Annotated in this window: 50 protein-coding genes, 1 tRNA gene and 2 pseudogenes (2 of these 53 only partly in view); 31 read left to right on the forward strand and 22 right to left on the reverse strand. The window is 68.3% G+C overall.

The annotated features are described in order from the left end of the window. Positions 1–828: the 3' portion of a Bug family tripartite tricarboxylate transporter substrate binding protein gene (locus ABD927_RS07145; protein WP_345247765.1), read on the forward strand. It extends 153 nt beyond the left edge of the window; the window shows 828 of its 981 coding nt (coding positions 154–981); its start codon lies beyond the left edge, outside the window; its stop codon occupies positions 826–828. 99 nt (positions 829–927) lie between these two features. Here ABD927_RS07145 and ABD927_RS07150 read toward each other — a convergent pair whose 3' ends face one another. The 12 genes from ABD927_RS07150 to siaB form a co-directional block, all read right to left on the reverse strand. Further along, positions 928–1,449, reverse strand: coding sequence for a LeuD/DmdB family oxidoreductase small subunit (locus tag ABD927_RS07150; RefSeq protein ID WP_345247767.1), 522 nt, complete (start codon positions 1,447–1,449; stop codon positions 928–930). After that, positions 1,439–2,716 carry an aconitase/3-isopropylmalate dehydratase large subunit family protein gene (locus tag ABD927_RS07155; RefSeq protein WP_345247769.1) on the reverse strand — a complete coding sequence of 426 codons (1,278 nt, stop codon included), beginning with the start codon at positions 2,714–2,716 and terminating at the stop codon, positions 1,439–1,441. Before ABD927_RS07155 ends, ABD927_RS07150 begins: the two co-directional genes overlap by 11 nt. Positions 2,717–2,874: 158 nt before the next feature. Further along, complete coding sequence (locus tag ABD927_RS07160) at positions 2,875–3,813, reverse strand: LysR substrate-binding domain-containing protein (RefSeq protein WP_345247770.1); 939 nt, start codon at positions 3,811–3,813, stop codon at positions 2,875–2,877. A 75-nt stretch (positions 3,814–3,888) separates the two neighbouring features. Beyond that, a complete protein-coding gene (locus ABD927_RS07165; protein WP_345247772.1) occupies positions 3,889–4,599 on the reverse strand; it encodes a GntR family transcriptional regulator in 711 nt (236 codons plus the stop codon). A 65-nt stretch (positions 4,600–4,664) separates the two neighbouring features. Further along, positions 4,665–5,738, reverse strand: coding sequence for an isocitrate/isopropylmalate dehydrogenase family protein (locus ABD927_RS07170; RefSeq protein WP_345247774.1), 1,074 nt, complete (start codon positions 5,736–5,738; stop codon positions 4,665–4,667). 59 nt (positions 5,739–5,797) lie between these two features. Then, positions 5,798–6,910, reverse strand: coding sequence for an ABC transporter ATP-binding protein (locus ABD927_RS07175; protein WP_345247776.1), 1,113 nt, complete (start codon positions 6,908–6,910; stop codon positions 5,798–5,800). Beyond that, complete coding sequence (locus ABD927_RS07180) at positions 6,903–8,588, reverse strand: ABC transporter permease (RefSeq protein WP_345247778.1); 1,686 nt, start codon at positions 8,586–8,588, stop codon at positions 6,903–6,905. Before ABD927_RS07180 ends, ABD927_RS07175 begins: the two co-directional genes overlap by 8 nt. 23 nt (positions 8,589–8,611) lie before the next feature. Further along, on the reverse strand, positions 8,612–9,739 hold the full coding sequence (locus ABD927_RS07185) for an ABC transporter substrate-binding protein (protein WP_345247780.1): 1,128 nt from the start codon (positions 9,737–9,739) through the stop codon (positions 8,612–8,614). 358 nt (positions 9,740–10,097) lie between these two features. Further along, positions 10,098–10,174 (reverse strand) — tRNA-Met (locus tag ABD927_RS07190). Positions 10,175–10,292: 118 nt separating this feature from the next. Beyond that, positions 10,293–11,099 carry a biofilm regulation diguanylate cyclase SiaD gene (gene siaD / locus ABD927_RS07195; RefSeq protein WP_345247782.1) on the reverse strand — a complete coding sequence of 269 codons (807 nt, stop codon included), beginning with the start codon at positions 11,097–11,099 and terminating at the stop codon, positions 10,293–10,295. Positions 11,100–11,111: 12 nt separating this feature from the next. Continuing rightward, the gene (siaC, locus tag ABD927_RS07200; RefSeq protein WP_345247784.1) at positions 11,112–11,489 is read right to left on the reverse strand and encodes a biofilm regulation phosphoprotein SiaC; all 378 of its coding nucleotides are present in this window, start codon (positions 11,487–11,489) and stop codon (positions 11,112–11,114) included. A 20-nt stretch (positions 11,490–11,509) separates the two neighbouring features. Continuing rightward, a complete protein-coding gene (gene siaB / locus ABD927_RS07205) occupies positions 11,510–12,052 on the reverse strand; it encodes a biofilm regulation protein kinase SiaB (RefSeq protein ID WP_345247786.1) in 543 nt (180 codons plus the stop codon). 180 nt (positions 12,053–12,232) lie between these two features. Between siaB and siaA the strand changes: the two genes are divergently transcribed. The 11 genes and pseudogenes from siaA (at position 12,233) to ABD927_RS07260 (ending at position 27,936) form a co-directional block, all read left to right on the forward strand. After that, a complete protein-coding gene (siaA, locus tag ABD927_RS07210) occupies positions 12,233–14,215 on the forward strand; it encodes a biofilm regulation protein phosphatase SiaA (RefSeq protein WP_345247788.1) in 1,983 nt (660 codons plus the stop codon). A 143-nt stretch (positions 14,216–14,358) separates the two neighbouring features. After that, positions 14,359–14,628 carry a DUF1488 family protein gene (locus ABD927_RS07215; RefSeq protein ID WP_345247790.1) on the forward strand — a complete coding sequence of 90 codons (270 nt, stop codon included), beginning with the start codon at positions 14,359–14,361 and terminating at the stop codon, positions 14,626–14,628. A gap of 438 nt (positions 14,629–15,066) precedes the next feature. Beyond that, a pseudogene (gene scpB, locus ABD927_RS07220) lies at positions 15,067–15,927 on the forward strand (SMC-Scp complex subunit ScpB); the annotation flags it as partial. Between the two features lie 257 nt (positions 15,928–16,184). Then, positions 16,185–17,774 (forward strand): 23S rRNA pseudouridine(2605) synthase RluB, encoded by a 1,590-nt coding sequence (gene rluB, locus ABD927_RS07225; protein ID WP_425570207.1) that lies wholly within the window; start codon positions 16,185–16,187, stop codon positions 17,772–17,774. Positions 17,775–18,203: 429 nt separating this feature from the next. Next, entirely contained in the window at positions 18,204–18,719 is a 516-nt protein-coding gene (rimP, locus tag ABD927_RS07230) for a ribosome maturation factor RimP (protein ID WP_345247796.1), read from the forward strand. Then, positions 18,716–20,194 (forward strand): transcription termination factor NusA, encoded by a 1,479-nt coding sequence (nusA, locus tag ABD927_RS07235; protein ID WP_345247798.1) that lies wholly within the window; start codon positions 18,716–18,718, stop codon positions 20,192–20,194. Before rimP ends, nusA begins: the two co-directional genes overlap by 4 nt. Before the next feature lie 43 nt (positions 20,195–20,237). Next, positions 20,238–23,174 carry a translation initiation factor IF-2 gene (gene infB / locus ABD927_RS07240; RefSeq protein ID WP_345247800.1) on the forward strand — a complete coding sequence of 979 codons (2,937 nt, stop codon included), beginning with the start codon at positions 20,238–20,240 and terminating at the stop codon, positions 23,172–23,174. Positions 23,175–23,195: 21 nt separating this feature from the next. Then, positions 23,196–23,666 carry a 30S ribosome-binding factor RbfA gene (gene rbfA / locus ABD927_RS07245; RefSeq protein WP_345247802.1) on the forward strand — a complete coding sequence of 157 codons (471 nt, stop codon included), beginning with the start codon at positions 23,196–23,198 and terminating at the stop codon, positions 23,664–23,666. 30 nt (positions 23,667–23,696) lie between these two features. Next, positions 23,697–24,671, forward strand: coding sequence for a tRNA pseudouridine(55) synthase TruB (truB, locus tag ABD927_RS07250; RefSeq protein ID WP_345247804.1), 975 nt, complete (start codon positions 23,697–23,699; stop codon positions 24,669–24,671). After that, on the forward strand, positions 24,668–26,488 hold the full coding sequence (typA, locus tag ABD927_RS07255) for a translational GTPase TypA (protein WP_345247806.1): 1,821 nt from the start codon (positions 24,668–24,670) through the stop codon (positions 26,486–26,488). The genes truB and typA overlap by 4 nt, the downstream gene beginning before the upstream one ends. A 227-nt stretch (positions 26,489–26,715) precedes the next feature. Continuing rightward, on the forward strand, positions 26,716–27,936 hold the full coding sequence (locus tag ABD927_RS07260) for a urate hydroxylase PuuD (RefSeq protein ID WP_345247808.1): 1,221 nt from the start codon (positions 26,716–26,718) through the stop codon (positions 27,934–27,936). Positions 27,937–28,008: 72 nt separating this feature from the next. Here ABD927_RS07260 and ABD927_RS07265 read toward each other — a convergent pair whose 3' ends face one another. The 3 genes from ABD927_RS07265 to ABD927_RS07275 form a co-directional block, all read right to left on the reverse strand. Next, the gene (locus tag ABD927_RS07265) at positions 28,009–28,884 is read right to left on the reverse strand and encodes an amidohydrolase family protein (RefSeq protein ID WP_345247810.1); all 876 of its coding nucleotides are present in this window, start codon (positions 28,882–28,884) and stop codon (positions 28,009–28,011) included. A gap of 88 nt (positions 28,885–28,972) precedes the next feature. Beyond that, a complete protein-coding gene (locus ABD927_RS07270) occupies positions 28,973–29,671 on the reverse strand; it encodes a 4-carboxy-4-hydroxy-2-oxoadipate aldolase/oxaloacetate decarboxylase (protein ID WP_345247812.1) in 699 nt (232 codons plus the stop codon). After that, complete coding sequence (locus ABD927_RS07275; protein ID WP_345247814.1) at positions 29,671–30,642, reverse strand: Bug family tripartite tricarboxylate transporter substrate binding protein; 972 nt, start codon at positions 30,640–30,642, stop codon at positions 29,671–29,673. The genes ABD927_RS07270 and ABD927_RS07275 overlap by 1 nt, the downstream gene beginning before the upstream one ends. A 180-nt stretch (positions 30,643–30,822) precedes the next feature. On the opposite strand from ABD927_RS07275, the gene ABD927_RS07280 reads away from it, so the two are divergent. The 6 genes and pseudogenes from ABD927_RS07280 to opgC all read left to right on the forward strand — a co-directional run bounded on the left by ABD927_RS07280 (position 30,823) and on the right by opgC (position 37,936). Further along, positions 30,823–31,758, forward strand: a complete 936-nt coding sequence (locus ABD927_RS07280; protein WP_345247816.1) for a LysR family transcriptional regulator — start codon at positions 30,823–30,825, stop codon at positions 31,756–31,758. Between the two features lie 108 nt (positions 31,759–31,866). Further along, on the forward strand, positions 31,867–33,408 hold the full coding sequence (gene zwf, locus ABD927_RS07285; RefSeq protein ID WP_345247818.1) for a glucose-6-phosphate dehydrogenase: 1,542 nt from the start codon (positions 31,867–31,869) through the stop codon (positions 33,406–33,408). A 159-nt stretch (positions 33,409–33,567) separates the two neighbouring features. Further along, on the forward strand, positions 33,568–34,329 hold the full coding sequence (locus ABD927_RS07290) for an endonuclease/exonuclease/phosphatase family protein (protein ID WP_345247820.1): 762 nt from the start codon (positions 33,568–33,570) through the stop codon (positions 34,327–34,329). Next, a pseudogene (clsB, locus tag ABD927_RS07295) lies at positions 34,326–35,558 on the forward strand (cardiolipin synthase ClsB); the annotation flags it as partial. The gene ABD927_RS07290 and the pseudogene clsB, both read left to right, overlap by 4 nt. Before the next feature lie 231 nt (positions 35,559–35,789). Next, positions 35,790–36,722: a lysylphosphatidylglycerol synthase domain-containing protein gene (locus ABD927_RS07300; RefSeq protein WP_345247915.1), complete on the forward strand. Its 933-nt coding sequence runs from the start codon at positions 35,790–35,792 to the stop codon at positions 36,720–36,722. After that, a complete protein-coding gene (opgC, locus tag ABD927_RS07305; protein ID WP_345247821.1) occupies positions 36,722–37,936 on the forward strand; it encodes an OpgC domain-containing protein in 1,215 nt (404 codons plus the stop codon). Before ABD927_RS07300 ends, opgC begins: the two co-directional genes overlap by 1 nt. On the opposite strand, the gene ABD927_RS07310 is transcribed toward opgC, so the two are convergent. Further along, positions 37,914–38,567, reverse strand: coding sequence for an SGNH/GDSL hydrolase family protein (locus ABD927_RS07310; RefSeq protein ID WP_345247823.1), 654 nt, complete (start codon positions 38,565–38,567; stop codon positions 37,914–37,916). The two genes, opgC and ABD927_RS07310, sit on opposite strands and share 23 nt — an antisense overlap. A 193-nt stretch (positions 38,568–38,760) precedes the next feature. Beyond that, positions 38,761–39,948 (reverse strand): citrate synthase, encoded by a 1,188-nt coding sequence (locus tag ABD927_RS07315; RefSeq protein ID WP_345247825.1) that lies wholly within the window; start codon positions 39,946–39,948, stop codon positions 38,761–38,763. Between the two features lie 134 nt (positions 39,949–40,082). Here ABD927_RS07315 and ABD927_RS07320 point away from each other — a divergent pair, with 134 nt between their 5' ends. The 6 genes from ABD927_RS07320 to ABD927_RS07345 all read left to right on the forward strand — a co-directional run bounded on the left by ABD927_RS07320 (position 40,083) and on the right by ABD927_RS07345 (position 45,619). After that, positions 40,083–41,462 (forward strand): acyclic terpene utilization AtuA family protein, encoded by a 1,380-nt coding sequence (locus tag ABD927_RS07320; protein WP_345247826.1) that lies wholly within the window; start codon positions 40,083–40,085, stop codon positions 41,460–41,462. After that, positions 41,459–41,770: a DUF4387 domain-containing protein gene (locus ABD927_RS07325; RefSeq protein WP_345247827.1), complete on the forward strand. Its 312-nt coding sequence runs from the start codon at positions 41,459–41,461 to the stop codon at positions 41,768–41,770. The genes ABD927_RS07320 and ABD927_RS07325 overlap by 4 nt, the downstream gene beginning before the upstream one ends. A gap of 45 nt (positions 41,771–41,815) precedes the next feature. Next, positions 41,816–42,796: a Bug family tripartite tricarboxylate transporter substrate binding protein gene (locus ABD927_RS07330; RefSeq protein ID WP_345247829.1), complete on the forward strand. Its 981-nt coding sequence runs from the start codon at positions 41,816–41,818 to the stop codon at positions 42,794–42,796. A 2-nt stretch (positions 42,797–42,798) separates the two neighbouring features. Next, positions 42,799–43,707, forward strand: a complete 909-nt coding sequence (locus ABD927_RS07335; protein WP_345247831.1) for an SMP-30/gluconolactonase/LRE family protein — start codon at positions 42,799–42,801, stop codon at positions 43,705–43,707. 93 nt (positions 43,708–43,800) lie between these two features. Beyond that, entirely contained in the window at positions 43,801–44,805 is a 1,005-nt protein-coding gene (gene dusA / locus ABD927_RS07340; protein ID WP_425570205.1) for a tRNA dihydrouridine(20/20a) synthase DusA, read from the forward strand. Positions 44,806–44,926: 121 nt separating this feature from the next. Beyond that, entirely contained in the window at positions 44,927–45,619 is a 693-nt protein-coding gene (locus ABD927_RS07345) for a hypothetical protein (protein WP_345247834.1), read from the forward strand. A gap of 43 nt (positions 45,620–45,662) precedes the next feature. Here ABD927_RS07345 and ABD927_RS07350 read toward each other — a convergent pair whose 3' ends face one another. From ABD927_RS07350 to wrbA, 3 genes are read right to left on the reverse strand one after another with little or no spacing between them, the layout of a single operon-like run. Next, positions 45,663–47,138: an FAD-binding oxidoreductase gene (locus ABD927_RS07350; RefSeq protein WP_345247836.1), complete on the reverse strand. Its 1,476-nt coding sequence runs from the start codon at positions 47,136–47,138 to the stop codon at positions 45,663–45,665. 14 nt (positions 47,139–47,152) lie between these two features. Then, positions 47,153–47,554, reverse strand: a complete 402-nt coding sequence (locus ABD927_RS07355; RefSeq protein ID WP_345247838.1) for a DUF2069 domain-containing protein — start codon at positions 47,552–47,554, stop codon at positions 47,153–47,155. A 4-nt stretch (positions 47,555–47,558) separates the two neighbouring features. Continuing rightward, a complete protein-coding gene (gene wrbA, locus ABD927_RS07360; RefSeq protein WP_345247840.1) occupies positions 47,559–48,170 on the reverse strand; it encodes an NAD(P)H:quinone oxidoreductase in 612 nt (203 codons plus the stop codon). Positions 48,171–48,194: 24 nt separating this feature from the next. On the opposite strand from wrbA, the gene ABD927_RS07365 reads away from it, so the two are divergent. From ABD927_RS07365 to ABD927_RS07380, 4 genes are all read left to right on the forward strand, one after another. Continuing rightward, positions 48,195–49,571: a YihY family inner membrane protein gene (locus ABD927_RS07365; RefSeq protein WP_345247842.1), complete on the forward strand. Its 1,377-nt coding sequence runs from the start codon at positions 48,195–48,197 to the stop codon at positions 49,569–49,571. A 117-nt stretch (positions 49,572–49,688) separates the two neighbouring features. Beyond that, positions 49,689–50,159, forward strand: a complete 471-nt coding sequence (locus ABD927_RS07370; protein WP_345247844.1) for a CBS domain-containing protein — start codon at positions 49,689–49,691, stop codon at positions 50,157–50,159. Positions 50,160–50,247: 88 nt separating this feature from the next. Continuing rightward, complete coding sequence (gene aroC / locus ABD927_RS07375; RefSeq protein ID WP_345247846.1) at positions 50,248–51,351, forward strand: chorismate synthase; 1,104 nt, start codon at positions 50,248–50,250, stop codon at positions 51,349–51,351. Between the two features lie 72 nt (positions 51,352–51,423). Beyond that, a complete protein-coding gene (locus ABD927_RS07380; RefSeq protein WP_345247848.1) occupies positions 51,424–52,260 on the forward strand; it encodes a M48 family metallopeptidase in 837 nt (278 codons plus the stop codon). An 18-nt stretch (positions 52,261–52,278) separates the two neighbouring features. Here the strand turns inward: ABD927_RS07380 and ABD927_RS07385 are convergent, their stop codons facing one another. Together ABD927_RS07385 and ABD927_RS07390 are read right to left on the reverse strand one after the other, a co-directional pair. Next, the gene (locus ABD927_RS07385; RefSeq protein ID WP_345247850.1) at positions 52,279–52,794 is read right to left on the reverse strand and encodes a helix-turn-helix transcriptional regulator; all 516 of its coding nucleotides are present in this window, start codon (positions 52,792–52,794) and stop codon (positions 52,279–52,281) included. A 2-nt stretch (positions 52,795–52,796) separates the two neighbouring features. Then, positions 52,797–53,072 (reverse strand): hypothetical protein, encoded by a 276-nt coding sequence (locus ABD927_RS07390; protein ID WP_345247852.1) that lies wholly within the window; start codon positions 53,070–53,072, stop codon positions 52,797–52,799. A 329-nt stretch (positions 53,073–53,401) separates the two neighbouring features. Here ABD927_RS07390 and leuC point away from each other — a divergent pair, with 329 nt between their 5' ends. The 3 genes from leuC to leuB all read left to right on the forward strand — a co-directional run. Then, the gene (gene leuC / locus ABD927_RS07395) at positions 53,402–54,811 is read left to right on the forward strand and encodes a 3-isopropylmalate dehydratase large subunit (RefSeq protein WP_345247854.1); all 1,410 of its coding nucleotides are present in this window, start codon (positions 53,402–53,404) and stop codon (positions 54,809–54,811) included. 143 nt (positions 54,812–54,954) lie between these two features. Continuing rightward, positions 54,955–55,617 (forward strand): 3-isopropylmalate dehydratase small subunit, encoded by a 663-nt coding sequence (gene leuD / locus ABD927_RS07400; RefSeq protein ID WP_345247856.1) that lies wholly within the window; start codon positions 54,955–54,957, stop codon positions 55,615–55,617. 43 nt (positions 55,618–55,660) lie between these two features. After that, positions 55,661–56,409 carry the 5' portion of a 3-isopropylmalate dehydrogenase gene (leuB, locus tag ABD927_RS07405; RefSeq protein ID WP_345247858.1) on the forward strand. The gene runs 328 nt beyond the window's last position, so the window shows 749 of its 1,077 coding nt (coding positions 1–749); it begins with the start codon at positions 55,661–55,663; its stop codon lies beyond the right edge, outside the window.

Consider the following 56,409-nt stretch of genomic DNA (forward strand, 5'->3'; position numbering starts at 1 on the left):
CGCAACATCGCGCAGAAGCTGTCGCCGCTGCTGGGCCAGCCCATCGTGGTCGACAACCGCACCGGCGCCGGCGGCGCCATCGGCACGGCCGCCGTGGCCCGCGCCGAGCCCGACGGCTATACATGGCTGATGGTCAACAACAACACGTTGATCTTCAACATCGCGCTATACCCTAAGCTGTCGTACGACCCGCTGAAAGACTTCACCCACGTGGCCGAGATCGCCACCGTGCCGATGCTGCTGGTGGTCAACCCATCGCTGCCGGTCAAGACGCTGCCTGAGTTCATCGCCTACGCCAAGGCCCATCCGGGCAAGCTCAACTACGGCACCGCCGGCGTGGGCAGCGGCGGCCACATCGCCACCGCCTATTTCGCCTCGGCGGCGGGCGTCGAGCTCACCCACGTGCCGTACCAGGGCTCGTCGGGATCGCTGCCCGACCTGCTGGGCGGCCGGCTGCAGCTCACGATGACCGGCTCGGGCGCGCTGCCCTACGTGCGCAACGGCCAGCTGCGGGCGCTGGCCGTCACCAGCGCCAAGCGCGTGCCCTATGCGCCCGACGTGCCCACCGTGGCCGAAACGCTGCCCGGCTTCGAATTCGTGCTGTGGTATGGCCTGTCGCTGCCGGCCGGCACGCCGGCGCCGATCGCGCAGCGGATCAATCGCGAGCTGGCCAAGGTGATGGCCATGCCGGACATCGTCGAAGGGCTGAGCAAGGACGGCACCTTCCCCGCGCCCAGCGCGTCACCCGAGGCGTTCACGCAGTATGTGAAGGACGAAATCGGCCAGTGGGTGCCGATACTGAAGAAGGCGGGGATTACCCAGGCATGAGGTAGGATCCCGGTCCCGAGGACGCGGCGAGCCGGCAGCCGCCGGCCCGGGTCTTCGGGTCCGGCGTGCCGCGCCCGGAGGCGCGCGGCGTGGCGGGGTTTAGCGCTGGCCCGCCGCCCGTTCTTCGTCGTAGCGGCGCTTGGCCAGCTGCAGGATGCCGCCGGCCTGGTAGATCCCTTCCACCATCGGCGGATAGGTCTGCAGCGGCAATTGCTTGCCGGTCCCGCGGTTGACCAGCCGCCCGTTGGGGTAGTCGATTTCCAGCGTGTCGCCCGTCTTCACCAGCGTGCTGATGCCCGGCGCCACGAACAGCGGCAGTCCCTGCGAAACGCAGTTGCGGAAGAACAGCCGCGAGAACGACTCGGCCACCACCGCGGCGATGCCGACGTCGAACAGGATGTTGCCCGGCCGCGACGAGCCGCAGCCGAAGTTGCGGCCGGCCACCAGCAGGTCGCCTTCCTTGACCTGGAGCGGAAACTCGGGATTGACCGCTTCCATCGTGTGCTTGCGCACCTCGGCTTCGCTCGGATAGCGGTAATACGGATAGATCACGTCGGTATCGATCGAGTCCCCGAAACACCAGACCCGGCCCGCCACGACGCCGTCGAAATCAAATGCCATCGAACACCTCCCTCGGATCGACAATCTCGCCTGCCACGGCGGCGGCGGCCACGCTCAGCGGCCCACCCAGATAGAGCTGCGCATCGGTGCTGCCCTTCCTGCCCCGGTAATTGCGGGTGGTCGACGTGATGCATACCTCGCCCCCCGACATGTAGCCGACCATCGGCTGGCAGATACCGCAGCCCGGCGTCACCACCTGGGCGCCGGCATCGACCAGCGCGGCGATGTGCCCGGCCAGCAGGCTGCGCAGGTACACCGACTGCGTCGACGGCGAGATGATGAAACGGACCCCCGGCGCCACCTTGCGGCCGCGCAGCACGCGGGCGGCGATCTCGATGTCTTCGAAGCGGCCGTTGGCACAGGAGCCGATCTGCGCCTGGTTGATCTTCACGCCGCGGGCTTCGCCGATCGGCACCACATTGCCGAACTGGTGCGGCTTGGCCACGACGAAGGGCATCGTGTCGAGGTCGACGTCGATCACTTTCTGGTAGACCGCGTCGGCGTCGGCCACCAGCGGCTGCATGGCGGCGCGCTGCTCGGGGCCGAGCAGGGTGTCGGTCAGCTCGTCGTACTCGAACAGCGTGAACTTGGCGCCTACTTCCAGGCCGTGGGTGGCGATGCACAGGCGGTCGTCCATGCTCAGCGCCGAGGCCGACGGGCCGCCCACTTCCATCGACAGGCCGTTGGCGAAATCATCGCCCAGCTTGCCGGCCAGGTAGAGGATGATGTCCTTGCCGATCGGGTAGTCCGGCACCTTGCCGCGGATGTTGAGCTTGATCGAGTGCGGCACCTGGAACCACAGCTCGCCGTACATCAGCGCATAGACGGCCTCGATGCCGGAAATGCCGGTGCCTGCCGCGTTCAGCGCGCCATAGCCCACCGCGTGCGAGTCGTTGGCGACCACCAGGTCGCCCGGCTTGACGAGCTTGTAGTCGATCACCATCTGGTGCGAAATGCCGGGCTCCGCGTCGTGGAAGGTGCGGATGCCCAGCCGTTCGACGTGGCGGCGGACCTCGAGGTTGTTGTCGGCCAGCTTCTGGCTCGGCGCCGGCTGGTGATGGTCGCCGAGGATGAAGACGCGGTCGCGGTCCCAGACGAAGGGCACGCCTTCCGGGAAGCCCGCCTTCTGCGCATTGACATTGACCGTGCCGAACTTGTAGTCGCACATGATGCCGTCGAGCTTCGCGGTGACGATCTGCCCCGCCACGGCCGGCGTGTTCCCGGCGCTCTTGCGCGAGAACAGTTTTTCGACCATTGTTTGTCCCATCAACCTCCTCCTGTATCCCGGGATTCCTGCGCGCCGCGGCCTTGCCGCGGCCTTGCGCCCGGATCGCAAGATGATAGAGGGGCGGCCGGAGGATTTCACATACCGAGTTGCTATCCTGCGATGCGTTCCCGGCATGACTCCCGCGCGTAGGGGGGCCTCTACGCTGCGCGCGCGAGGCGGCTCTTCATGGCCGTCTTCACCACCTTCGGCGTGAGCTGGGGCGCGACCAGGGCGATGAAGTCGAACATGTACGGGCGCATGTTGCCGTTCGGCTTCAGCGTGAGGTTGATGATGCTGGGCGGGAATAGCTTGCTGGCATCGCGCATGCCGATGCCGATGTCGCGCTCCGGATCGTAGGCCACTGCCGTCATGATCGCGACGCCCAGCCCCATCGCGACATAGCTCTTGCAGACATCGCCGTCGATCGCGCTCAGCACCACGTTGACGGGCAGCCGGGCGTGGCCGAATACGTTCATCACCTGCCACTGGCCGCTGTAGTGGGTGTCGTAGGCGATCATCCGCTGCGCGGCCACGTCGGCCAGCGTGAGTTCGGGCGCATCCAGGATCGGGTGTCCGGTCTTGGCGATGATCGACCGGGGCAATTCGAAACAGGGCAGGGTCACCAGCTCGGGGAACTGGTTCATCGTTTGCGCGCCGATCGAGAAATCGGCCTCGCCGGCTTCCACCATCTTGCAGATCTCTTCCGGATCGCCGCGCCGCAGGATCAGATGGACGTCGGGATGGGCGTTGAGGAATTTTTCCACCGCCGGCGGCAGCACGTAGCGCGCCAGCGTATGCGTTACCCCCACCGTGAGCGTGCCGCCCCTGGGCATGCTGATCTCTTCCTTCAGCGACCGCAGCGCCGACATGTCGCCCAGCATGCGCTGCGCGATCTCCAGCACCCGCCGGCCCGGCTCCGTCAGGTCGACGATGCGGTTGCGGGTGCGCACGAAAATGTCGAACCCCAGCTCCTGCTCCAGCAGCTGGATCTGCCGGCTGACCCCCGGCTGCGACGTATTGAGCGCTTCCGCGGCAGCGGAAAGATGGTTGCCCTGGCGGACGATTTCCACGACGTATCTGAGTTGCTGGAGCTTCATTTCCGGCCTCCGTTCAGACATGGTTATAGAGCCAACGCGACGTCTGTGGAACTGGGGAAACGACCGGCCACGCCCTCAAAGGTGACGTATATTCAACCGGGTGAGGATCTCGGTGAGCTCGGTCCCGCTGCGGTTGCGTTGCTGCCAGTGGGTGCAGACGGCGCGGGCCGTGTCGCCGGCCGCCATCGCCTCGATCGTGTCGCAATGGCTGCGGGTCGACTGCACGGGGCGGCGGCGCAGCAGCAGGGTAAGGTCTCGCGCCCGCCAGATCTGTTCCGTGTGGCCGAGCGCCGCCTGGCGCAGCAGGTCGTTGCCGCACAGGTCCACCAGCATCCGGTGGAAGCTGGCGTCGGCGGCCGACCAGGCGTCGAGGTCGTCTTCTTCGAGCGCCTTCTGCATGGCACGCCCCGTTTCGCGCAGTCGGGCGGTTTCCGTTTCGGTCAGGCCCCGGGCCAGGGCGAGGGCGATCGCGATGCATTCGAGACCCGCCATCAGCTGGTAGATGTTCAGCATTTCGTCCGGTTTCAGCGGCAGCACGCGGAAACCGTGGCGGGGCGTAATCTCGACGAAGCGCTCCTGCTCGAGCCGGATCAGGGCCTGGCGGATGGGCGTGCGGCTCATGTCCAGTTCGCCGACCAGTTCCTGCACCGTCACAGTCGTGCCCGGGCCATAGGTGTTATCAAGGATGCGCGCCTTGATGATGGCATAGGCGGATGCGGCGTTGGTCTGCCCACCCCCCTCCGGAAGCGGATCGGGGGCCTTCTCCTTGGTAGTGGCCGGATTCATTCCTGCTCATGGCTCCGAAAGGCAGACGATCATACACGACAGGCCGCACCGGGCGCCGCCCGGCGTCAAGTGGCCGGCCGGGCCTGAAGGTTTGCGCATACTGCCCGGGCGAAGCCCGCGGTATCGATGCGGCCGCCGAGATCGCCGGTGCGCGAACCCGCGTCGCCGAGGCATTTGTCGACCGCGGATTCGATGGCGAGGGCCGCCGCACCGTATTCCTCGCGCTCATGGCGCTGGCCGAGCCAGCGCAGCAGCATGGCCGAGGACAGGATGATGCCGGTCGGATTGGCGATGCCGCGCCCGGCAATGTCGGGCGCCGAGCCATGGCCGGCATTGGCGGCGGCATGCTGCGCTCCGACGTTCAGCGCCGCGGCCAGGCCCAGCCCGCCCGAGAGCGCGACCGCCTGGTTCGACAGGATGTCGCCAAACATGTTGGTGGTGAGCAGGACATCATAACGCTCGGGCCGGGAGTACAGGTCGGCGGCCATGGCGTCGACGTCGACCTCCAGGTATTCGACCTCGGGATGCAGCGCCGCCTCGGCCTCGGCCTCTCGCATGAACAGGCCGTCGGTCATCTGCAGCACGTGCCGCTTGCCGACCGAGGTTACCTTGCCGCGCCGCTGCGCCGCCATCTCGAAAGCGACCTTGGCGATGCGCCGCGACGCCGCGGCGGTGACCTTGCGCACCGACATCGCCACGTCCGGCGTCGGCATGAACTCGCCATAGCCCAGGAACATGGTGCGGTCGGCGTAGAAGCCCTCGGTGTTCTCGCGCACGATGAGGATGTCCAGGCCCGGATGCGCCTTCGGCACGCCGGGGCGCGAGCGCGCCGGCCGCAGATTGGCGAACAGGTCGAGCTGCTTGCGGATGGTGCCGGGGATGTTGAGGCCGCCGTCGCTCGCCGGCGGGTAGGCGGTCATGCCGGCCGGGCCGAGCACCACGCCGTCCGCGCGCCTGGCCGCCTCGACCACGTCGGGATGCAGCGTCGTGCCGATTTTCCGCCAGGACGCCATGCCGACTTCGTGGACGTCGTATTCGAGGCCCAGGCCGAATGCGCCGGATACGGCCTGGAGAACGCCGAGCGCGGCATCGACGATTTCCGGTCCGATGTCGTCACCGGGAAGGACTGCCAGTTTCATATGTGTTCCTTTGAATGGAAGGCACCGCCGGTGGCGGCGGCGCTGGAGGTGTGGCGTGGCTATTCGGCCGCGATGGCGAGCGGGGATGCCGGCTCGGCGTTGGGATTGCGGGGATAAATCCACAAGTGCCCGGGCGGCAGTTCGCACCAGACGCCGCCCGGCGGCAGCTCGACGGGGCTGCGCGCGCGCAGCTTCAGCCTGCCGTTGCCGAGCAGATATTCCCAGTGTTCGCCCATATAAGCCGCGCCTTCGATTTCCATGCGCAGCCGGTTGGGGCCCGGCTGGTCGGTGATGGAAACGCGCTCGACGCGGATCACGGCCGTCGCCGGCTGGCCGTCGTCGATCTGCTGTCGCGGCTCGGCACGCAGCGACCAGCCCTCGCCGGCGATCGACCATTCGCTCCCTTCGCTCCCTTCGCGCTTGGCCTGCCCGTCCAGCAGGTTGTTGGTGCCCATGAATTGCGCGCAGAACAGCGTCGCCGGCCGATGGTAGATTTCCTGCGGCGTGCCCGACTGCACGATGTTGCCGTCCGAGAGCAGCAGCACGTGGTCCGACATGACCAGCGCCTCGGCCTGGTCGTGCGTCACCACGACGGCGCAGATCTGGAACTGCAGGATCAGCTGGCGGATCCAGAACCTGGCCTCCTCGCGCAGCTTGGCGTCGAGATTCGACAGCGGCTCGTCGAGCAGCAGGACCTTGGGGTTGTAGACCAGTGCCCGGCACAGGGCTACGCGCTGTTGCTGCCCGCCCGAGAGCTGGTTGGGGAAGCGGTCGGCGAGATGGCCGAGCCCGAGCCGCTCCAGTATGGTGTGCACCCGTCCGGTGCATTCCTTGTTGCCGACGCCGCGTAGCCTGAGTCCATAGGCGACGTTCTCGAACACGGTCTTGTGCGGCCATAGCGCGTAAGACTGGAACACCAGCCCGATTTCCCGCTCCTCTGGCGCGAGGCAGATGTTCTTCGCGCTGTCGAATACCGGCTTGCCGCCGATCTCGATGCGGCCGGCCTCGGGCTGCTCGAGACCGGCAATCGAGCGCAGCAGCGTGGTCTTGCCGCTGCCCGAGGCGCCCAACAGCGCCACGATCTCGCCGCGCCCGGCGGTAAATGACGCGCCCGCAAGCACCTGCACGTTGCCGAGCTTCTTGTGGACGTTATGGACGATCAGTTCAGTCATGGACGCGCACTCCTAGCCGCATGGCCACGAACAGGCCGATCGCGGTGAGAACGATGCTGATGAGCGAGAGGGCGGCGACGGTGTCGACGGCGCCCGTGGCGAGCAGCCCGACGATGAGCGAGCCGATCACCTCGGTCCCCGCGCCCATCAGATAGACGCCGGTCGAATATTCCCGCAGGAAGATGATGATGATCAGCACCCATGCGCCGACGAGGCCGGGCCGGATCAAGGGGATGAGGATGTCGCGCCGTACGCGCATCATGCGCGCGCCGGTGGTGCGCGCGACCTCTTCCAGTTCGGGGCCGATCTGCAGCAGCGTGGCCTGGATCAGGCGCAACCCGTAGGACAGGCCGACGATGGTGTAGGCGATGAGCAGCGCGATCAGCGTGGTGCGGATCGGCCGCAACGGCGTGACGAACAGGAACACCCAGAAAAAGGCGAGGCCGATGATCAGCCCCGGCAGCGCGCGCGGCAGCAGCACCGAATAGTCGAGCGCGGCCGCGCCCAGGCCCTTCCAGCGGTGCCCGGCCAGCGCCACCACGGTGTAGACGATGACCGCTATGCCGCCGCCGATGGTCGACAGCAGGATGGTGTTGACGATACCGCGCGTCAGCGAGGGGACGTCGAGCAGATTGCCGAAATTGGCCAGCGTCAGATAGTTGAACGGGTTGATGCCCATGCCCCAGGCGCTGACGAAGGCTCGCAGGGCGATGCCGCCGATGGGCAGGATCACCGCCACGATGAGCCACAGGCAGAGAAGGGTCAGCGCGACGACCTGGCCGCGCGTGCCGAGGCGGATGAGGTTCACCCGGCCGCCCTTGCCGCCGACCGTGGCGAAGCTGCGCCCGCGGCGCAGGAACCGGCGCTGCATCAGCACCAGCGGCAGCGTCAGCACGATCAGCACCACCGTGACGGCCGCCATGAGCTGATACGACGGCACGCCGAGCAGGGTGGTCAGCTTGTAGATGTAGGTGGTGAGCACCACGATGCCGCTCGGGTCGCCCAGGATCAGCGGCAGGCCGAACAGCTCGAAGCCCAGCAGGACGTTGAGCGCGGCGCTGAACACGATGGCCGGCATGACCAGGGGCAGGGTGACCGTGGTCATCACCCGCCAGGTGCCGGCGCCCGCGGTGCGCGCCGCTTCCTCCTGGTCGGAGGCGATATTCTTCATCGCCGTCGACACGTAGAGGTAGACGTGCGGCACGTGGCTGAGCCCGGCGGCAATGATCAACCCGGGCAGCGAATAGAGATTCCACGGCACGTCGCCGAACAGCGGGCGCAGCGCGAGGCTGACGAAGCCGGACGGGCCGACCGATACCGTGTAGCCGAAGGCCAGCACGATCGAGGAGATGAAGATCGGCACGAGGACGAGCGATTCGAACCAGCGCCGGCCCTTGAGATCGGTGCGGGTGAGCAGGAAGGCGAGCCCGGCGCCGAGCGGGACGGCGATCACCACCATGCCCACGGACAGCAGGATGGTCGTGCCGAGGGCTTGCCAGAAGATCGGATCCTGGAAGATGTAGAGATAGGCGCTCCAGCCGAATGCCGCGCGCGGTGAGAAGAAGGGCTGATCGAGCAGGCTTTGATAGACGATCAGCCCGACGGGCATCATGATCGTCGCCACCAGCATGGCGACGATCACGCTGCGCGCGGCCTCGTCCTTGTCGACGCGGACCATGGGGAAGCCTCCGCTACCGGCGCTCAGCGGCCGATGGCCTTGTTCCAGGTACGCAGGAATTCGGTGCGCTTCTTCGGCTCCTGATACTCGAGCAGCGCCGCGTCGATGTGGATCGGCACGAGGTGGCCGTGGGCCATTTCATCGAGCTGCTTGATCGAAAGCACGCCATCGCCGACATCGTTGCGGATCGAGGGGATGCCGCCCTGGGCCATGGCGCGCTGCCCGTCCTTCGACAGGATGAAATCGAGGAACAGCCGCGCAGCGTTCGGATGGGGCGCGTCCTTGGTGATGAACAGCGGCCGCGAGAAGGTCTGGGTGTAGTCTTCCGTGAAGGCCACGCCGAGCGTCGGGCTGGTCTTGGCCCAATCGAGCGCGTAGGACCCGATCAGGTTGAACACGAGGATGTGTTCCCCGGACACGAGTTTCTCGCGGAGCTGGCCGGTGCTGGAATAGAGCCGCCCGTTTGCCTTGCCGAACGCCTTGGCCAGGTCCCAGAAGCTGTTGCCGAGGTGCTTCAGGTCATAGGTATGGAACAGGAAGCCCGAGCCCACTTTCTCGGGATCGAAGGTCGCGACCTTGCCGTTGAGGGCCTGGGCGTTGTCGTTGATGTACTTGGTCAGCGCCGCGCGGGTCTTCGGCACGTCTTCCTTCTTCATCAGCGCGGTGTTGTAGCCGAGCGTGAGCGGCTCGACGGTAGTGCCGTAGGCCGTGTTTTCGTAGATCGCCCAGTCGGGAAGGTTCTTCGACTCCGGCGACTTGTAGGGCTGCGCATAGCCGTCGGCCACCAGTTTGATCTGCTGGTCCATGGCGTTGGTCCAGGCCAGATCGGCGGCAGTCTGGCCTGCCGCGGCCTCGGAGATGATGCGGTTGTAGGTGCCGCTGGTGCCGAGGTCGTTGAATTCGATGGAGACGCCCGGATAGCGCTTCTCGAAGGCAGCCTTGAGCTGGTTGACCTGGCTGAGGTCGGTCGAGGTATAGATGACGACCTTGCCTTCCTTCTTCGCCGCATTGGCGATGTTCGTGTAGTCGGCCGGATAGCCGTCGGGGACCTGGGCGAATACCGCACCCGCCGAGGCCAGCAGCGCGGCGCCAACCACGCCGCCCAGGGTTTTACGATGATCGAGCAGTGCGCGGATGCGGATCTCTCTCATGACTGTCTCCTCCGATATGGTGGCTTGGGCTGTCCACTGGCGGGACGGCTCCACGGCTGTATGCCGAGAGGATACAGTACGGTATACCTTAATCTTCGTCAACGTATGCGATATACGGCGAACGGCGAGGAAGGCCGGCCCCGGGCGGGGCCGAACCGTGCGCGGCGTGCGGGGGTGGCCGCTGGCTATCGGGATAGGCGGCAGGGAATAGGGGAATGGGAAACGGCAGGTGGACCGAAGCAGCAGGTGGACCGAAACGGCAGGTGGACCACCCGATTCCGCGATGCAAGGCATCAAGATGCAGGCGCAAAACGAACAAGGCCGGCTGCTTGTGGCGGCCGGCCTTGATTCTGGGGTCTGGTTGCGGGGACAGGATTTGAACCTGTGACCTTCGGGTTATGAGCCCGACGAGCTGCCAGACTGCTCCACCCCGCGTCTGGAGAAAAGAATTATAGCCAGACTGTAAGAAGAATGCAAACCGAAGCACCACTTCGGTTCTTCAACGTGGCATTGCGCACCACGGGGAGGCCGAAAACGATGCCTCGGACCCGCATCAGGCTCCCTGGGTATCGTCGTCGGCATAGACGACGCGATCGCGGCCGCTGCGTTTGGCTTCGAGCAGCGCGGCGTCGGCGCGGCTCACGGTGTGGGAGAAGTCTTCGCCGGCGCTGTGCGTGCTGACGCCGATACTGGCGCTGACCGGCACGGCCTGGGTGCCGGAGCGCACCACAAGGTTGTGGATGCTCGTTCGTACGCGTTCGGCCACTTGCATGGCCGCCGGCCCCGACGTGGCGGGCAGGATGAGCAGGAACTCCTCGCCGCCCCAGCGGCCACCGAGGTCGGATTCGCGCAACTCCATCTGCACGGCGGTGCCGATCTCGATCAGCACCTGGTCGCCCATCTCGTGCCCGTAGGTATCGTTGACCTGCTTGAAGTTGTCCACGTCGAGCATCGCCAGCGAGTAGGGCTGGCCGGTGCGCGCCGCGCGCACGGTTTCCTGCTTGAGCCGTTCGATCAGCAAGCGGCGATTGCCCAGGCCGGTGAGCACGTCGCGGTGCGAGGCCTCGTTCAGCGCCAGGTTCATGTCCTGCATCATCTGCTGGTAGCGGTCGGAAATGCGGGCCAGCTTCTCCAGCCGCCGCATATGCTTGGTGAACCGCTCCCCCAGCGCGTTCTCGCGGTCGCGCGCCAGCATCTGGTAGGCGTCGGACAGATGGGTGACGCGCTCCAGCCGCATCTGCTGGGCTTCGTGTGCCTGCCACAGCTGCGCCAGTGCCGGGCGCAGGGGATTGTCGGCATGGGCCGGATCTGCCAGCAATTGCCCGATCTCGCGGGCAAGGGTCCGTTGGTCTCGGCTCATGGCGCAGCGCGCTCAGTCGTGGGGCACGATGGCGAACGGGAACGTGCAATCTTCCTTGAATTCCTCGGCCAGCTCTGCCACCCGTTCGTTGCGGCGGTCGTAGTGCCAGTTCACGGCCACCTGGCCGCCGCTGCGATGCGCGTCTTCCAGCAGATCGAAAATATCCATGACCGCGCGGATGCTGCTGGTGTTCAGGTAGAGCAGGCTCAGCTCGAGGGTGAGCGGGCGCTGGGCGTCGGCCAGGAAACGTTCGACCCACTCGATGACCTGGTTGTAGAGGTCGTACGAATTTTCGGGGTACGAATCGCCCTGCATGCTCAACACGCCCGTGTCCCAATCGCCTTCGATGGTGGGCGTGGACTGGGAGCCCGAGATGGTCAGTTTGCTCATGCTGCGTGTATGTCCTAGCTTCAAATGATGGCGCGCAGGCTGAAGAACGCGCGGCCATTGTGAACTTCGCGCAACGTGGCGGCCAGCGGCTCGCTGGCCTTGCGGGCGATGTCGATCAGGCCCAGTCCGGCGCCGCTGCTGGCCGAGGCGTCGCGCGGCTTGCGCAGCTGTTCCTTGTAGCTGGCCTTCAACTGCGCCTTGTCGAGTTTGGCCAACGCCTGGATGCGGTCCATCAGGCTGCGGCCGTCTTCGAGCTCGACCAGATTGCCCGCCGAAACCACGTAGCGGCCTTCCTCGTCGCGCGCCACCACTACCGTGGCGGCGGCCTCGTGTTCGCCGTAGCCGTGCAGGATGGCGTAATGGCGGATGTTCTGGGTCATTTCGATATAGGTTCCGAATACGTCCATTGCGGATGAGGGCTGGACGTGCTCGGCCTGCAGGTATTTCTTCAACGCGTTGCCGATTTCCTCGATCAGGCTGCGCGAGATCGGGCCATTGAAGCAGAGCATGATGCGCTGCTGGTTGAAGGTTTCGCGCAGGGCGAAGAGGTCGATCGAATCCATTACGGCTCCGTTGAAGCGCAGGCGCGCTTGCCTTTGCTCCCGTAGCATACCTCGCATGGCGGCGCCAGTGCGCGTTTGCGCGGTGGCCGGCGCGCACGAACATTGCATCCCGCATGCTGCAAAGGCACAATCCACGCTTCGCGAATAATCGACGGCATTGCTTTTACGGAGGGGGCCGGCATGGCGATGCTGGGATTGCGCGGCAAGTCGCTGGTTGCGCTGCTGCTGGTTTGCGTGCTTGCGTTGATTCCGGCCGTCCTCGTGGCCTGGCAGGGCATTTCGGCGGTACGGGATCATTTCGGGCTCGCCTACGCCCGCAACACCACGCTGTTGAACCGGCAAAAACTGCTGACGCCGATCCTGCGGGAATTGGCGCTGTCCCAGCGGCTGGCGGATTCTACCGTCACGCGCGACTGGCTGCGAGATTCCGCCAACCCAGAGAAGCGCGAGCGGTTTTTCCGCGAGGCGGAAGGGTACCGGCACGATTTCCGCGACCATTCCTATTTCGTGATCGACGGCGGCCCCGATTACTATTTCAACGACGGCAATGTCGCCGACGCCCAGCGCGGCCGCTACCGGCTGAGCCGGTCCGAGCCCAAGGACGCCTGGTTTTTCGAAGGCCTGCGCGACCCTGCGCCGTACGCCATCCAGGTCGACGTCAATTCGCACACCGGGCTGGCCAAGGTCTGGTTCAACGTCCAGGTGCGCGACGGCGACGACCGGCTCGGCCTGGTCGGCACCGGCCTCGACCTCACCACTTTCCTGCGCGATTTCGTCGGCGGCGCCGAGGCCGGGCTGACGCCGGTCATCGTCGACGAGGCCGGCGCCATCCAGGTCCACGCCGATCCCGACCTGATCGCCTACAAGTCGATGTCGCCGGAGGAAGCCGCGCGCCGCTCCATTTTCGGGCAATTGCCGCGGGAGGCGGACCGGGCGGCCCTGCGCGCCGCGATGGAACAGGCGAGCGCCAGGCCGGGCGAGACCTTCGACCTGCGGGTTGATTACCAGGGCGAGCCGCGGCTGCTGGTGCTGTCCTACCTGCCCGAGCTGCGCTGGCACCTGATGACGATCGTCGATTTCAACGTCGCACACATCGTCGACATGCGCTGGCTGGAGCCGGCGCTGATCGCGCTGGCCCTGCTGCTGGCATTGCTGCTGCTCGGCTTCGGCTACGCGGTGGACCGCCTGGTGCTGCAGCCGCTGCGCCGCCTGCAGCAGACCGCGCAGGCGATCTCGGCCGGCCGCTACGATGCCGTGCTGCCGGCCGGCGGCCGCGACGAGATCGGCGAACTGAGCCGTTCCTTCGGCGTCATGGCCGACAAGGTCCGCACCCATACCGAAGAGCTCGAAAGCCGGGTGGCCGAGCGCACCCGCGCGCTGGAGGAGGCCAACCGCCGCATGGCCGCGGCCCACAAGGCGGTGGAGGATTCCATCGACTACGCCAGCCTGATCCAGCGGGCGATCCTGCCCAACCGCCAGATGGTGCAGTCGCTGGGCGAGCATCATTTCGTGCTGTGGCATCCGCGCGACGTGGTCGGCGGCGATTTCTACGTTTTCCGCGCCGACGGCGAAAACTGCCTGCTGGGGGTGGTGGACTGCGCCGGCCACGGCGTGCCGGGCGCGCTGATGACGATGCTGGCGCGCGCGGCCATCGACCACGCCATCAACGAGGCCGGGGTGCACGATCCGGCCGCGATCCTGGCGGCCACCGATACGGCGATGCGAGGCATGCTGCGCGACGCCGAACTGCCGCGGGCGCTGGCCACCAATATGGACGCCGGGCTGGCGTATGTCGACCGCGCGGCCGGCCGCCTGCGGTTCTCGGGCGCCAAGATGTCGTTGTACGCAGGCGACGGCCGGTCGATCGAAGAGATCAAGGGCGGCCGCCGGGCGCTGGGCGAAAAGCGCCCTGGCGACTACTTCAACACGGAAGTGGACCTGGCCGGGCGCACCTTCTACCTGCTGTCCGACGGCATCCTCGACCAGGCCGGGGGCGAGCACGGCTACGGTTTTGGCAACCGGCGGCTGCTCGAACTGCTGGCCTCCATCGCCGACCTGCCGCTGGCCCTGCAGGCCGACGCCTTGCATCGCGCGTTGAGCGAGTACCAGGGCGGCCGGCCGCAGCGCGACGACATTACCGTCCTGTCGTTCCGTTTCGTGTAGCGCCGGCGCCCCGGCGGGGCCGCACCATCCGTTGCACCATATACGGCGCTTTACATCCACCCCAATAGACGATGGCGAAGGTCCGGCCTAGAGTCGACAGACCGCGGCCCGGCCGCGGCATGCAACCATCTGCGGAGGTGACGATGAGCACTGAACTGGCGAAGGAAGTGCAGCCCATGGTGATGGACGGCGCGGTACGCTTCACCGCGCGGTTCGAGGGCCGCAAGGCCCAGGAATTCGAGATTTCAGGCGATGCGCTGACCGAGATCTTCGGCGCCGGCAGCCGCTCCGAAGAAGACCTGCTCGAGGCCTTCCGGCGCGGCAAGGCCGAGATCCTCAGCGTGGCCGCCGAGGCCGGCGGCACCCCCACCAGCGGCGTCGTCCCGCTCGGCACCGGCGATTTCCGTCAGTAACCCAGCGGCCCCACGCGATGGCCCGGTGCCGGTCACCGGGCCATAGGCCGGCGCCGGGCCGCCCCAAGCGGCCGCGTCCCCTTGGGGGACAGCCATGCAAGCGCCGTCCAGGCGTTTGCATGGCCAGGGGCTGGCACTAGGCCGGCGCCGGGCCGCCCCAAGCCGGCCAGGGGCTACCACTTGTAGCATTGGCCTGCTGGGGATACACTAGGCAGGCCGCGCGCATTTTTGTCTCCGCTGCGGCACGACACGGCAATTGCCCCACCGTTGGGGGCCGCGCCGCCGGGCCACGATCCCGGTGCCAGGGCGGCCCACCCAGCCCAACGCCAGCGTCGCACTGCCGGCCGGTCGGCCGGTTTCAGGGCCGAAACATCTTCCAAGAAATTTTCAGCCCGTATTGGGACACCCTACGGATCACACCCGTTTGATCGCACGCTCATGAACACCAGCGAGGCAAGACTCGTGCTGGAAACTGCGCTGTTATGCGCGCAGGAACCGCTGCCCTTGTCGGAACTGCGCAAGCTGTTCGCCGACGAGGTCGGCAACGATACGCTGCGCAGCCTGCTCGACGATCTGCACCAGTCGTGGTCCGGCCGCGGCGTGGAACTGGTGGCGCTGGCCGGCGGGTGGCGGTTCCAGAGCCGGCCGTCGATGCGGCCCTATCTGGAACGGCTCAACCCCGAGAAGCCGCCCAAGTATTCGCGGGCGGTGATGGAAACGCTGGCCATCATCGCGTACCGCCAGCCGGTCACCCGCGGCGACATCGAAGAGATCCGCGGCGTGACGGTGTCGAGCCAGGTGGTCAAGGCGCTGGAGGACCGCGGCTGGATCGAGGTGATCGGCCATCGCGACGCGCCGGGCCGGCCCGCCCTGTTCGGCACCACCCGCCAGTTCCTGGACGACCTGGGGCTGCGGGCGCTGGATGAATTGCCGCCGCTGGAGTCGACCGAGACGGTCGCCGCGCTCAGCGGCATGGCGCAGGACGGCGCCGACGCGCTGTCGCTGGCGATCGGCGAGAGCCAGGCCGAGGCGGCTGCGGAAGACCCGCAGCCGGAAGACGCCATGCAGGCCGGCGGCGTGGAACAGCCCGAAAGCGCCGAACCGCCGGAGGTCGCTGACCGGTCGCCGGAGGTCGCTGACCAGATCGAAAGCATCGAATACCTTGAAGCCGTCGAACTCGAGACGGTCGTACTGGAAGCCGCCGACGTCGGCGCCTCTCCCGCGGAAGGTGCGGCGGAGGAGCCCGGCGATGCCGCGCACGATGCCGGCGGCCAGGAGCCCATGCCCGCCGGCGGCGAACACGACGAAGACGGCGACTTTTCCAACAAGATCAGCAAGAACGACAGTTCCCCGACATGAACGATATTCCGCACGATATGCCCTTGTCCGATGGTTTCGGCCAATCCGAGGCATCCGCCGAGGCCAAGGCCACGTCCGACAAGGCACGTGGAAGGCGCAGCCTGCGCACGCCCTTCCGTCGCCGGCGCCCGGCAGACGAGCCCGGCGCCGAGACGGATGCGGGCCGGGCCGACGGCGGCAGGGCCGACGGCGAAGCCATGCCGGCCGCCGCCCCCGAAGGCGTGCCGGGCGCCGCGGCGGATATGGCCGCCGGGCCGGCCGGCGGGGCCAAGGGCGGCCGCCGGCAGCGCCAGCCGAATGCGGGCCAGCCGGGCGCGGGCCACGGCGCCAAGGGCGGCCGCCGCGCCGGCGGGCGCAAGCCGCGGCCCGAGCAGCAGGCCGAAGGCGAGGCGGCCGAGGCACCGCTGCCGGAACTGTCGCCCGAAGAACAGCGCGCGGCCGAGAAGGAAGCCGAGCAGGCGCTGGCCTACCTGGAGAAGGCGCCCGACCTGAAGCGCCGGCTGGGCAAGTATCTGGCCAGCGAAGCGGTCATGCCCAAGCTGCACAAGGTGCTGGCCGACGCCGGCATCGGTTCGCGCCGCGAAATGGAAGAGCTGATCGTGGCCGGCCGCGTGTCGGTCAACGGCGAGCCGGCCCACATCGGCCAGCGGGTGGCGCCCAGCGACCAGGTGCGCGTCAATGGCAAGCTGGTGCAGCGCCGCCACCAGTCGCGCCCGCCGCGCGTGGTGCTCTACCACAAGCCGGCCGGCGAAATCGTCACCCAGGACGACCCCGACGGCCGTCCCACGGTGTTCGGCCGGCTGCCCAAGATCAAGAACGGCAAGTGGATTTCCATCGGCCGGCTCGACCTGAACACCGAAGGGCTGCTGATCTTCACCACCTCCGGCGACCTCGCCAACCGCCTGATGCATCCGCGCTACGGCACCGAACGCGAATACGCGGTGCGCGTGCTGGGCGAGTTGACCGAGGAACAGCGCGCCGCGCTGCTGGCCGGCATCCAGCTGGAAGACGGCCCGGCCGCCTTTAGTTCGCTCGAATACCTGGGCGGCGACGGCAGCAACCGCTGGTACCGCGTCACCCTGCAGGAAGGCCGCAACCGCGAGGTGCGGCGCATGTTCGAATCCCAGGGCGTGGTGGTCAGCCGCCTGTTGCGCACCCGTTTCGGCGACATCGTGCTGCCGCGCGGCCTGCGGCGCGGCCGCTGGGAAGAGCTGGATTCGTCGCTGGTGACGGCGATGCAGGTCCAGCTCGGCCTGATCAAGGCCGACGACGACGAATCCGGCGGCCGCCGCGGCCGCAGCGCCCAGCCGCTGACGCACGAAGGCGCGCTGCCGCCGGGCTTCGGCACCCTGGAGCGCAACGGCATGCACGGCGCCCGCATCGGCCGCAAGGGCAAGGTCCAGGGCGGCGCCCGTCCGGCGGCGGTCGTCTCCAACCAGGTCTTTCCGTCCGACCCCTACGGCACCGGGCTCAGCTTTGCCGGCGGCCTGCCCAATGGCCACCCGCACGGCGGCGGCAAGGGGCGCGGCAACGGCAATGGTGCGCGGCCGGCCAAGCAGCGCGGCCGGCGCAACCCGAATGTCCAGCCCCAGGCGGCCGGCGCGCCGCAGGCGCGCGGCGGCCGCAACCCGCGCGGCCCGGCGCCCCAGGGCGAAGGCCCTCGGCGCGCCCCCCGCGCCGCCAAGCAGCCGCGCGGCGCAGACGAGCGCCAGCCGCGCGGCGCCGCGGCCCACGAGTCGCAGCTGGCCTTCGCGGGCGTTACGCGCAATCGCCGCGGCCGGTCGTAGCCAGGCCACATTCCCCTGGGACCGGCTTGAAATAAAGCCTGGATTGGCGTAACATTCACAAGCTAAACACTTGCGTTTTTGCAAGTAGCATTGCTACCGATGCGCGGCGGTGGGCTGCCGCGAACCCGGCCAGCGGTCGTAAGCCGTGTTCCGCGCAAACGTACAAGCAAGTTGGTACAGGCAAATTCCGGTTCCGTCCGCGCCCCGCGGCGTATCGCAGGGGGCGATGGCCAGGGGCTCATACAGCCGCTGGCTGCGCGGTAACACCGCGCCGCGGTCCATGGGCTCCGGGGTGATGTCGCAAAATGGGCTGGACGGGACAGCCCATTTTTTTTTGTTTTTCAGGCATGCGGCAGGCATCGCCGCCGCGGGTGCGATCCACGCGCAGCGATGCCGCCGCGCGTATGTGGCGAGGTCGCTGAACGAGGCATGGCAGATATTTTCGAGCTCACCGAGCAATCCCTGGCCGGGTTAGGCGTCGAACTGGTCGACGTCGAACGCGCCGGACAAGGCCTGTTGCGTGTCACGATCGACCGCGAAGGCGGCGTCAGGATCGAGGATTGCGAGAAAGTCTCGCGCCAGCTCTCCCGCGTGTACGAAGTCGAGAACATCGATTACGCCCGGCTCGAGGTCGGGTCGCCCGGCACCGACCGGCCACTGCGCAGGGCGGCCGATTTTCGCCGGTTCGCCGGCGAGCGGGCCGAGATCCGGCTGCGGGCCGCGCTCGACGGGCGCAAGGTTTTCACGGGCACGCTGGTGCTCCCGGAAACGGAAGCGGCGGACGGCGGCCAGGCCGCCGATGCCAAGGTCAATCAGGATGCCGACAGGTTCGGCATCGAATTCGAAGCTAAAGCAGGCGACATCCAGGTGCTGTGGTTCACGCTCGACGAGATCGATCGTGCCCGACTGGATCCGGTTCTGAATTTCAGGGGCAAAAAGCGATGAGCCGAGAGATTCTGTTGTTGGTGGACGCCCTCGCGCGCGAAAAGAACGTGACGCGCGACGTGGTGTTCGGCGCGCTCGAGAGCGCCCTGGCTTCCGCCATGAAGAAGCTCTACAAAGAAGACGTGGATATCCGCGTCGCGATCGACCGCGAGACGGGCGACCACGAGGCCTTCCGCCGCTGGCAGGTGGTGCCCGACGAGGCCGGACTGCAACTGCCCGACCAGCAGATCCTGCTGAGCGAGGCGCGCGAGGTCGTGCCCGACATCCAGCTCGAGGAATACATCGAAGAGCCGCTGGAGCCGATCGAGTTCGGCCGCATCGGCGCGCAGGCGGCCAAGCAGGTCATCCTGCAGAAGATCCGCGACGCCGAGCGCGAGCAGCTGCTTAACGACTTCCTCGAGCGCGGCGAGTCGATCGTGTCCGGCACCATCAAGCGCATGGACAAGGGCGACGCCATCGTCGAGATCGGCAAGGTCGAGGCCCGCCTGCCGCGTTCCGAGATGATCCCGAAGGAGAACCTGCGGGTGGGCGACCGCGTGCGCGCCTACGTGAAAGAGATCGACCGCCAGGCCCGCGGCCAGCAGGTGATCCTGTCGCGCGCCACGCCGCTGTTCATCAGCCAGCTGTTCGCCAACGAGGTGCCCGAGATCGAGCAGGGTCTGCTCGAACTGAAGGGCGCCGCGCGCGATCCGGGCGTGCGCGCCAAGATCGCCGTGGTGGCGCACGACCGCCGCATCGACCCGATCGGCACCTGCGTTGGCATGCGCGGCTCGCGCGTGCAGGCGGTGCGCAACGAGCTGGGCGGCGAGCAGGTCGACATCGTGCTGTGGTCCGAAGACCCGGCGCAGTTCGTGATCGGCGCGCTGGCGCCGGCCAATGTGCAATCGATCGTGGTCGACGAAGACCGCCACGCGATGGACGTCGTGGTCGACGAGGACAACCTGGCGATCGCCATCGGCCGCAGCGGCCAGAACGTGCGCCTGGCCTCCGAGCTGACCGGCTGGCAGATCAACATCATGACGCCCGACGAAAGCCAGGCCAAGCAGCAGCAGGAGCAGAACGCGCTGCGCGACACCTTCATGAGCAAGCTGGACGTCGACCAGGAAGTGGCCGACATCCTGATCGAGGAAGGTTTCACCGGCCTGGAGGAAATCGCCTACGTGCCGATCCAGGAACTGCTGGAGATCGACGCGTTCGACGAAGACACCATCAACGAATTGCGCAACCGCGCGCGCAACGCCCTGCTGACCGAGGCCATCGCCCAGGAAGAGCGGGTCGAGACCGCGCAGGATCTGCTGACGCTCGAGGGCATGACGCCCGAGCTCGCGGCCAGCCTGGCCGCCGGCCAGGTGCTGACCCGCGACGACCTGGCGGACCTGTCCGTCGACGAGCTGACCGAATTGACCGGCATCGGCGAGGAAGAAGCCAGGCAATTGATCGTCCGTGCGCGCGCGCACTGGTTCGAGCAGGCCTGAGCCCATCCATAACGCCGATCAGCCAAACGGGGAAGAGAAACGAATGTCGAGTAACACTGTCGCCCAGTTCGCTACAGAGCTGAAATTGCCCGCCAACGTGCTGCTGGAGCAGCTGCGTGCGGCGGGTGTGAGCATCAGGTCGGTGGAAGATACGGTCACCGAAAGCGACAAGGCACAGCTGCTCGAATCCTTGCGCCGTGCGCATGGCGCGTCGGAAGACCGCAAGCGGATCACCGTCACGCGCAAGCAGACCTCCGAGATCAAGCAGTCCGATGCCACCGGCAAGGCCCGCACCATCCAGGTCGAGGTGCGCAAGAAGCGCACCTTCATCAAGCGCGACACGCCCGACGGCGCAGAACTCGAGACGGGCGCCGTGCGCGTCGAGGACGCGGCGGCTGCCGCCGCGACCGAGGCCGAAGACCGCGCCCGCCTCGAAGCCGAGCAACTGGCGAGCGAGCGCGAGGAAGCGGCTGCCCGCGAGCGGGCCGAAGCCGAGGCGCGCGAACGCGCCGAGGCCGAGGAGCGGCTGCGCGCGGCCGAGGAACAGGCGCGCCTGGCGGCCGAAGCCGCCGAGCGCGCGGCGCGCGAAGCGGCCGCCGCGGCGGCCGAGGCTGCCGCCAAGGCCAAGGAGCAGGCGGTCAAGGCCGCGGCCCAGGACACCAAACCTGCTACGCCCGAGGGAGGGGCTGCAGTGAGCGATGCAGCAGTAAGCAATGCCGCCTCCAGTGCGGAGGCGGCGCGTGCCAAGGCCGACGAGGCGCGCCGCAAGGCCGACGAGATCCGCAAGGCCGACGCCAAGGCGAACGAGGCCCGCGAAAAGGCCCGCCGCGCCGCCGAGGCCGAAGCGGCCGCGCTGCGCGAGATGCTGAGCCGGCCCCGGCCGCGCGTGATGCACGCGCCTGCGCCGGCCCCCGCGCCCGCGGCGCCCGCCGCCGCGCCGGGCGCGCCGATCGCCGGCACGCTGCACAAGCCCGCGGCCAAGACGGCCGCCGAGGCCAAGGACGGCGCCAAGAAGGAAGAGGCCAAGCCCGCCGCGCCCGGCAAGAAGGTCATCAAGACCGGCGCGGTCGCCTCCACCTGGTCGGAAGACGCGGCCCGCAAGAAAACCCTCAAGACCCGCGGCGACGCGTCGTCCGGCACCAGCCGCGACGGCTGGCGCGGCGGCGGCCGCGGCGGCCGCAACAGCCGCCAGCAGCAGGACCACAAGGCGGCGCAGGCGGTGGAAGCCATCGTGCGCGAGGTGCACGTGCCCGAGACCATCTCGGTGGCCGACCTCGCCCACAAGATGGCGGTCAAGGCGGCCGAAGTCATCAAGGTGCTGATGAAGATGGGCCAGATGGTCACCATCAACCAGGTGCTGGACCAGGAAACCGCGATGATCGTGGTGGAAGAGCTCGGCCACACCGCGATCGCCGCCAAGCTCGACGACCCGGAAGCCTTCCTCGACGAGGCGCCCGCGGCCGAGGCGCCGGAACTGCCGCGCGCGCCGGTCGTGACCGTGATGGGCCACGTCGACCACGGCAAGACCTCGCTGCTGGACTACATCCGCCGCGCCAAGGTCGCCTCGGGCGAAGCCGGCGGCATCACCCAGCACATCGGCGCCTACCACGTGGAAACCGAGCGCGGCATGGTGACCTTCCTGGACACCCCGGGCCACGAGGCCTTCACGGCGATGCGCGCGCGCGGCGCCAAGGCCACCGACATCGTCATCCTGGTGGTGGCGGCCGACGACGGCGTGATGCCGCAAACCAAGGAAGCCATCCACCACGCCAAGGCGGCGGGAGTGCCGATCGTGGTCGCTATCAACAAGATCGACAAGCCCGATGCCAACCCCGACCGCGTCAAGCAGGAACTGGTGGCCGAAGAGGTCGTGCCCGAAGAGTACGGCGGCGATTCGCCGTTCGTGCCGGTGTCGGCCAAGACCGGCCAGGGCATCGACGAACTGCTCGAACAGGTGCTGCTGCAGGCCGAAGTGCTGGAACTGAAGGCGCAGGTCGATTCGCCGGCCAAGGGCCTGGTTATCGAAGCCAAGCTCGACAAGGGCCGCGGCCCGGTGGCCACCATCCTGGTCACCTCCGGCACGCTCAAGCGCGGCGACGTCGTGCTGGCCGGCGCCAGCTTCGGCCGGGTGCGCGCGATGCTCGACGAAAACGGCAAGCCGATCGCCACCGCCGGCCCCTCGATCCCGGTCGAGATCCAGGGCCTGACCGAAGTGCCGGCCGCCGGCGACGAGCTGATGGTGCTGAGCGACGAGCGCAAGGCGCGCGAGATCGCGCTGTTCCGCCAGGGCAAGTTCCGCGACGTCAAGCTGGCGCGCCAGCAGGCCGCCAAGCTGGAATCGCTGTTCGACAACATGGGCGAGGGCGCCCAGACCCTGGCGCTGATCGTCAAGACCGACGTCCAGGGCTCGCAGGAGGCGCTGGTGCAGGCGCTGACCAAGCTGTCGACCGACGAGGTGCGGGTGCAGGTCGTGCATGCGGCGGTCGGCGGCATCTCGGAAAGCGACATCAACCTGGCCATCGCGTCGAAGGCGGTCGTGATCGGCTTCAACGTGCGGGCCGACGCCAGCGCCAAGAAGCTGGCCGAGAGCAGCGGCATCGACGTGCGCTACTACAACATCATCTACGACGCGGTCGACGAGGTGAAGTCGGCCATGTCGGGGATGCTGGCGCCCGAGAAGCGCGAGGAAGTCATCGGCCTGGTCGAGATCCGCGAGGTCTACAACGTTTCGCGCATCGGCAACATCGCCGGCTGCATGGTGCTCGACGGCCTGGTGCGCCGCAATTCGCAGGTCCGCCTGCTGCGCAACAACGTGGTCCAGTGGACGGGCGAGATCGACTCCCTGCGCCGCTTCAAGGACGACGTGCGCGAGGTCAAGGCCGGTTTCGACTGCGGCATCACGCTGCGCAACAACAACGACATCGCGGTGGGCGACCAGCTCGAGGTGTTCGAAGTGAAGGAAGTGGCGCGCACGCTGTAAGGCGGCGCGCAAGGCTGGCTCATGAATCGTCACAGGCAGAAAAAGCTCCCCGGCGGCCGCAACCAGCGGCTGGCCGACCAGATCCGCAAGGATCTGGCGGAGATGATCCAGCGCGAGCTCGACGTCGGGCGCGCGGGCCTGATCACGCTGACCGACGTCGAGTTGAGCGCCGACTACGCCCATGCCAAGGTGTATTTCACCGTGATGGGGGCGGAGCCCGACGCCGCCGCGGCGGCGCTGAACGAGAAGGCCGGCTGGCTGCATTCGCTGCTGTTCAAGCAGTTGCACATCCACACCGTGCCCACGCTGCGCTTCTATCACGATGCGCAAGTGTCGCGCGGGATGGTGATGAATGACCTGATCAGCCGCGCCAACGCGCCCGGCGTGCGGGCCGACGACGTGCAGCCCGCCGCGCCGATGGAAACGGCAGACCCCGACGTGCGCGACAGCATCGCGCCCGCCGAACCCGACGCCCCCGACGACCGCGGCTGAGCCGCGCACGTCTTTTTTCCGACGATTGCGATGGCTTCCCGACGAGGGTGTGCGCTCGATGGCGTGTTGCTGCTGGACAAGCCGGAAGGCTTGTCCAGCAACCATGCGCTGCAGCGGGCGCGCCGCATCCTCGACGCGCGCAAGGCGGGGCATACGGGCACGCTGGATCCGTTCGCGACCGGGCTGATGGTGTTGTGCTTCGGCGAGGCGACCAAGTTTTCCGGCGACATGTTCCACGCCGACAAGACCTACCTGGCCGAACTGAAGCTGGGCGAGGAGACCGACAGCGGCGACCGCACCGGGCTGCCGGTGGCGTTCGAGGGCCAGGATCCGTCGCGCCGGCCCGACGCGGCGCAACTGCGCGACGTGTTGTCACGCTTGACCGGCAGCATCGCGCAGGTGCCGCCCATGTATTCCGCGCTCAAGCGCGACGGCCGGCCGCTGTACGAGTACGCGCGGCAGGGCATCGAACTGGAGCGCGAGCCGAGGCAGGTGACGATATACGGCATCCGGCTGCTGGAGGCCGATGGCGACCGGGTGCGGCTGGAAGTGGATTGCAGCAAGGGAACGTATATCCGCACGCTGGCGCAGGACATCGGCCGCGCGCTGGGTTGCGGCGCGCATCTGACCGCGCTGCGGCGCAGCCGCACCGCGGGCTTCGGCCTGGCCGACGCCGTCACGCTGGAACGGCTGGAGGCCATGCCCGAGCCTGCCGCCGCGCTGCTGCCGGTAGAGGCGCTGCTGGCGCCGCTGGCCGTGCAGCGGCTGGACCAGGCGCAGGCGGCACGGTTCGTGCAAGGGCAGAAGATCGGCCTCGCCCGGCCTGCCGGCTCCGGTCCGGCGGCCGCCGGCGGTCCCGCAGTTTCGATGGCAACGCCCCAGGCCGCGGCGCCGGCCGAACGGGTGCGCGTACACGGCGCCGACGGCAGTTTTCTGGGCACCGCCCGCCGCGAAGGCGGCAGGCTGGTGCCCGACAGATTGATATCCTTGAAGGAAACGACATGACTCGCGCATTGCGCAACGTGGCCATCATCGCCCACGTCGACCACGGCAAGACCACGCTGGTGGACCAACTGCTGCGGCAGTCGGGCACCTTCCGCGAAAACCAGCAGATCGCCGAACGGGTGATGGACTCCAACGACCTGGAAAAGGAACGGGGCATCACCATCCTGGCCAAGAACTGCGCGGTCGAATACAACGGCACCCACATCAACATCGTCGACACCCCGGGCCACGCCGACTTCGGCGGCGAGGTCGAGCGCGTGCTGTCGATGGTGGACGGCGTGCTGCTGCTGGTCGACGCCGTGGAAGGCCCGATGCCGCAGACCCGCTTCGTCACCCGCAAGGCGCTGGCGCTGGGCCTGAAGCCCATCGTGGTGATCAACAAGATCGACCGCCCCGGCGCGCGGCCCGATTGGGTCATCAATCAGACCTTCGACCTGTTCGACAAGCTGGGCGCGTCCGACGAGCAGCTCGACTTCCCGATCGTCTACGCCTCGGGCCTGAACGGCTACGCCGGCCTGACCGACGCCGTGCGCGAGGGCGACATGCAGCCCCTGTTCGAGACCATCCTCGACAAGGTGCCGGTGCGCGACGACGACGCCGAAGGCCCGCTGCAATTGCAGATCGTGTCGCTGGAATACTCCAGCTACGTCGGCAAGATCGGCGTCGGCCGCATCTCGCGCGGGCGCGTGCGGCCGCTGCAGGACGTGGTGGTCAAGTTCGGCCCCGAGGGCGCGCCGATCAAGGGCCGCGTCAACCAGGTGCTGAAGTTCCGCGGCCTGGAGCGCGAGGTGGTGCCCGAAGCCCAGGCCGGCGACATCGTGCTGATCAACGGCATCGAGGAAGTCGGCATCGGCTGCACGGTGTGCGCGCCGGACGCGCAGGACGCGCTGCCGATGCTGAAGGTGGACGAACCCACGCTGACGATGAACTTCTGCGTGAACACCTCGCCGCTGGCCGGCCGCGAAGGCAAGTTCGTGACCAGCCGCCAGCTGCGCGAACGGCTCGACCGCGAGCTGAAGTCCAACGTGGCGCTGCGGGTCAAGGACACCGGCGACGACACGATTTTCGAGGTGTCGGGCCGCGGCGAACTGCACCTGACCATCCTGCTGGAGAACATGCGCCGCGAAGGCTACGAGCTGGCCGTGTCGCGGCCGCGCGTGGTCTACAAGGAAATCGACGGCGTGCGCCACGAGCCGTTCGAAATGCTGACGGTCGACGTCGAAGACGGCCACCAGGGCGCGGTGATGGAAGAGCTGGGCCGCCGCAAGGGCGAACTGCTCGACATGGCTTCCGACGGCAAGGGCCGCACCCGGCTGGAATACCGCATCCCGGCGCGCGGGCTGATCGGCTTCCAGGGCGAATTCCTGACCATGACCCGCGGCACCGGCCTGATCAGCCACGTGTTCGACGAATACGCCCCGGTGCGCGAAGGCGGCCTGGGCGAGCGCCACAACGGCGTGCTGATCAGCCAGGAAGACGGCGACGCCGTGGCCTACGCGCTGTGGAAGCTGCAGGACCGCGGCCGCATGTTCGTCAGCCCCGGCGAGGCGTTGTACGAAGGCATGATCATCGGCATCCACAGCCGCGACAACGATCTGGTCGTCAACCCGATCAAGGGCAAGCAGCTGACCAACGTCCGCGCCTCCGGCACGGACGAGGCCGTGCGCCTGGTGCCGCCGATCCAGCTGTCGCTGGAATACGCGGTGGAGTTCATCGCCGACGACGAACTGGTCGAGATCACGCCGAAGAACATCCGGCTGCGCAAGCGCCACCTGAAGGAACACGACCGCAAGCGCGCCAGCCGCGAAGCGGCCTGACGCCGGGCGCCGCACGGCGCCTGCGTCTCGCATTTGCCGCGTTCCGTGCCCGGCGGCCCGCCCGCCGGGGCGGATACGTTGACATCCCGTTTCCCGTCGGAGAACATTACCGCTTGAGCCGGCGGCGCCCGCCGCCGGCCACGGTCGCCGCGGTGCTTCATTCTGGTCGCGACCCGTCAAGCTCACAGCGCCCGCAGTGGTGAGCGGATTGTCTCCCCGGGAACGGCATGCAAGCCTACATCCTCGACTGGGCCAATCTGCTGCTGCGCTGGCTGCACGTCATCACCGCCATCGCCTGGATCGGTTCCTCCTTCTATTTCGTCTGGCTCGACAACCACCTCGTGCGGCCGCAGGACCCTGCACTGCTGCGGCAGGGCGTGGCCGGCGAACTGTGGGCGGTGCACGGCGGCGGTTTCTACAATCCCCAGAAGTACATGGTGGCGCCCGCCACCCTGCCGCAGGACCTGCACTGGTTCTACTGGGAAAGCTACTTCACCTGGATGTCGGGCTTCGCCCTGTTCACGGTGCTGTACCTGTGCAACGCCAGCACCTACCTGATCGACCGCAACGTATTCGACTGGGGCCCGGTGGCCGCGGTGACGGCGGCGCTGTGCTTCCTGGCGGTGGGGTGGGTGGCGTACGACGCGGTCTGCCGCATCGCCGGCAACGGCCCGCGCGCCGGCCGCAAGGTGGGCCTGGCCGTGGCCGCCTTCGTGGCGCTGGCGGCCTGGCTGGCCTGTCAGTTGTTCGCCGGCCGCGCCGCCTTCCTGCTGGTGGGGGCGATGATCGCCACCATCATGTCGGGCAACGTGCTGATGGTCATCATCCCGGGCCAGCGCAAGGTGGTGGAAGCGATGCGGGCGGGCGAGCCGGTGGACCCGATCCATGGCGAACTGGGCAAGCAGCGCAGCGTGCACAACACCTACCTGACGCTGCCGGTGCTGTTCGCGATGCTGTCCAACCACTATGCCATGGTCTATTCGGCGCGCCACAACTGGCTGGTGCTGGCGGCGGTGATGCTGGCCGGGGCGCTGATCCGGCAGTTTTTCGTGCTGCGCCACAAGGGCGTGACCAATCCGTGGTATCCGGCCGGCGGCGTGGCGCTGCTGCTGGCAGTGGCCGCCTGGGTGGCGCCGCCCGGGCTGGCGAACCAGCCGGCCCCGGCCGCCGCCGTCCCGTTTTCCGCCGCGGACGCGGGCCTCGTGCAGCAGGCGGTGGCCCGGCGCTGCGTGGTCTGCCACAACGCGCAACTGGCCAACAAGGGCGTGCGGCTCGATACGCCCGGACAGCTCAAGGCGCACGCGCAGATGGTCTACCAGCAGGCGGTGATGCAGAAGACGATGCCGCTGAACAACGCCACCGGCATGACGGAGGAAGAACGGGCGCTGCTTGGCCGCTGGTTCGCGGCCGGCGCGCCGCTGCCGCCGGGCGGGACGCCCGGCGGCTGAGAAGGGGCGTCCCGGGGGCAGGACGCGGCGGGATCCGGCGCCGGCCGGCACGCATGGCGCCGGCCGTCCGGGTCAGGCGACCGGCGGAAAGCCGTACAGGCGCTGCGGGTTCTCCACCAGCAGCTTGTGGCGCAGGGCCGGATCCGGGCAGAAGTCGAGCATCAGATTGACCAGTTCGCCGTCGTTCGGCATGTCTTTCGAGATGTTCGGGTGCGGCCAGTCGGTGCCCCACAGCACGCGGTCGGGCGCGGCCTCGATCAGCCGGCTGGCGAAGGGGATGGCGTCGGTGAACGGCCGCTTGCCGACCGACACGCGTTCGCCGCCGCACACCTTGACCCAGGCCAGCGGATTGCGCATCAGTTCCAGCAGGCTCTGGAACGGCTTCTGGTCGAGTCCCTTGGCAGCCTGCACGCGGCCCATGTGGTCGATCACGAAAGGCACCTTGATGCGATTGATGCGGTCGCTGTAGGTCAGGATGTCTTCGGCGTCCAGATGCAGCACGACGTGCCAGCCCAGGGGCCCCAGGCGCTCGATGGTCTTGTCGAACACCTCGAGGTCGGGCGCGCCGCCCAGGTGCTGCACGAAGTTGAAGCGCACCGCGCGCACGCCGCCCGCATGCAGGTCGGCCAGTTGCTCGTCGGTTTCGCTGCCGTCGACGATGGCCACGCCCAGGTAGCGGCCTTCGCTGCGGGCGATGGCGTCGAGCATGGCGGTGTTGTCGGAGCCGTGGCAGCTGGCCTGCACGATCACGGCGCGCGACAGGCCCAGCCAGTCGTGCAGCGCGCGCAGGCGCTCGAACGGCGCGTCGGGCGGCGTGTAGCTGCGGTCGGGCGCGTAGGGGAAACGGTCGGCGGGGCCGAACACGTGGCAGTGCGCGTCGCAGGCGCCCGCAGGCAGCGCCTCGCGCGGCTTGACCGGATTCGGATCGGGAGGAGCGCAGGTCTTCATGGCGATGGACTCACATTGAAACAGGAAAGGCCGCAGCCCTGCGGGCGGCGGCGTCGGGAATAACCAGCCGCGGCGGGCCGCTCGTGCCTCAGCCGCGCAGCTCGTCGAGCGAGTCGACGTAGCGCAGGCCGGCGGCTTCGAGCTGGGGCCGCATCTTGTACATGTCCAGGCCCAGTTCGCCGGCGGCCAGCCGCTCGCGCTTGCCGGCCTCGTCGCGGATGCGCTTGTCGGCCTTTTCGACCACGGCCGCGACGCTGGCGTTGGGAATGACCACCACGCCGTCGTCGTCGGCCACGATGGCGTCGCCCGGGTTGACCAGCGCGCCGGCGCACACCACCGGCACGTTGATCGAGCCGAGCGTGGCCTTGACCGTGCCCTTGGAACTGATCGCTCGCGACCAGACCGGAAAGCCCATCCCGGTGAGCGTGGCGACGTCGCGCACGCCGGCGTCGATCACCAGCCCGCGCACGCCGCGCGCCTTCAGCGACGTGGCCAGCAGGTCGCCGAACATGCCGTCGGTGTTGGCCGTGGTGCAGGCAACCACCAGGATGTCGCCCGGCGCGCATTGTTCGACCGCGACGTGCAGCATCCAGTTGTCGCCCGGCTGCGCCAGCACGGTGACCGCCGGCCCGGCGATCGACGCGCCGGGGTAGATCGGCCGCATGTACGGCTGCATCAGGCCCAGGCGGCCATAGGCTTCATGGACGGTGGAAACGCCCTGGGCGGCCAGCTTGTCGGCCGCGCCGGCGGGCAGGGCGGGCTTGTTCCTTACGACGATGCCGAGCATTATTGCTTCTCGATCTTGGCGGTGTCGATCACCTTGGCCCACTTGGCGATTTCGCTGGCCAGGAAGGCCTGGAATTCCTGCGGGCTGTTGGTTTGCGGCTGCAGGCCCTGGTCGACCAGCTTCTTCTGGTAGACGGGATCGTTCACCACTTCCTTGATCGCCGTGTTCAGCTTGGCGATGACCGGGGCCGGAACGCCGGCCGGGGCCGCGAAGCCGTTCCACGACACCGCCTCGTAGCCGGGCACCGTATCCTTGATCAGCGGCACGCCGGGCAGCAGCGGATTGGGCTTGGCGGCGGCCACGCCGAGCACGCGCATGTTGCCGCTCTTGATCTGGCCGATCACGGCCGGCAGCGTTTCGAACAGCGCCTGGATGTTGTTGCCGCGCAGGGCGCTGATCACGTCGCCGCTCGACTTGAACGGGATGGTCGGGCTGCTGATGCCGGCGCTGCTGCGGAACATCTCGGCGGCCAGGTTCTGCGTGCTGCCGACGCCGATGGTGCCGATGTTGAAGCGGTCGGGATTCTTTTTGGCGGCCTCGATGGCGTCCTTAACGGTCTTCAGCGGGCTGTTCTGGTCGACGGCCAGCACGATGTCGAACGAGCCGACCATGCCTACCATGGTCATTTGCTTCAGCGGGTCGTAAGGCAGCTTCTTGAACAGCGAGGGGCTGACCGCGGTCTGGTTGCTGACCAGGAACAGGGTGTGGCCGTCGGGGTCGGAACGGATCACGTTGGTGGCCGCGGTGATGCCGCCGGCGCTGGGCATGTTCTCGATCACGACCGGCTTGCCGAGCTTGGCGGCCAGGCCTTCGGCGACGATGCGCGCCGTGACGTCGGCCACGCCGCCGGGCCCGAAGGGCACGATCACGCGCAGCGGCTTGGTGGGGAATTCCTGGGCATGGGCGCCGGCAACGGCGGCCAGCCCCAGCGTGGCGCCTGCAATCAGGCGAGCGAGCAGGGAGCGATTCATTGTCTTCCTCGTGTTGAAGAGAGCGCAGCAAGAGGCGGCACGCCGCCTGCGGGGCCCGTTCTGTGGCGGCACGATGCCGCATAGACGATTTTGGGGCATTTTGGCGCGTTCCGAGCCCACGAAAACGGCAAATCGGAACTAGCTGTTATGCTTTAAACACATGAATGGACGGTCGCGCCCATGGACCTCAGGCAGCTCGAATGTTTCGTCAGGGTGGTGGAGTTCGGCAGCGTCACCCGCGCCGCGATCTCGCTGCATTTGTCGCAGCCGGTGGTCAGCCGCCACGTCAGGCAGCTCGAGGTCGAGCTGAAGGAACACCTGCTCGAACGCAACGGCCGCGGGGTCACGCCCACCGACGCCGGCCGTCGCCTGCTCGAGCGCGGGCGGGGCATTTTGCACCAGGTGCGGCTGGCGCGCCAGGAGATCGAGGAACAGCGCGGCGCGCCGTCGGGCAAGGTGGTGGTGGGCATCCCGCCCAGCGTCGGCAAGGCCATTACGGTCGACATGGTCACGCGCTTTCGCGCCGCCTTCCCGAAGGCCTCCCTGGGCGTGGTGGAGGCGCTGTCGCTGCCCATGCAGGAAGGGCTGCTGCTGGGCCGCATCGATTTCGCGCTGCTCTACAACCCGCCGGGCAACCAGCAGATCACGCTGGAACCCATATGGGCCGAAGACCTGTACCTGATCGGCACCCGCCAGCCCGACGGCAAGCCACTGCCGGCCAGCGTGCGCATGCGCGACCTGGGCCGCTACCCGCTGATCGCGCCGGGCCAGCCCAACGCCATCCGCAATCTGTTCGAACTGGAATGCACGCGTCTCGGCATCCCGCTGAACATCGCGCTGGAGGTCGATTCGATCGAATCGCTGCTCGACCTGGTAGACCGCGGCATGGGCTATGCGGTGCTGTCGCGCAACGCCATCGCCGGCCGCGGCCACCGGCCCGCGCTGCGCGCCGCGCACATCGTCGCGCCCACGCTGCCGTGCCGGCTGATGATCGCCACTTCCGCGCAGCGGCCGCTCACGCGGCTGGCCGGCGCCACGCTGGAGCTGATTCGCCAGCAGATCGCCGGCGGCATCCTGATGGGCGACGCCGCGCCGCGCCATGCATCGCGTGCCTGACACGATGGCGTGTCGCACCGGCGGTCCGGCGCTGGTCGCTTCGTGTTGCGATGCCGTATCAGGGGGGCAATAATCGGAGTCTTGCCCCCGCGATGGAGTCGAAGCGGCATGGAGTCCACTCAGAACCTACGAACCGACATGCGGCGCAGGCAGGCCCCCGTGGCGCCGCCCTGCACGTTCGTGATCTTCGGCGCGACCGGCGACCTGACCCGGCGCTTGCTGATGCCCGCGCTGTACAACCTGACCCGCGATGGCCTGCTGCACGACGATTTCAGCGTGCTGGGCATCGGCCACCGGCCATGGGACGACAACCAGTTCCGCGGCTGCCTGGACCAGATGATGGAAGAATTGCATCCGCCGCACGCGGAAGGCGGGCCGTCTTTCGACGCCGGCATCTGGCGCAACCTGCTGTCGCGCACCTTCTACCTGGTGGGCGATTTCGAAGACGCCGCCACCTACCGTGCGCTCGCGCAGCGGCTCGAGCGGCCGGCCACCGGCGGCTCGGCCGTGTTCTACCTGGCGGTTTCGCCGGGCTATTTCGAGCCGGTGGTCAGCCGCCTGTCGGCCGCCGGGCTGCTGGAGCAGGGCGGCCCGCGCTGGCGCCGCATCGTGATCGAAAAGCCGTTCGGGCGCGACCTGCCCTCGGCACGCGAATTGAACCAGAGCATCCTGCGCGTGGCCGACGAAAGCCAGATCTTCCGCATCGACCACTTCCTGGGCAAGGAGACCGTGCAGAACATCATGGTCTCGCGCTTTGCCAACAGCGTATTCGAAAGCAACTGGAACCGGCAGTACATCGACCACATCCAGATTACCGCCGCCGAATCGATCGGCGTCGAACGCCGCTCGGCCTTCTACGAGCAGACCGGCGCGCTGCGCGACATGGTGCCGAACCATCTGTTCCAGCTGCTGGCGATGGTGGCGATGGAGCCGCCCAATTCCTTCGCCGCCGACGCCGTGCGCACCGAAAAGGAAAAGCTGCTCGAGGCCATCCACGCCCAGACGCCCGACCAGGCGCTGGCCAACAGCGTGCGCGGCCAGTACCGCGCCGGCTACGTCAATGGCCGCCTGGTGCGCGGCTACCGCGAGGAAGAGGGCGTGGCGCCCGACAGCCATACCGAAACCTATGTGGCGCTCAAGCTGTCGATCGACAACTGGCGCTGGGCCGGCGTGCCGTTCTACCTGCGCACCGGCAAGGCGCTGGCGCGCCGCACCACGCAGATCGTGATCCGATTCAAGGACGCCGGCCACATGCTGTTCCGGCGCAGCGCCTCCGACAAGCCGCCGGCCAATACGCTGGTGCTGCAGATCCAGCCCGACGAAGGCCTGTTCTTCCATTTCGAGGCCAAGGTGCCCGGGCCGCGCATCCGCACACGGCCGGTCAGCATGGATTTCCGCTACGCCGACCACTTCCAGGTCGCCCCCAGTACCGGCTACGAAACCCTGATCTACGACTGCATGACGGGCGATGCCACGCTGTTCCAGCGTGCTGCCGACATCGAGCTGGCCTGGAAGGCCGTGCTGCCCTTCCAGGATGCGTGGGCCGACGGCGAGGGGCGCATCTACGAATACGAGGCAGGCAGCCATGGACCGGAGCAGGCCATCGAATTGCTGGCCCGCGACGGCAGGCGCTGGCAGCCGTTAAGATGACCCCCTACGCGCTTCGCGCGCCGTCCGAGGAGTGATGCTGGCGGACGGCGGAGCCGGATCCGCGGCGTCCTGGGTAGGTCAGCGCAGATGGTGACGACGCGCTGTGGCGGGGCATGCTAATTGCTCGGATCGGGGGCGTGGATCCGACCGAGCGAGGCCATGACCGCGATAACCCCGCATCTCAAGCTGAAAATTCTTACCGTCAATACCCACAAGGGCTTTACTTTTTTCAATCGCAAGTTCATCTTGCATGAACTGCGGGACGCCGTGCGCGGCGTCGGGGCCGACATCGTGTTCCTGCAGGAAGTACTGGGCACGCACGATCGCCACGCCGCGCGTTTCAGCAACTGGCCGCAGATGTCGCAGTACGAGTTCCTGGCCGACTCGATCTGGAGCGACTACGCCTACGGCCGCAATGCCGTCTATCCCGACGGCCATCACGGCAACGCGCTGCTGTCGAAATTCCCCATCCTGCGCTTCGAGAACCGCGACGCGTCGATCCGCGGCCCCGAGCGGCGCGGCCTGCTGCATTGCGTGCTCAAGGCGCCGGCGCCGTATGCCGAGATCCACGCCATCTGCGTCCACCTGGGACTGGCGGAAGCGCATCGCCGGCAGCAGCTCGACATGCTGTGCAAGATGGTGCACGAGCTGCCGGCCGACGCGCCGCTGGTGATCGCGGGCGACTTCAACGACTGGCGCCGGCGCGCCAACGACATCCTGCAGCGCTGCGCCGGCCTGCGCGAAGTCTTCGTCGCCGCCAACGGCCGCTTCGCGCGCACCTTTCCCGCGCGCTGGCCGCTGCTGGCGCTCGATCGCATCTACGTGCGCAACGTGCGCGTCCACCAGCCCATCGTGCTGTCGTCGCGGCCCTGGTCGCACCTGTCGGATCACGCGCCGCTGGCGGCGGAGGTGCTGCTGTGAGCGCGCGCGCTTCGTCCTGGATTCCCGGCAACCGTTTCACGCTGCTCGAAAACGGCGAGGAATTCTTCCCCCGCGTATTCGAGGCCATCGGCCAGGCGCAGCGCGAGGTCCTGCTCGAAACCTTCATCCTGTTCGAGGACAAGGTCGGCCGCCGGCTGCAACAGGAACTGCTGGCGGCTGCGCGGCGCGGGGTGCGCGTCAGCGTGCTGGTGGACGGCTACGGGTCGTGCGACCTGTCGGACCCGTTCGTGGCCGCGCTGGCCGAGGCCGGCGTGCAGTTGCACGTGTTCGATCCACGCCCCCGTCTGCTCGGCATGCGGACCAATGTGTTCCGCCGCATGCACCGCAAGCTGCTGGTGGTGGACGGCGAGGTGGCCTTCATCGGCGGCATCAATTTTTCGGCCGATCACCTGGCGGACTTCGGGCCGCGCGCCAAGCAGGACTATGCGGTGGAGGCGCGCGGCCCGATCGTCGCCGTCATCCACGCGTTCTGCCTGCGGGTGTTCGACGGGCCGCCGCCGCGCAGGGGCGCGCGGCGCGGCAGCCAGCCGGACGCTTCGGCGGGACCGGCGCCGGCCGGCGGCGCCCAGGCCCTGTTCGTGATTCGCGACAACGAACGCCACCGCACCGACATCGAGCAGCACTACCGCATCGCGATCCGCGCCGCGCGCCACGAGCTGATCATCGCCAACGCCTATTTCTTCCCCGGCTATCGGCTGCTGCGCGACCTGCGCCGCGCCGCGCGGCGCGGGGTGAAGGTGACGCTGATCCTGCAGGGCGAGCCCGACATGCCGATCGTCAAGACCGGAGCGCGGCTGCTGCACGACTACCTGCTGGACGCCGGCGTGCGCATCTTCGAATACTGCGAGCGGCCGCTGCACGGCAAGGTGGCGCTGGCCGACGACGATTGGGCCACCGTCGGGTCGAGCAACCTGGATCCGCTGAGCCTGTCGCTGAACCTGGAAGCGAACGTGGTGATCCGCGACCGCGACTTCAACCGGCAATTGCGCGAGCGCTTGCAGGCGCTGATCGCGAATCATTGCACCGAGGTGCGGCCCGAACGCGTGCGCCGCAGCCGCGTGTGGCGGGCCACGGTGGGCGTGGCGGTGTTCCACTGCCTGCGCCGCTTCCCGGCGTGGGCGGGCTGGCTGCCGGCGCATACGCCGCGGCTGGCGACCGTGCCGCCGCCGGCGCAGGCAGAGGCGGAAACGGCCGATACCGAACCGTCGCCGGTGGAGCGGGAGCAGGCTGCTGCCGGCAACGGCTCTCCCGAGCGGGCCAAGGCGGCCTCCGCTGTCGCATCGGCGACGTCCGCCGAGTCTACCGCCGCAGCGGCGCCGGCTCCGGCGCACAGCACCGGGCCGCCCATCCTGGAGCCCGGCGCGGACACGAAGGGCGCGCGTGGCGGCCGTTGGCGCGGCTGGGTCAAGCACGGGCTGTCGGCCGCCTTCCTGCTGCTGGTGGCGGCGCTGGTCGTCAACCGGGTCCGCACCATCGACTGGGAACAGGTCGGACAGGCGGTCCAGGCCTATCGCGCGCCGACGCTGGCGGCGGCCGCCGCCGTGGCCGCCGCCAGCTACCTGCTGTTCAGCGCGTTCGACCTGCTGGGCCGGGCCTATACCCGGCACACGCTGTCGCGCATGCAGGTGATGCTGGTGGCCCTGATCAGCTATGCCTTTACGTTGAACCTGGGCGTGATCGTCGGCGGGCTCGGATTCCGGTTCCGGCTGTACACGCGTTTCGGGCTGGACCCCGGCACCGTGGGCCGGGTCTACGCCTTGAGCGTGCTGTCGAACTGGCTCGGCTTCCTGTTGCTGGCCGGGGCCATGTTCGCGTCCGGCCAGGTGGAGCTGCCGCCCGGCTGGCACATCCGCCCCGCCGCCATGCAGGCGGCCGGCGTGCTGCTGATGGCGGTGGCGGCGGCCTACGTCGCGCTGTGCGCGTCGGCGCGGCGTCGCAACTGGGTGCTGCGAGGCCACCGCTTCGAGCTGCCCGGAACGCGCATGGCGCTGACGCAACTGACGATGGCGGTATGCAACTGGATGCTGATGGCGTTCATGATCCACCTGCTGCTGCACCGCCAGGCGCCGCTGGCTGCGGTCACCGGCACGCTGATGGTCAGCGCCATCGCCGGCGTGCTGGCCCACGTGCCGGCCGGCCTGGGCGTGACCGAGGCGGTGTTCGTGGCGCTGCTGGGCGACCAGGTGCCGGTGCACGAAATCCTGGCCGCGCTATTGGCCTATCGCGCGCTCTACTACCTGTTCCCGCTGGCGCTGGCCGCGGTGCTGTACGGCGCGGCCGAACTGCGCGCGGCGCGGCGGCGGCGCGCCGCCCAGGCCCGCGTCGATCCGCCGGCACGGCAATGCCCGGCGCCCGGCGGGGCGAGGATGTGATGGCCGCGCCCGCCCGCCACGGCCGCCTGTGGGAACTGGACGCGCTGCGCGGGCTCATGCTGGTCCTGATGCTGTCGACCCACCTGCCTACGCAGTTCGCGATCCCGACCGGCCAGCCCTTCGGCTTCGTGTCGGCGGCCGAAGGCTTCGTGATGCTGTCGGCCTACATGGCCGGCCGCATCTATACGCAGTACGGGCTGCGCGACGGCATCCCGGCGATGCGGCGCGCCTTCCTGCGCCGGGCGCTGGTGATCTACCTGTGCCAGGCCGCGTCGCTGCTGTTCCTGTTCACCATCATCGCGGCGCTGGGCATCACCTTCGACCACCCGGCGGCCCGCAACCTGATGTCGTTCTACCTGGCCGAGCCGTTCACGGCGCTGTGGGCCGGGCTGCTGTTGATCTACAACCCGCCGCTGCTCGACATCCTGCCGCTGTACGTCACCTTCATGCTGCTGAGCCCCTGGGTGCTCGCGCACGCGATGCAGCGCGGCTGGCGGGGCACGATGATCGCCAGCGGCGTGCTGTGGCTGGCTTCGCAGTTCGGCATTTCCGAACTGCTGTACCAAGGCCTGGCGCAGCTCACCGGCCTGCCGGTGCCGTGGCGCGAGACCGGCGCGTTCGAGACCTTCGCCTGGCAACTGCTGTGGGTCCTCGGTTTATGGCTGGGATCGACCCACGCCAGTGGCCGGCAGGTGACGTTCCCGCCGTGGACGGTCGGCGTGGCGCTGGTGGTGGCGCCGTTCTATTTCGTCTGGCGCCACCTGACCGGACAGGAGCCCTTCGAACTGGGCGACCCGGTCAATCTGTTGTTCGACAAATGGCGCCTGGGGCCCATGCGCCTGCTCGACTTCTTCGCGCTGCTGGTGCTGGTGGTGAGATTCGCGCCGTGGATGCGCGGCCATGTGCCGCGCATCCATGCGCTGGAAACGCTCGGCGCCGCTTCGCTGCCGGTGTTCTGCGCGCACCTGGTGGTGGTATTGCTCGCGCTGGCGCTGATGGGCGAGGCCGAGCCCACGCGGCCGCTGTGGATCGACCTGGCGATGTTCGGCGCCAGCCTGCTGCTGATGTGGCTGGTCGCCAAGGTGACGTTGGCCGCGCCCGAGCGCGGCCGCCGGGCCAAGGCGCGGGCGGCGCGGCCGCGGGGCGCGGAGGAGGGCCTGCCGCCGGCGGCGCCCGCGCCGCCGCCGTGCCTCAGGGAAGGTGCGCGGAAATGACGCGCTTCCAGAGCGCGTAGCCGTCGGCGTTCAGGTGCAGCCTATCCTCGCGGAACAGTTCCGGCCGCGGCAGCCCGCGCGCGTCCAGCATGGGGCCGAAGACGTCGATGAAGTCCAGGTTGTGGACTGTCTCGGCATACGCCTCGATCAGCGCATTGGTTGCGCGGATCTGCGGCAGCAGCGCCTCGCGCAGCGGGCTGGGCTTGATCGAGATATAGCCGATGCGGGTGTCCGGCAGTTCGGCGCGCACGCCTTCGACGAAGCCGCGGAAGCTGCGCAGCACGTCTTCGGGCGAACGGCCCTCGGCCAAGTCGTTGTCGCCGGCGTAGACCAGCACCAGCCTCGGCTTGTACGGCGTGACGATCTTCTTCAGGTAGGCCGTACAGTCCAGCATGCGCGAACCGCCGAAGCCGCGCTTGATGACCACCGGCAGCGCCTGGAACTCGGTTTCCAGGTCGGTCCACAGCCGGATCGAGGAACTGCCGACGAACAGCACGCCGCCGGGCGTCGGCGCGTGGGCGGCGTCGGCCTGCGCGAATTCCGCGATGCTGGCGGCCCAGCGGTCGTCGGCTGGCCGGGGGGCCGGGGCTATGGCGACGGCGTTCTCCTGCTGCGCGGCCGCGGGACGCATAAGGGCGGCGGCGAGCAGGGCCGCGAGCGCGGCTGCACGGAGCAAGCGATACCGGGAGGACATGGCGGGCGGCGAGGAAGGCAAGCGCAAAAGGTGGGTAGATGGTATGCGTTACCGACTGAGATCAAAAACGATAAATTGTTAACGTGATGCGGCGGCCGCAGCCGGCGTCATGTATTCGCAACGCGTCTTCCTATTCCGGCAGCGGTCCCTTGTAGACGCCTTCCTGGTGCGTGGTTTCTCCGGCTGCGTACTGCTCGATGGCATGCGCGATCCACCCGGCCGAGCGGCCGACCAGCAACAGCGAATCCCACGCCGGCAGGCCGATCTTGCGCGCGATGAACATCAGCGCGAGATTGAAGTCGGGCTCGATCTTCGCGGCTTCGCGCGCCACCTGGATGGCCGTGACCAGCCGCCGGTGTTCCTCATCGTTCTCGAACACCCGGGCACAGGCCGCCAGCAGCGCCTTGCCGCGCGGGTCGCTGGTGGCATACATCGGCGTTCCGAAGCCCGGCAGGGAGGCCCCTTCGCGCACGCGCCGCAGAATGGTTTGCGAAGGATCCCGGCTTTCGACGATATCGACCAGCAGCCTGCGCACGGCGTCGAAACGGCCTAGCTTGCTGCGGCGCCCGGTGGTGACCGTCAGCCCGGTCGCCACCGAGCGCCAGGGCGTCACGCCGGTGCTGGCGACGGCCCGCACGGCGAAGGCCGCGGGCTCGAAGCCGTGGTCGGCCGCCAGGATCAGGACGCGGCGGACCAGGTCCGCATGGTCGCCGGGCAGCCGCAGGACCTTGGCCACGAATGCCTGGATCGGCATGACCTCCGGCTGCGCCTGCTTGAGCAGGATGGCGGCCAGCCAGCGCAGGATCTGGGCACCGGTGCGGGCCATCCCCTGGGGGGTCAGGTCGAACGAGCGGGGATCGTTGGCCTCGAGCAGCAGGAATAGCGCGGTGGCGCGGTCCACGCCGGCATAGTCCTCCAGCAGGCCCGCCAGCGCTTGCGATTGGCCCGGCATGCGGACCATGTCGGCGGTGAAGACGTCTTGCGCGTCGCATTCCCACAGCAGGCTGGCCACATCCTCGAACGAGGCAGACTCGGCAAGCGCCACCGCGCTCTGGCCCCGGTAGTACGGGCCGTTCTCGGTAATCAATGTGATCGCGCTTTCGTGCCGCAGCGTTTCCTCGGGCGGGGCGGCCGCTCCTTCGCCCCGCGCCAGCCGTTCCAGATCGGGCCGCCAGTACCTGCGCTTGCGCGACCCGGGCACGGCCCGCGAGCGCAGGCCCTTGCGGCTGACGTACGCATACAGGGTGGGCACGGATACGCCCAGCAGGTCGGCGGCTTCTTCCGCGCTGACGTATTCGGCTTGCTTGTCGTCTTTCATATTGATGGATTCTATCAAGATTGACATCAATATGTACGAAGCGAAGAATCCGTGTCGCCATGCGGCCGGCCACAGGCCGCATCGACAACGACATGAGGGCGTTCCTCGGCGCTCTCGTACTGGAAGAGGACGACATGGATGAAATTCGATTCATCGCCGCCACGGGCTCGCTAGGCTCGGGCGTGGCGGAAGACTGGCTGACGATGGCGCTGGCCCACAAGCCCCACTTCATCGCGGCGGACGCGGGCACCACCGATGCGGGGGCGTTTTTTCTCGGCAGCGGCAAGACCGCATATACGAGAAGCGCGTTGAAACGCGATCTGGAGATCGTTCTGCAGGCGGCGCAGAAGGTGAAGGTCCCGGTGCTTATCGGCTCATCGGGCACAGCCGGCGCCGACGTGCACGTGGAGCTCATGCTCGAGCTGGCGGGCGAGATTGCCGCCGAGCACGCCATGCGGCTGAAAGTCGCCACGATTTTTTCCGAGCAGGACAAGGACTACCTGACCCGCTTGCATGGTGAAGAGCGCATCCGCGCCCTGTATGCCGCGCCGGAAATCGATTCGGGCACTTTCCGGCGCAGCACCCGGGTGGTGGGCATGATGGGCGTCGAACCGCTGCAGGAGGCGTTGAAAGAAAACGTCGACCTGATCCTGGCCGGCCGTTGCAGCGATCCGGCCTTGTATGCCGCCATGCCCATCATGCTCGGATTTCCCGAAGGGCTCGCCTGGCACGCAGGCAAGGTGGCCGAATGCGGCACCCAGGCCTGCACGCAGCCCGGCCGGGGCGTATTGTGCGGCACGGTGCGGCGCGATGAATTCATCATCCGCGCATGCGCCGACAGCCCCTGCACGCCGCAGAGTATCGCCGCCCACAGCCTGTACGAGAACGGCGACCCTTACCTGCACAAAGAGGCCTCGGGCATGCTCGACCTCAGCCAGGCGCAGTATTTCGAGGCGGAGAATCAGGGGGTCAGGGTCACCGGCAGCCTGTTCGCGCCCGCCGAGCAGTACACGGTAAAGCTCGAAGGCGCCGCGCTGGCGGGATACCAGAGCATCGTCATCGGCGGCGTGCGCGACCCTTACATCATCCGGCAGCTCGACGACTGGCTCGGCAAGATCGAACAGAGCACCCACGCCTCGGTGGCCCAGCTGCTGGGCGACCAGCTCAAGCCCGGCGACTATTCCCTCACCTTCCATATATACGGGCGCAACGCCATCATGGGCAAGCTCGAGCCCGTGGCCGCGGTGCCGCCGCACGAAGTCGGCATCGTGCTCGAAGCGACGGCACCCACGCAGGAATTCGCGACTGCCATCGCCAAATTCGCGCGCCAGCCGCTGCTGCACCAGACCATTCCCGAATGGCGGGGATCGATTACCGGGTTTGCCTGCCTGCACAACCCGGCCGAGATCGAACGCGGCCCGGTCTGGAGATTCAACCTCAACCACGTTGCCGTGCCCCGCACCAAGGCCGAGATGTTCCGCACGCGCATTCAACAGGTAGGAGCAACGGCATGACACAGCCTCTGAGCGAGATCGCGCGGCTCATCCGGAGCAAGAACGCGGGCCCTTTCATTTTGACCTTCGACATCGTGTTCGACAGCAAGCGGGATTTCCAGCGCGTACGGGACGCCGGCGTGCTGAACGTGGCCTCGTTCGCCTCCCTCTACCGCTGCGATCCTTCCATCGTGCGCTTTTTCGAGTGCGAAAACGCGCTGGCCTTCAAGTTCAGCATTCCGCGCCCCATTCCCCAGGGCGACCCGGGCGATGGCGATATGCACGGAGGCCAGCAATTCATCCCCTTGATGTCGATCCAGGTGCCATAGCAAGGCAGCGCAGTCCTTTCCCAAACGAAAACGACGGAGACAAACATGCTGACTGCAAACAAGATCCTCGCCATTCTCGCCCTCGGCGCCAGCGCGGCAGTGCCCGCCGCCCGCGCCCAGGCCCCCGCGTATCCGACCAAGCCGGTCAAGCTCATGGTGGCCTTCGCGCCCGGCGGCGCCACCGACTTTTTCGGCCGCCTGATCGGAGAAAAACTCCAGTCCCGCATGGGGCAGCCTTTCGTGGTGGAAAACAGGGTAGGGGCCGGCGGCGCGATCGCCGCTGCCGCGGTGGCCCGGTCGCCCGCGGACGGCTACACCTTGCTGGTGACCAACCGCAGCTTCACCACGACACCCGTGACGATGAAGGTCGCCTACGATGCCATCGCGGATTTCGAGCCCGTGGGCAATATGGTCACGTCCTACTGGTGCTTTGCCTCCAGCAAGCAATCCGGCCTGAAGACGCTGCGCGACATGGTCGACTATGCCCGCAGCAAGCCCGGCAAGCTGACCTACGGATCGATCGGCATCGGCAGCCAATTGCAGCTCGAGACCGAGAATTTTTTCCTGCGCCACGATCTCAAAGGCGTGCACGTTCCCTACACCGGCGTGGGCCCCGCCATCACGGCGCTGGCGCGGGGCGACATCGACATCCTGTTCACCGACCCCGGCGCCGTCATTCCGATGGCGGTGGCCGACAAGGTCAACGTCATGGCGGTGGCCGGGCCGAGCCGCCTGCAACCCTTGCCCGACGTGGCCACGGCGATCGAATCCGGCTTTCCCGATCTGGCGGACGTCGGCTCGTGGCAGGCCCTGTTCGCGCCCAAGGGAACGCCTGTCGCCATCCTCGACGCGCTGAACCGGCAGATCGCAGACATCATGGCGCTGCCCGAAGTGCGCGCCACGTTGCCGGCGCGGGCCATGACCGCCGACGGCAGGCCGCGCGACACGCTGGGCAAGATCGTGCAGTCGGACATGGTCAAGTGGACCGCGATCGCCGAGCAGGCCGGCATCAAGCTGGAGCAGTGAACATGGCCGGGTACAGGACCGTTCGCGCAGAAGTCTTCGCCACGCTTCCCGAAGCGTTCCGCAGGAAGGGCGTGCCGTCGAGCCGCCGGGCAGGGCAGCGGGGGCAGCCGCGGGAGGCGCACAGCTTCCTCGAAGGCCCGGCTTTCGGGCCCGACGGCAATCTCTACGTGGCCGACATTCCGTTCGGCCGGATCTTTCGCGTAACGCCCGGCGGGCAGGTCGAGCTGGCCGTCCAATACGAGGGCGAGCCCACCGGCATGAAGATCCTGGCCAATGGCCTGGCTCGCGTGACCGACCAGCTGCGTGGGCTGATCCAGATCGACTTCAAGACCGGCGAAGTCGCCGCCGTGGCCCCGCGCCGCTATGCCGAGGGCTACCGCGGCCTGAACGATTTGTGCATCGGGCAATCCGGCGAGGTGTATTTCACCGAGACCGGCTTCTCGGATATGAGCGACCCTACCGGGCGCGTCTACCGGCTCGACCCGGACATGACGCAGCACGTGCTCATCCGCAATGGGCCGGGGCCGAACGGCGTCGTGCTCAGTCCCGACGAAAACACCTTGTACGTGGGCATGACGCGGGCCAATTCGATCTGGCGCTGCCCGCTCATGGTGGACGGCGGATCGACCAAGGTCTCGGCGTTCATCACCCTTTCGGGCGGCCAGGGGCCCGATGGCATCGCCATCGACGAATCCGGCGGGCTGGCCGTGGCCCACGTCGGGCTCGGGGTGGTATGGGTGTTCGATGCCAAGGGGGAACCGGTGCTGCGGATCGAGTCTCCGGTGGGCGACCTGACCACCAACCTGGCATTCGGCGGTCCCGATCGCCGCACGCTTTTCATTACCGAGGCGCATTCGGGCAGCATTCTGGCCGCACGGGTGGACATTCCGGGATTGGCTCGTCGCTGGTAGACGGCGGTTGTGAGAAAATTCGGGGTTGGCATGGCGGCTTTCCATGCCGCCGCCCCGTGCCGGCAACGGCATACAGCAACTGACGACAGCATATTGAACACGAAGGATCGATTCCTATCCGTCGCCCCGATGATCGACTGGACGGACCGCCATTGCCGGTTCTTCCACCGCCTGATGTCGCCGCGCGCCCGCCTGTACACCGAGATGATCGCCACCGGCGCGATCCTGTACGGCGATGCCGCGCGCCATCTGGATTTCGACGCCGCCGAGCACCCGGTCGCGCTGCAGCTGGGCGGCAACGAGCCGCTGGCGCTGGCGCAGGCGGCCCGCGTCGGGCGGCGCTGGGGCTATGACGAGATCAACCTGAACTGCGGCTGTCCATCGGACCGCGTGCAGCGGGGGGCCTTCGGCGCCTGCCTGATGGCCGATCCGGCGCTGGTGGCCGATTGCGTGAAGGCGATGCAGGACGCCGTCGACGTGCCGGTCACGGTCAAGCACCGGATCGGGCTCGATTACGAACAATCCTACGATTTCGTCCGCGATTTCGTCGGCACGCTGTACGCGGCGGGCTGCCGGACCTTCATCGTGCATGCGCGCAACGCGGTGCTCAAAGGCCTGTCGCCCAAGGAAAACCGCGAGATCCCGCCGCTGCGCTACGAGGTGGCGGGCTGGCTCAAGCGGGATTTTCCAGATGCCGCCATCGTGCTCAACGGCGGGCTGGCCGATGCCGGGCAGGCGCTGGCGGCCATGCGCCCGGCCGGCGGCTTGGCGCTCGATGGCGTGATGATCGGCCGCGAGGCCTACCATCGGCCGCGCATCCTGTCCGAACTGACTGCGCTGCTGTGGCCCGGCACGCCCATGCCGTCCGACGACGACGTGGTGCAGGCCATGGCCGCCTACGCTCGCCGCCAGGTCGCCGCCGGCGTGCCGCTGCGGGCCGTGGCGCGGCATATGCTGGGACTGGTCGGCGCGCGCGAAGGCGCGCGGCGCTGGCGCCGCACCCTGTCCGACAGCCGGCTGCTGGCCGGCAACGACCCGGCGCTGATCGAGCGCGCCTGGGCCGAATTGCAGGCCGCGCCTCAGCGCCGGGCGGCCTGAGGCGCGGGATTGCCCCGGCAAAACCGTCGTATTCGCCCTTTATTCCCGCGCCGCGCTGCCGATACTGGCAGGAGGCTGACGAAAATCGGCGCACATCCGCGCCACGGGCAAGGGGGATTCGATGGCGCAGATCGTTTGCGTGCTGGGCAACAAAGGTGGAACCGGAAAGACCACGCTGTCGCACATGATCGCGCACGGCATGGGCCTGCTCGGCAAGCGCGTGGTCTGCGTGCTGACCGACATCGAACGCGAACGCCTGGCCAAGGAAGGGCGGCGCTACCTGCCGTTCGATGCGCGCAGCCACGACAACCTGTCGCGCGTGGTCACCACGCTGAACGAGGTGGACGACTGGTTCGGCGTGATCGACGGCGGCGGCAACCGTTCCGACATGGACAGCCAGCTGGCGAACCTGGCCGACATGGTGCTGCTGCCGTTCCGCGATTCGCACGAAGACATCCGCACCGTGCTGCGCGACCTCGAATGGCTGCCGGCGGCATGGGCGGTGCCGTCGCAATGGCCCACCAACGCCTGGGCGCGCAAGGCGGCCGACGCCTCGGTGCAGTCGCTGATGGACCGCTACCGTCACCGCATCCTCGACCCCGTCCCGGTCATGGCCTCTTCCAAACTGCTGCTGCAAGACCGCATCCCGGCCCGCCTGCCGCCCCAGCTCAACAGCATGTGCCGGGCGCTGGCCATGCAGGTGTTCGAGTCGCTGGGCGTGGAATTCGAAAGCGTGCCCGACGATTCCGCGCTGCCCGACGAAGCCGGCGGCTCGCCGGCCCGCAAAGCCCCTCCCATGCGCCGCATCGGCTAACAACAACGTCCCCCATACGCTCCACCGATCGACAGCGACGTTCCTATCCAGGACGCCGCGGATCCGGCTTCGCCGGTCCGCCAGCGTCGCCCCCCGGGGGGCGCGCGAAGCGCGCAGGGGGGGGCAACACCTTTCCGGGATTCATCAGGCCGCGCGGGTCCAGCGCCTGTTTCAGGCGCCGCATCAGCGCCATTTCCACCGGGCTTTTGTAGCGCGGCAGTTCGTCGCGCCGCAGCTGGCCGATGCCGTGCTCGGCGCTGATCGAGCCGCCGTGGGCCTGCACGCTGTCGTGCACCAGCCGGTAGACCTGGTCCTGGCGGGCCAGGAACCCGGCCTCGGGCATCGATTCGGGGCGGCTCACGTTGTAGTGGAGGTTGCCGTCGCCCAGGTGGCCGAAGGTGACGTGCCGCACGCCGGGCAGCCAGCGTTCCAGCAGGGCGTCGGTGGCGGCGACGAAGGCGGGGATGGCCGAGGTGGGCACGGCGATGTCGTGCTTGATGTTCTTGCCCTCGGCCGCCTGCGCTTCCGAAATGCTCTCGCGCAAATGCCACAGCGCCTTGCCCTGCGCCAGGCTTTCGGCGATCGCGACGTCGCGCACCACGCCGTCGTCGAGCGCGGCCGTCAGCACGCGTTCGAAGCGTTCGCGCGCATGGGCCTCTCCTTCGCTGTCGGACAGTTCCAGCAGGGCATACCAGGGCGCCGGCGCCAGCGGCACGCGCTGCCGCGGGAAGGCACGCACGACGACGTCCAGGCTGGCGCCGGACATGATCTCGAACGCGGTGAGGGCGGCGTCGAAGCCGGAGCGGGCCCGGGCCAGCAGGGCCAGCGCGTCGTCCAGCGTGCCGAGCGCGGCCAGCGCCACGCATTGCGCCGCCGGCAGCGGGAACAGCCGCAGCGTGGCCGCGGTGATGATGCCCAGCGTGCCTTCGGCGCCCAGGTACAGGTCGCGCAGGTGGTAGCCGGTGTTGTCCTTGCGCAGCCCGCGCAAGCCGTTCCATATCTCGCCGTCGGGCGTGACGACTTCCAGGCCCAGCGCCAGTTCGCGCGCGTTGCCGTAGCGCAGCACCTGCGTTCCGCCGGCGTTGGTCGACAGGTTGCCGCCGATGGTGCAGCTGCCTTCTGAGGCCAGGCTCAGCGGGAACAGGCGGCCGGCCTGGCGGGCTGCGTCCTGCACGGCCTGCAGCACGCAGCCGGCTTCGGCCACCAGGGTGTCGTTGAGCGGGTCCACCGCGCGGATCCGGTTCATGCGCGCGAGCGAGATCACCACCGCGCGGCCGCTGTCGTCCGGCGTGGCGCCGCCGGCCAGCCCGGTGTTGCCGCCCTGCGGCACCATCGGCGCGCCGTGGCGCAGGCAGATGCCGACCACGCGCGCCACCTCGGCCGTGCTGGCAGGCCGCACCACGGCGGCCGCGCGGCCGGTGTAGCGGCGGCGCCAGTCGGTCAGGAAGGGGGCGCCGGCGGGGCCGGCCAGGACGTGGTCCGGGCCGATGGCAGCGGCGAGTTCGGCGAGGAGCGTCATGGCGGCTTGGCCTTTCAACCCGGTGGTGCCGCGCCGGCGCGGGCGGCCTTTGCCGCCTTGGCGGCTCGTTTGGCCGGATGCACGTAGAGGATGGCCGAGAAGAAGAACACCGCCGACAGCAGTACTTCGACCCAGGCCACCCGGGCCGAGAAGCCGGGGTCGGACGTGGCGCGCACCACGCCTTCCATCAGATACAGCAGCACAAGCATCGAGGCCCACTGGTAGGTATACAGCCGGCCGCGCAGGATGCCGCGCAGCGGCAGCGCCAGCGGGACCGCCTTCAGGAACAGCAGCGAACCGCCGGGCCGCAGCGGCGCCAGGAAGATTTCCCAGGCCAGGCAGAGCAGGATCAGCGCGATCAGCGAGGCCGAGGCGGCCAGCCGCAGGCGGGGGTTGAGTTCTACGGGATCGGCCATGGCATCAGCCCCGCCCGTCGGGCCGCAGCGCGGACAGCGCCTGCGCCGTGCGGGCCAGGCGGGTGCCGAGCGCCTGCGCCAGGCGGTTTTCGTCGGCGCTGAAGGCGCGGCTGTCGTCGACCCCGGCCACGTGGGTGGCGCCGTAGGGCGAACCGCCGGCCTGGGTGCCCATCAGCGCGGGTTCGGAAAACGGCAGGCCCAGCAACAGCATGCCGTGATGCAGCAGCGGCAGCATCATCGACAGCAGCGTGCTTTCCTGGCCGCCGTGCATCGAGCCGGTGGAGGTGAACACCGCTGCCGGCTTGCCCGCCAGCGCGCCCGACAGCCACAGCGAACTGGTGCCGTCGATGAAATGCTTCATCGGCGCCGCCATGTTGCCGAAGCGGGTAGGCGAGCCCAGCGCCAGGCCGGCGCACTGTTCCAGGTCGGCCAGTTCCACATAGGGCGGGCCGTCGTCCGGAATGGCGGGCGCGACGGCCTCGCATACGGCCGATACCGGCGGCACCGTACGCACGCGCGCCTGCATGCCGGCCACCCGTTCGACGCCGAGCGCGATCTGTTCGGCCAGCCGGCGGGTGGAACCGCGGCGGCTGTAGTACAAGATGAGAATATCCATGGGCCTGTATTATCCTCTTCCGTCATGACAGACCACGATGCGGATACCCCTCATGCCGACGGCGCCCGTGTGCGCGCGCGCGGCAGCCTGGCGGCCGGCAGGGCGGCGCTGCAGCGCCGGCTGCTGGCGCGCGAGTCCGTGCCGCACCGGATCGGCCGCCTGCTTGCGTTCGCGCTGGCGCGCGCGGCCGAAGAGCGCATCGCCCAGGTGGCGTCGAGCCTGACCTTCACCTCGGTATTGTCGGTGGTGCCGCTGCTGGCGGTGGCGCTGGCCCTGTTCACGGCCTTCCCGCTGTTCGCGGAGTTCCAGCGCGCGCTGGAGCGCTACATGGTGTCGAACCTGATGCCGCCCTCGGTGGCCGACAACATCATGGGTTACTTGAACCAGTTCGCGCAGGGCGCGTCGCGGCTGACCGCGATCGGCGGCGTGTTCCTGATGATCACGGCGGTTTCGCTGATGCTGACCATCGACAAGGCGCTCAACGAGATCTGGCACGTCCGCAAGGGGCGGCCGCTGGCGCAGCGCGTGCTGATCTACTGGGCAACGCTCACGCTCGGCCCCGTATTGATGGGGGCCAGCCTGTGGGCCACCTCGTTCCTGGTGCGCGAATCGCTGGGGCGCGCGGCCGATCTGCCGGCCCCGGTCGGGCTGGTGCTGTCGCTGGTGCCGATGGTGCTGACCGGGCTGGCGTTCGCCGCGCTGTTCGTTGTGGTGCCTAACCGCCATGTCGAGGTGCGCGATGCGGCGGTGGGCGGTTTCGCGGCCGCGGTGGTGCTGGAGGTGATGAAAGGGGGCTTCGCGTTCTATCTGTCGCGCTTTCCCACCTACACCGTGCTGTACGGCGCTTTCGCGACGCTGCCGATCTTCCTGATCTGGGTCTATCTGTCATGGCTGGTGACGCTGTTCGGCGCCACGCTGGCGGCCAGCCTGCCGTCGATCCGCATGGGGCGCTGGAGCACGCGCAAGCACGTAGGCGCGCACGTGGTCGATGCGATCGCGGTGCTGCGCGCGCTGGCCGCGGCGCGTTGCAAGACGCCGCCGGGGCTGGCCACGCGGGCGCTGCACGGCCACATGCATCTGCATCACGACGAGTTGATGGCGCTGCTGGAAACGCTGGCCGAGATCGGCTATGTGGCGCGGATCGGCGACGCCGGCTCGGCGCGCGAGCGCTGGGCGATGGTATGCGATCCGGCCGCCGCGCCGCTGGCGCCGGTGCTCGACCGCCTGCTGATCGACCGCAAGGCGCTGGCAGCCGAGGCGCCGCCCGATCTGATGGCGGCGGTCGACGCCGCCTGGCGCGACGATACGCTGACGATCGCGCAGATACTGCCGGCGCCGGCCGGTACGCCGGCGCGTGCGATCAGGCCGGCGCCGCAGGGGACGGCACGCACCGGCGGATGAGCCGCACGGCAGACCGGATGGCGCCGCCCGGTTGATGCGGCGGCGCAACGGCGCTAGGATAAAGTAGCCCCGAGTTCCATCCCGGCAACTCTCGGCGTCCCGTCCGAGGAGACAGCCATGATCAAAGTCAGCGAAATCCTGCGCGTCAAGGGCGATGCGCTGTATACCGCCAGCCCCGACACCCAGGTCATGCAGGTGGTCGAGACGATGGCCTCGCACGACATCGGCTCGCTGGTGGTGATGGAATTCGGCGAACTGGTGGGCATGCTCACTTTCCGCGAAATCATCCGCCACCTGCACGCCAATGGCGGCGCGCTGGGCAACACCACGATCCGCGCCATCATGGATGATGCCCCCGTCACGGTGTCGCCCAATACCGAGGTCAACGAAGTGCGGCGCCTGATGCTCGACAAGCACGCCCGCTACATCCCGGTAATGGACGGCCGCATGCTGCTGGGCGTGATCTCGTTCTACGACGTGGCCAAGGCCGTGCTGGAAGCGCAGAGCTTCGAGAACCGCATGCTCAAGGCCTACATCCGCGACTGGCCGGGCGAGCAGCGCGAGGCCGAAGGCTCCGCGCCGTTCTGAAGGCCCGCACCCGGGCGGTGCGCGCCGCTCCCTGCCCGTGGGATGCGATAATCCCGTTCCCGCAATCCCGGCACGCAAGGCCCCGCACATGGCAGGCAGCACCCTAGGCACGCTCTTTCGCGTCACCAATTTCGGCGAATCGCATGGCCCGGCGGTCGGCTGCGTCATCGACGGCTGCCCGCCCGGCATGGAGCTGTCCGAGGCCGACATCCAGGCCGACCTCGATCGCCGGCGGCCCGGCACCTCGCGCCACGTCACGCAGCGCCAGGAACCCGACCGGGTCGAAATCCTGTCCGGCGTCTACCAGGGCCGCACCACCGGCACCCCGATCGCGCTGCTCATCCGCAACCAGGATGCCCGCAGCAAGGACTACAGCGCGATCGCCGAAACCTTCCGCCCCGGCCATGCCGACTACACCTACTGGCACAAGTTCGGCATCCGCGACCCGCGCGGCGGCGGGCGTTCGTCGGCGCGGCTGACGGCGCCCACGGTGGCCGCCGGCGCGGTGGCGCGCAAATGGCTGGCGCAGCAGTACGGCACCACGGTGCGCGGCTACATGAGCCAGCTCGGCCCGATCCGGATTCCGTTCGAAAGCTGGGACGCGGTGCCGAACAATCCCTTCTTCGCGCCGGGCGAATCGAAGCTGGCCGAACTCGAAGCCTTCATGGACCAGCTGCGGCGCGACGGCGATTCGATCGGCGCCCGCATCGAAGTGGTGGCCGAGCGCGTGCCGGTAGGCCTGGGCGATCCGCTGTACGACCGGCTCGACGCCGACATCGCGCACGCGATGATGGGGCTGAACGCGGTCAAGGGCGTGGAGATCGGCGCCGGCTTCGCCAGCATCGAACAGCGCGGCACCGAGCATGGCGACGAGCTTACGCCCGACGGTTTCCTGTCGAACAACGCGGGCGGCGTGCTGGGCGGCATCTCCACCGGCCAGCCGGTGACGGTCTCGCTGGCGATCAAGCCCACCTCGAGCATTCGCAGCCCGCGCCGCTCGATCGACAAGTCGGGCGCGCCCACCGTGGTCGAAACCCTCGGCCGCCACGACCCTTGCGTGGGCATCCGCGCCACGCCCATCGCCGAGGCGCTGCTGGCGCTGGTGCTGGCCGACCACGCGCTGCGCCAGCGCGCGCAGGGCGGCGACGTGCGGGTCGAGACGCCCGACATCGCCCGGCGACAAGGACAGTAACAAGACCGCGTGCCGGCGCCGCGGCCGATCGGGCAGAATGGGGCGGGCGTCCGTTTCTTTTTTCCTACAACGATGAACAACAAGAAACCTTCTGCCGCGGGCCGGATTGCGGCCGGCCTGCTGTCGCTGGCGGCGCTCGGGGCGCTGGCGGCGTGCGAAACAGTCAGCACCACCCAGGCGGGCACGATCGGCATCGACCGCACCCAGCGCATGTCGAGCCTGGTATCGGAAGCCCAGCTCGAGCAGGAAGCGGTCGGGCTCTACCAGCAGACGTTGTCGCAGGCCAGCACCAAGGGGCAGCTCAACCCCAATGCGTCGCAGACCACCCGCGTGCGCAACATCGCGCAGCGCCTGATCGGCCAGGTCGGCGTGTTCCGCCCCGACGCCACCCGCTGGAACTGGGAAATCAACGTGATCGGCAGCAGCGAGGTCAATGCCTGGTGCATGCCGGGCGGCAAGATTGCCGTCTACACGGGGCTGCTCGACGCCGTCAAGCCGACCGACGACGAACTGGCCGCCGTGCTGGGCCACGAGATCGCGCACGCGCTGCGCGAACACGCGCGCGAGCAGGCCTCGCAGCAGGTCGCCACCAACGTCGGGCTGAGCGTGCTGGCCGCGGTTACCGGCAGCCAGGCCGCCTCCGACCTGGGCGGCACGCTGAGCAACGTGATGTTCGGCCTGCCCAACAGCCGCCTGCACGAAACCGAGGCCGACCGCATCGGCGTGGAGCTGGCGGCGCGCGCCGGCTACGATCCGCGCGCGGCCGTCACGCTGTGGACCAAGATGGAAAAGCTGAGCAGCGGCGGCGGCACGCCCGAACTGCTGTCGACCCACCCGTCGGCCGAGTCGCGCATCGCCGATTTGCAGAAGGCTTCGCAGCAGGTGTTGCCGCTGTATCACCCGCGGTAGGGAAGCGGCACGCCGGCATCAGCCGGCCAGCCGCTCCGGCTGCGCGGCCGTCAGCCGATGCTGTTCCTTGGCTACGTTGATTTGCAAGGCGGCCCGGGCCGTTTCCAATACGTCTTGCGGCAAGGCATATCCGGCCTCGTCCTGCAGCCAGGCCAGTACGTCGGCAAGATGCCAGATCGATGCGCTGCCTTCATGGATCGGCGCCGGGAAGCGGCTGGCGTGGGCCACCATCAGCTTGCGCATGTTCTGCCTGGAAACGCCGGCAATGCGGGCTACCTCGGTCAGGCCGACCAGATCCGGCGCCGCTTCGATCAGCGTGGCCGATGGCACGGCGCGCCGCACGTCGTCCAGCGCGCTGCGCAAGGCGGCCTCGGCGGTCCCGGCTTCCCGGGTGAACTCCAGGGCGAGCCGTCCCGGCAGCCCGATTCCCACCAAGGCATCGTCGCAACCGGATGCACCCAGGCGCTCGACCAGCATGTCGGCGTCGCAGTCATCGGCCGCCAGCTGGTACTTCAAGGTAAAGGTGTATTCCATCGCTATCCCCCCAATACGGTGAGCATTTCGCGCAACTTGCGATGCGCGGCGCAGTGGTCCACGACCCGCCGCAGCGCGCGGGCATGATTGCCGGCGTTGCGCGGCGTGCCCCATACGCTGACGATGCAGAATTCTCCGCAACGGCAGTCGTCATCGTCATAGGGGCAATAAAGGCGCCCCCAGGCGTGGCCTTCGCACGTTTCGATCCGCCATCCTTGGCCTTCGGCGTACCGGAGTGCCGCCTCGACCTCCTTCTTGGAGTGGCTGGGTCGTGTCATCGTGTGTCTCCGGAATGATATGGGCGATATGTATGGTTGTCAAATGACAACCTGGTCGAGGGTTGCGGTGTCATGAAGCAGGCTGCTGCCGGGCACCGTAAAGCCGGCAGCTCGTGTCGTGGCCGGGGGGATATGCCCAATAGCGCGCACCGCAGGCGCCCTCCGCGCCGCCCTGTCACGCCTATGGCATAATCGAAGACTCCCTATACAACATGCTGCCACCCCGATCCAGGGCACGGCGGGTCCGGCTTTGCCGGTCCGCCAGTGCCGCCCCCTTGAGGGGGACGCGCGAAGCGCGTAGGGGGTGGGACCACCCCTAGACCGGAACCATGGCCCAGACCCCCAAGACCCTCTACGACAAACTGTGGGAAGCCCATGTCGTCGACCAGGAAGAAGACGGCACCTGTCTGATCTACATCGATCGCCACCTGGTGCACGAAGTCACCAGCCCGCAGGCGTTCGAAGGGCTCAAGCTGGCCGGCCGGCCCGTCTGGCGCATCAACGCCAACCTGGCGGTGGCCGACCACAACGTGCCCACCCACAACCGCGCCGGCGGCATCGAAGATCCCGTGTCCAGGCTGCAGGTCGACACGCTCGACGCCAACTGCAGCGAATACGGCATCGTCGAGTTCCGGATGAACGACCATCGCCAGGGCATCGTGCACGTGATCGGGCCCGAGCAGGGCGCCTCGCTGCCTGGCATGACCATCGTCTGCGGCGACTCGCACACCAGCACCCACGGCGCGGTGGCGGCGCTGGCCTTCGGCATCGGCACCTCCGAGGTCGAGCACGTGCTGGCCACGCAAACGCTCATCATGAAGAAGAGCAGGAACATGCTGGTGCGGGTCGAGGGCGAACTGCCCGCCGGCTGCACCGCCAAGGATCTGGTACTGCACGTGATCGGCCGCATCGGCACCGCCGGCGGCACCGGCCACGCGATCGAGTTCGCCGGCAGCGCGGTGCGCGGCCTGTCGGTCGAGGGCCGCATGACCATGTGCAACATGGCGATCGAGGCCGGCGCGCGCGTGGGCCTGGTCGCGGTCGACGACAAGACCATCGACTACTTCCGCGGCCGTACCTACGCGCCCGCCGGCGCCGCCTGGGACCAGGCCGTGGCCTACTGGCGCACGCTGCATTCCGACGAAGGCGCGCAGTTCGACCGCGTGGTCGAGATCGACGCCGCCGAGATCCAGCCGCAGGTCACCTGGGGCACCTCGCCCGAGATGGTGCTGCCGGTCGGCGCCCGCGTGCCCAATCCCGCCAGCGAAAGCGACGAGATCCGCCGCGACAGCGTGCAGCGCGCGCTCGACTACATGGGCCTGCAGGCCGACATGCCGATCACCGACATCAAGGTCGACAAGGTGTTCATCGGCTCCTGCACCAATTCGCGCATCGAAGACCTGCGCGCCGCCGCCGCCGTGGTGCGCGGCCGCCGCGTGGCGCCGAACGTGAAACTGGCGCTGGCGGTGCCGGGCTCGGGCCTGGTCAAGTCGCAGGCCGAACAGGAAGGGCTCGACAAGATCTTCCTCGAGGCCGGCTTCGAATGGCGCGACCCGGGCTGCTCGATGTGCCTGGCGATGAACGACGACCGCCTGGAGCCGGGCGAGCGCTGCGCCTCCACCTCGAACCGCAATTTCGAGGGCCGCCAGGGCGCCGGCGGGCGCACCCACCTGGTCAGCCCGGCAATGGCCGCCGCCGCCGCGGTCACGGGCCATTTCGTCGACGTCCGGAAGTTATGAGCCCCCCCGTACGCGCTTCGCGCGCCCCCCGGGGGGCGACGCTGGCCGACCGGCGAAGCCGGATCGGCGGCGTCCTGATTGGGCCTGTGGCAGTGCGAGCCGTATGGGAATTGAAGCTGGGATATGAGGAATAAAGGATAGCCATGGAAGCGTTTACCGTTCACGAAGGCCTGGTGGCCCCGCTCGACCGCCAGAACGTCGACACCGACCAGATCATCCCGAAGCAGTTCCTGAAGTCGATCTACCGCACCGGCTTCGGCCCCAACCTGTTCGACAGCTGGCGCTACCTGGACGAAGGCCAGCCCGGCATGGACAACAGCAAGCGGCCGCTGAACCCCGACTTCGTGCTGAACCAGCCGCGCTACCAGGGCGCGTCGATCCTGCTGTCGCGCAAGAATTTCGGCTGCGGCTCGAGCCGCGAGCACGCGCCGTGGGCGCTGCAGCAGTACGGCTTTCGCGCCGTGATCGCGCCGTCGTATGCCGACATCTTCTTCAACAACTGCTTCAAGAACGGCCTGTTGCCGATCGTGCTGCCGGAAGAAGAGGTCGACCGCCTGTTCCAGGAAGTCGAGGCCAAGGAAGGCTACACGCTGAAGATCGACCTGGAACGCCAGGTGGTGGTGGCCGCGGGCGGGCGCGAAGTGCCGTTCGCGATCGACGCCTTCCGCAAGTACTGCCTGCAGAACGGCCTCGACGACATCGGCCTCACGCTGCGCAAGGCCGACAAGATCCGCGCGTTCGAAAAGCAGCGGCTGGCCAGCCTGCCGTGGCTCGACGTGCAGGCGCTGTCCGGCCCCGCCGCCTGAACCGCCGCGCGTTCGCACTCCACGTTTTCCACTGACAGTCACCATGACCCAACTCATCGCAGTGCTGCCGGGCGACGGCATCGGCCCTGAAATCATCGAGCAGGCCGTGCGCGTGCTGACCGCGCTGGGCGAATCGTTCACGATCGAGCAGCAGCCGGTGGGCGGCGCGGCCTACGATGCCGCCGGCCACCCGCTGCCGCCGGCCACGCTCGACCTCGCGCGCAAGGCCGACGCGGTGCTGTTCGGCTCGGTGGGCGACTGGAAATACGACAAGCTCGAGCGCGCGCTGCGGCCCGAGCAGGCCATCCTCGGGCTGCGCAAGCAGCTGGGCCTGTTCGCCAACCTGCGCCCGGCCATCCTGTACCCCGAGCTGGCCAATGCCTCGTCGCTCAAGCCCGAGGTGGTGTCCGGGCTCGACATCCTCATCATCCGCGAGCTGACCGGCGACATCTACTTCGGCCAGCCGCGCGGCATCCGCACCGCGCCCGACGGCGTCTTCGCCGGTGCGCGCGAGGGCTTCGACACCATGCGCTATGCCGAGCCCGAGATCCGCCGCATCGCCAAGATCGGCTTCGAGACCGCGCGCAAGCGGCGCGGCAAGCTGTGCAGCGTCGACAAATCCAACGTGCTGGAAACCTCGCAGCTGTGGAAAGACGTGGTCACCGATGTCGCCAAGGAATATCCCGACGTCGAGCTCAGCCACATGTACGTCGACAACGCCGCGATGCAGCTGGTGCGGGCGCCCAAGCAGTTCGACGTGATCGTGACCGGCAATATGTTCGGCGACATCCT

The organism is Pigmentiphaga soli (genome assembly GCF_039541095.1).
In the GTDB taxonomy this organism is placed as follows: domain Bacteria; phylum Pseudomonadota; class Gammaproteobacteria; order Burkholderiales; family Burkholderiaceae_B; genus Pigmentiphaga; species Pigmentiphaga soli.

What these genes read in the sequence shown, in the direction of transcription:
- infB (WP_345247800.1), top strand. Translation starts at nt 20,238, where the DNA reads ATGTCGAGTAACACTGTCGCCCAGTTCGCTACAGAGCTGAAATTGCCC.
- truB (WP_345247804.1), top strand. Translation starts at nt 23,697, where the DNA reads ATGGCTTCCCGACGAGGGTGTGCGCTCGATGGCGTGTTGCTGCTGGAC.
- ABD927_RS07150 (WP_345247767.1), bottom strand. Translation starts at nt 1,449, where the DNA reads ATGGCATTTGATTTCGACGGCGTCGTGGCGGGCCGGGTCTGGTGTTTC.
- ABD927_RS07165 (WP_345247772.1), bottom strand. Translation starts at nt 4,599, where the DNA reads ATGAATCCGGCCACTACCAAGGAGAAGGCCCCCGATCCGCTTCCGGAG.
- ABD927_RS07325 (WP_345247827.1), top strand. Translation starts at nt 41,459, where the DNA reads ATGACACAGCCTCTGAGCGAGATCGCGCGGCTCATCCGGAGCAAGAAC.
- ABD927_RS07350 (WP_345247836.1), bottom strand. Translation starts at nt 47,138, where the DNA reads ATGACGCTCCTCGCCGAACTCGCCGCTGCCATCGGCCCGGACCACGTC.
- ABD927_RS07370 (WP_345247844.1), top strand. Translation starts at nt 49,689, where the DNA reads ATGATCAAAGTCAGCGAAATCCTGCGCGTCAAGGGCGATGCGCTGTAT.
- siaB (WP_345247786.1), bottom strand. Translation starts at nt 12,052, where the DNA reads ATGGATTCGATCGACCTCTTCGCCCTGCGCGAAACCTTCAACCAGCAG.
- wrbA (WP_345247840.1), bottom strand. Translation starts at nt 48,170, where the DNA reads ATGGATATTCTCATCTTGTACTACAGCCGCCGCGGTTCCACCCGCCGG.
- ABD927_RS07290 (WP_345247820.1), top strand. Translation starts at nt 33,568, where the DNA reads ATGACCGCGATAACCCCGCATCTCAAGCTGAAAATTCTTACCGTCAAT.
- rimP (WP_345247796.1), top strand. Translation starts at nt 18,204, where the DNA reads ATGGCAGATATTTTCGAGCTCACCGAGCAATCCCTGGCCGGGTTAGGC.
- rluB (WP_425570207.1), top strand. Translation starts at nt 16,185, where the DNA reads ATGCCGGCCGCCGCCCCCGAAGGCGTGCCGGGCGCCGCGGCGGATATG.
- zwf (WP_345247818.1), top strand. Translation starts at nt 31,867, where the DNA reads ATGGAGTCCACTCAGAACCTACGAACCGACATGCGGCGCAGGCAGGCC.
- ABD927_RS07315 (WP_345247825.1), bottom strand. Translation starts at nt 39,948, where the DNA reads ATGAAAGACGACAAGCAAGCCGAATACGTCAGCGCGGAAGAAGCCGCC.
- ABD927_RS07175 (WP_345247776.1), bottom strand. Translation starts at nt 6,910, where the DNA reads ATGACTGAACTGATCGTCCATAACGTCCACAAGAAGCTCGGCAACGTG.
- opgC (WP_345247821.1), top strand. Translation starts at nt 36,722, where the DNA reads ATGGCCGCGCCCGCCCGCCACGGCCGCCTGTGGGAACTGGACGCGCTG.
- leuD (WP_345247856.1), top strand. Translation starts at nt 54,955, where the DNA reads ATGGAAGCGTTTACCGTTCACGAAGGCCTGGTGGCCCCGCTCGACCGC.
- ABD927_RS07345 (WP_345247834.1), top strand. Translation starts at nt 44,927, where the DNA reads ATGGCGCAGATCGTTTGCGTGCTGGGCAACAAAGGTGGAACCGGAAAG.
- ABD927_RS07270 (WP_345247812.1), bottom strand. Translation starts at nt 29,671, where the DNA reads ATGCTCGGCATCGTCGTAAGGAACAAGCCCGCCCTGCCCGCCGGCGCG.
- rbfA (WP_345247802.1), top strand. Translation starts at nt 23,196, where the DNA reads ATGAATCGTCACAGGCAGAAAAAGCTCCCCGGCGGCCGCAACCAGCGG.
- ABD927_RS07335 (WP_345247831.1), top strand. Translation starts at nt 42,799, where the DNA reads ATGGCCGGGTACAGGACCGTTCGCGCAGAAGTCTTCGCCACGCTTCCC.
- ABD927_RS07160 (WP_345247770.1), bottom strand. Translation starts at nt 3,813, where the DNA reads ATGAAGCTCCAGCAACTCAGATACGTCGTGGAAATCGTCCGCCAGGGC.
- ABD927_RS07330 (WP_345247829.1), top strand. Translation starts at nt 41,816, where the DNA reads ATGCTGACTGCAAACAAGATCCTCGCCATTCTCGCCCTCGGCGCCAGC.
- ABD927_RS07170 (WP_345247774.1), bottom strand. Translation starts at nt 5,738, where the DNA reads ATGAAACTGGCAGTCCTTCCCGGTGACGACATCGGACCGGAAATCGTC.
- ABD927_RS07310 (WP_345247823.1), bottom strand. Translation starts at nt 38,567, where the DNA reads ATGCGTCCCGCGGCCGCGCAGCAGGAGAACGCCGTCGCCATAGCCCCG.
- ABD927_RS07380 (WP_345247848.1), top strand. Translation starts at nt 51,424, where the DNA reads ATGAACAACAAGAAACCTTCTGCCGCGGGCCGGATTGCGGCCGGCCTG.
- ABD927_RS07265 (WP_345247810.1), bottom strand. Translation starts at nt 28,884, where the DNA reads ATGAAGACCTGCGCTCCTCCCGATCCGAATCCGGTCAAGCCGCGCGAG.
- ABD927_RS07385 (WP_345247850.1), bottom strand. Translation starts at nt 52,794, where the DNA reads ATGGAATACACCTTTACCTTGAAGTACCAGCTGGCGGCCGATGACTGC.
- ABD927_RS07320 (WP_345247826.1), top strand. Translation starts at nt 40,083, where the DNA reads ATGGATGAAATTCGATTCATCGCCGCCACGGGCTCGCTAGGCTCGGGC.
- aroC (WP_345247846.1), top strand. Translation starts at nt 50,248, where the DNA reads ATGGCAGGCAGCACCCTAGGCACGCTCTTTCGCGTCACCAATTTCGGC.
- ABD927_RS07280 (WP_345247816.1), top strand. Translation starts at nt 30,823, where the DNA reads ATGGACCTCAGGCAGCTCGAATGTTTCGTCAGGGTGGTGGAGTTCGGC.
- ABD927_RS07390 (WP_345247852.1), bottom strand. Translation starts at nt 53,072, where the DNA reads ATGACACGACCCAGCCACTCCAAGAAGGAGGTCGAGGCGGCACTCCGG.
- ABD927_RS07275 (WP_345247814.1), bottom strand. Translation starts at nt 30,642, where the DNA reads ATGAATCGCTCCCTGCTCGCTCGCCTGATTGCAGGCGCCACGCTGGGG.
- ABD927_RS07260 (WP_345247808.1), top strand. Translation starts at nt 26,716, where the DNA reads ATGCAAGCCTACATCCTCGACTGGGCCAATCTGCTGCTGCGCTGGCTG.
- typA (WP_345247806.1), top strand. Translation starts at nt 24,668, where the DNA reads ATGACTCGCGCATTGCGCAACGTGGCCATCATCGCCCACGTCGACCAC.
- siaC (WP_345247784.1), bottom strand. Translation starts at nt 11,489, where the DNA reads ATGAGCAAACTGACCATCTCGGGCTCCCAGTCCACGCCCACCATCGAA.
- ABD927_RS07180 (WP_345247778.1), bottom strand. Translation starts at nt 8,588, where the DNA reads ATGGTCCGCGTCGACAAGGACGAGGCCGCGCGCAGCGTGATCGTCGCC.
- ABD927_RS07365 (WP_345247842.1), top strand. Translation starts at nt 48,195, where the DNA reads ATGACAGACCACGATGCGGATACCCCTCATGCCGACGGCGCCCGTGTG.
- ABD927_RS07185 (WP_345247780.1), bottom strand. Translation starts at nt 9,739, where the DNA reads ATGAGAGAGATCCGCATCCGCGCACTGCTCGATCATCGTAAAACCCTG.
- siaA (WP_345247788.1), top strand. Translation starts at nt 12,233, where the DNA reads ATGGCGATGCTGGGATTGCGCGGCAAGTCGCTGGTTGCGCTGCTGCTG.
- siaD (WP_345247782.1), bottom strand. Translation starts at nt 11,099, where the DNA reads ATGAGCCGAGACCAACGGACCCTTGCCCGCGAGATCGGGCAATTGCTG.
- ABD927_RS07215 (WP_345247790.1), top strand. Translation starts at nt 14,359, where the DNA reads ATGAGCACTGAACTGGCGAAGGAAGTGCAGCCCATGGTGATGGACGGC.
- ABD927_RS07155 (WP_345247769.1), bottom strand. Translation starts at nt 2,716, where the DNA reads ATGGGACAAACAATGGTCGAAAAACTGTTCTCGCGCAAGAGCGCCGGG.
- nusA (WP_345247798.1), top strand. Translation starts at nt 18,716, where the DNA reads ATGAGCCGAGAGATTCTGTTGTTGGTGGACGCCCTCGCGCGCGAAAAG.
- ABD927_RS07355 (WP_345247838.1), bottom strand. Translation starts at nt 47,554, where the DNA reads ATGGCCGATCCCGTAGAACTCAACCCCCGCCTGCGGCTGGCCGCCTCG.
- leuC (WP_345247854.1), top strand. Translation starts at nt 53,402, where the DNA reads ATGGCCCAGACCCCCAAGACCCTCTACGACAAACTGTGGGAAGCCCAT.